This window comes from Methylobacterium persicinum (assembly GCF_022179525.1).
Taxonomy (GTDB): Bacteria; Pseudomonadota; Alphaproteobacteria; order Rhizobiales; family Beijerinckiaceae; genus Methylobacterium; species Methylobacterium persicinum.
Map to the genome: position 1 here is coordinate 1 of NZ_BPQX01000044.1, position 45,449 is coordinate 45,449.

The following is a 45,449-nucleotide window of genomic DNA, read 5'->3' on the forward strand; positions in this document are numbered from 1 at the left end:
TCGAGGCCCGCTGACGCGGGCGCGTCAGGATGAGGGGGAAGGATGGGACCAACTCATTCTGATTGGCCAGCACTGAGAATCGCTTCGCCACGCTCGTGAAGGCGATGTAAGTTCGGGGATTGGATCATCCCCGACTCCCGGGCGACAACGCGCCGTCCTTTGTCCACCTGCGGCCGCGTGAAAATCTTTGCACGGCGTGAATTTTCCGGCAGAACGCGGCCAGATCACAGGCCCTGTCAGGGTCGGACCGAGCCGTAGGCCAGGGGAGGCCACGCCATGACCGCCATTCAGAAACACGGGCCCTGGGCCCTCGTCGGGGCGCTCGGCGCCGCCGCCCTGTCCATCGTCGCCGTCGAGCGGGGCGAGGCCGTGAATGCCCTCTGGATCGTGGTCGCCGCGGTCTGCGTCTATCTCATCGCCTACCGGTACTACTCGAAGTTCATCGCCGACCGGGTGATGCAGCTCGATGCCAAGCGGGCGACCCCGGCCCTCCGGCACAATGACGGGCTCGATTACGTCCCCACCAACAAGAGCGTGCTGTTCGGCCACCACTTCGCGGCCATTGCCGGCGCCGGCCCCCTGGTCGGCCCGGTGCTCGCCGCGCAGATGGGCTACCTGCCCGGCATGCTGTGGATCCTGGCCGGCGTGGTCCTCGCCGGCGCGGTGCAGGACTTCATGGTCCTGTTCGTGTCCATGCGCCGGGATGGCCGGTCGCTCGGCGAATTGATCCGGGCCGAGCTCGGGGCGGTGCCGGGCGTCATCGCCCTGGTCGGCACCTTCCTCATCATGGTCATCCTGCTGGCCGTGCTGGCGCTGATCGTGGTCAAGGCGCTGGCCGAGAGCCCGTGGGGCACCTTCACGGTGATGTCCACGATCCCGATCGCGCTGCTCATGGGGGTGTACACCCGCTACATCCGCCCCGGTAAGATCGGAGAGGTCTCCGTTGTGGGTTTCGTCCTGCTCATGGCGGCGATCTTCGGCGGCGGGCAGGTCGCGGCGAGCCCGGTCTGGGCCCCGGCCTTCACCTTCACCGGCACGCAGCTCTGCTGGATGCTGATCGGCTACGGCTTCGTCGCCTCGGTGCTGCCGGTGTGGCTGCTGCTGGCGCCCCGCGACTACCTCTCGACCTTCCTCAAGATCGGCACCATCGTCGGTCTGGCGCTGGGCATCGCCTTCGTGGCGCCCCACGTGCAGATGCCGGCGATCACGAAGTTCGTGGACGGCACCGGTCCGGTCTGGGCGGGCAGCCTGTTCCCGTTCCTGTTCATCACCATCGCCTGCGGCTCGGTCTCGGGCTTCCACGCCCTGATCTCGTCGGGCACCACGCCCAAGCTCATCGCCAACGAGCTCGACGCCCGCTTCGTGGGCTACGGTGCCATGCTGATGGAATCCTTCGTGGCGATCATGGCCCTGGTCTCGGCCTGCGTGATCGACCCGGGCGTGTACTTCACCATGAACTCCCCGGCGGCCCTGGTGGGCACCACGCCGGAGACCGCCGCCGCCGCCGTGACCAAGCTCGGCTTCGCCACGACGCCCGACGTCATCACCCAGACCGCCGCCGATGTCGGCGAGCGCACCATCATCTCCCGCGCCGGCGGCGCCCCGACGCTGGCGGTGGGCATGGCCCACATCATCTCCTCCGCCATCGGCGGCAAGGCGATGATGGCATTCTGGTACCACTTCGCCATCCTGTTCGAGGCGCTGTTCATCCTCACCGCGGTCGATGCCGGCACCCGCGCCTGCCGTTTCATGGTGCAGGATCTCGTGGGGCTCGCTGCGCCGGGGTTCAAGCGGACGGATGCCTGGGTGCCGAGCATCCTGGCGACGGCGATCTCGGTGGGCGCCTGGGGCTACTTCCTCTACCAGGGCGTCACGGATCCGCTGGGCGGGATCAACACCCTGTGGCCGCTCTTCGGCATCTCGAACCAGATGCTGGCGGCGGTGGCGCTGACCCTCTGCACGGTGGTGATCTTCAAGATGAAGCGCGAGAAATACGCCTTCGTCACCATCATCCCGACGGCGTGGCTGTGCATCTGCACCCTGACGGCCGGCTGGCAGAAGATCTTCTCCGCCGACGCGAAGATCGGCTTCCTGGCCCATGCCGACCGCTACGCCACGGCCGCCGCCGAGGGCAAGCTGCTGGCCCCGGCCAAGAACGCCGACCAGATGAGCCAGATCATCCTCAACGACCGGATCGACGCGGTGCTCGCGGGCCTGTTCATTGCCCTCGTCGTGGCGATTGCGGTGTTCGGTGTGATGGCCTGCCTGAAGGCTCTCCGGGCTGACCGCTGGACCGCGCTGGAGACCGATCCCAAGATCGTCGCGGCGGAGTGAGGCGATGGCGTCGACCCTGGGCTTTCGCGACCAGTTGCGGACGCTGACGAAATGCGTCTGCGACGGTGCCCGGCTGATGGTGGGGCAGGGGGATTACGGCGCCTATGCCGAGCATATCCGCCGGACCCATCCCGACCGGGAGCCGATGACCGAGACGGAGTTCTTCCGCAACCGGGAGAATGCCCGCTTCGGCGTGGGCAACACGTCGGGTTTCCGCTGCTGCTGACGACACGCTTGACTCGGGCGCCCCTTCTCCCGCCATCATCAATCAACGGGAGAGGGGCATGAGTATTTTCCAGGACGCCATCCTTCGCTTCGGCCGGACCATCATGTCCTATGCCGGCGACGCGATGTTCCTTCAGGCGGCGGTGTCGGCGGCCGCCAACGTCATCGTGGCGGACGGGGATGTGGCCGAGGAGGAGGTCGAGGCAGCCATCGTCGGCATCCGGGCCAACCCGATCCTCGAGAAGTCCTACGACACCCTGCGCGTCGAGCAGGAATTGTACGAGGCAATCACCCGGGCCAAGAGCCGCGCCGGGCGCATCGAGAACCTCCGCGCCGCCTCGGCCATCGCCGAACGGCCGATCGAGCAGCGCCAGGATGTCTTCCTGATCGCCGCCGACGTCGCCGATTTCGGCGGCATCAGCGAGGTCGAGCACACAGCGCTCGACGAGATCGCGAATGCGCTGGAAGTGGAGAAGTCGGCGCTGCTGCGCTGATGCTGCCTTACTCCGATCCATCCTTCACCTCATCCTGAGGTGCCAACGCGCAGCGTTGGCCTCGAAGGAGGTCTCCAGGGATCGCGCGACTTCTGGAGCGCTCCTTCCAAGCCGCTTCGCGGCACCTCAGGATGAGGGAAGTCATGGGACAGAGGCGATACGCCCTCCCGCCCCGTCATCGCGAGCGCGGCGAAGCAATCCAGGGCAGCGGGCGGTGTCCAGGCGTGGCGCATCCCGCAATTCCTTGATCCCGCCCGCCACGACGAAGTGTTTCCGCGGGAAACAACTTAGCGGAGCCTGCGGCAATGCGGATCCGCTTCTTGCGGATGCGAACGCGCTAGTACACTCCTCGTGATCGTCGCGTCGGATCGGGCGGCGGGCCGGGAGATCGCATGGGCCTCGTCCTCTACGCCCTGAAGTTCCGCATCACGACCTACGTGCTGGCGGTGCTGATGATGCTCGGCGGCCTCGGCGCCATCATCGTCACGCCGAAGGACGTGCTGCCCGTCGTCAACATCCCCGTGGTCGTGGTGGTCTGGACCTATACCGGCCTGTCTACGCCGGAGATGGAGCAGCGCGTCACCACCTATGCCGAATTCGGCATCTCCAACAACGTCAACAACATCCGCCGGATGGAATCGACCACGCTCCAGGGCACGGCGGTCCAGCGGATCTACTTCGACCCGAGCGTAAGCATCGATCTTGCCATCGCACAGGTCGTGTCCTCTACCAACTCGATCCGCGCGGCGATGCCGCCGGGCATCCAGCCGCCGGTGATCGTGCGCTACTCGGCCTCGTCCGTGCCGGTGATCCAGCTCGCCCTGTCCTCGGCCCGGCAGAGCCTCAACGAGATCTACGATTACGCCCAGTACCGCATCCGCCAGACCCTGGCGCAGGTGCCGGGCTCGACCCTGCCCGCGCCGTTTGGCGGCGCACCCCGGCAGATCATGGTCGATCTCGACCTGAACGCCCTGCAGGCGCTTGGCCTGACGCCGCTGGACGTCACCAACGCCATGACGGCGCAGAACCTGACGGTGCCCTCCGGCCTCGCCAAGATCGGCGAGCAGCAATACCCGATCCAGCTCAACGCCACGCCGCCCTCTATCGAGACCCTGAACCTCGCCCCGATCAAGGTGGTCGCCGGTCAGCCGGTGCTGGTGCGCGACGTCGCCTTCGTCCGCGACGGCGGCCCGCCGCAGATCAACGTGGTCCGCGCCGACGGCAGCCAGGCCGTGCTGATGCAGGTGATCAAGAACGGCAACGCTTCGACCCTCAGCGTCGTGAACAACGTCAAGGCGGCGATGCCAACGATCCACGCCGCCGCCCCCGAAGGCATGAACATCAAGCTGCTGTTCGATCAGTCGATCTTCGTGTCGAACGCCATCGAAGGCGTGCTGCACGAGGCGGCGACCGCCGCCGCGCTCACCGGTCTCGCGATCCTGCTGTTCCTGGGCTCCTGGCGCTCGACGGTCGTCGTGCTGATCTCGATCCCGCTCTGCGTGATGACCTCGCTGGCGGTGCTGGCGGCGCTGGGCGAAACCATCAACGTCATGACGCTCGGCGGCCTCGCCCTGGCGGTGGGCATCCTCGTCGACGACGCGACGGTGGCCATCGAGAACACCTACCGCCTGTTCGAGGAGGGCGAGGAGTTCCGGGAGAGCGTGGTCCACGGGGCGGCGGGCATCGCCAAGCCGGCCCTGATCTCGACCCTGTCGATCTGCGCCGCCTTCACCGCTGTCTTCGCCCTCACCGACACACCGAAATATCTGTTCACCCCGCAGGCGCTCGCGGTCGTGTTCGCAATGCTGACCTCCTACCTGCTGTCGCGGACCCTGGTGCCCCTGCTGATCGACGTGATCGTCGCGCCGGAATACGCCGCCAAGCACGCCAAGGACCGCCCGAAAGACGGCGAGACCCGCCGCCGGACCCGGATCGGCCGGGTGGTCGGTACCGTCGCCGCACCGTTCCTCCGCGTCGCCGGCGCCTTCCACCAGGGCTTCGAGCGGCGCTTCGAGCGCTTCCACCGGGGCTATGTCGGGCTGTTGCACGCCGCCCTGCGGCACCGGTTCGTGACCGTCTTCGTCACCGTCTGCGTCCTGGCGATGGGCGGGACGCTTTTCCTGTTCACGGGACAGGACTACTTCCCGGAGATCGAATCGAGCCAGATGACGATGCATCTGCGCGCCCGCGCCGGGCTTCGCATCGAGACCACGCAGCAGGTCTTCGCGCAGGTGGAGGACGTGGTGCGGGAGGTGATCCCGGAGCCCGAGCTGGAGCAGATCCTCGACAACATCGGCGTGCCGTCGATCAACTATAACTTCGCCTTCTCGGACGGCTCGTTCGTCTCCTACAACGACGGCCAGATGCTGATCAGCCTGAAGGAGGGCCACGGCTCGGTGGCGGGCTACAAGAAGCGCCTCCGCGAGGTGCTGATGCAGCGCTTCCCCGACCTGACCGTCTACTTCCAGCCCGCCGACATCATCACGCAGATTTTGAACTTCGGCGTCATCACGCCCATCGACGTCCAGGTCTCGGGGCGCAACAAGGACCAGGATCTGGAGGTCGCCCAGACCATCGTCCGCCGCCTGCGCGAGACGAAGGGCCTCGTGGACGTGCATCTCCAGCAGATCGTCAACGTCCCGCAATTCTACGTGGACGTGGACCGGCGCCTCGCCTCGGAACTGGGCCTCACCGAGCAATCGGTGGCGCAGAATATGAACATCTCCCTGTCGGGCAGCTATCAGGTCACGCCGAACTTCTGGCCGGATCCGAAGACCGGCATCCCCTATCAGCTCTGGGTGCAGACGCCGGAATACCGCAACGCCTCCCTCACCGACCTGCGCAACACGCCCCTCTTCGTCCGCGCCGCCGCGACGTCGGGCACCGGGCCGGGGGTGCTGACCCTGCTGTCGAGCGTCGCCGACATGCGCCGGGTGCCGACGCAGACGGTGATCAACCACGTCAACATTCAGCCAACCTTCGACATCTTCGCGTCGGTGCAGGACCGCGATCTCGGCTCGGTCGCCCGGGAGATCGATCAGATCGTGCAGGAGGAGCAGAAGACCCTGCACGCCCCCGACAAGATCACCGTGCGCGGTCAGATCGAGAACATGCGCTCGGCCTTCCTCCGCCTCGGCATCGGCCTCGGCATCGCGCTGATCGCCGTCTACCTGCTCATGGCGGTGAACTACCAGAGCTGGGGCGATCCCTTCGTGGTGATCGCTGCCCTGCCCATCGCCTTCTGCGGCATCACCACCGGCCTGTTCGTGACGGGCACGACCTTCTCGATTCCCTCGATCTTCGGGGCGATCATGTCGGTGGGCATCGCCTCGGCGAACTCGATCCTGCTCGTCACCTTCGCCAAGGAGCACCGGGAGGCGACGGGGTGCAGCGCCGCCGAGGCCGCCATCGCGGCGGGCGAGACGCGCCTGCGGCCGGTGCTGATGACCGCCTCGGCCATGTTCCTCGGTCTCATCCCGATGGCGCTGGGCACGGGCGAGGGCGGAGAGCAGAACGCGGCGCTCGCCCGGGCGGTGATGGGCGGTATCGCCTTCGCGACGCCGGCCACCCTGCTGCTGGTGCCGTTCCTCTACACGCTCCTGCGCGGCGGGGCGGCGCAGAAGGTCGAGGATTACCTTCCGCCGGAGACGACGCAGACCGCGTGACGGGACTGCCGGTCTCTCCTTAGCCTCCGGGGAGGGGGAGAGGTGCGGCTCAGGCCGCCGCTTGGGCTTCGGCGATGGCGGCCTCGAAGGCCTGGAAGGCAGCCGTGGCCTCGTCCCAGCGGGAGGCCTGGATGTGGCTCATCATCGCCCGGCACTCCTTGCGCGCCTTGCCGAGGGCCGTTTCCACGGTGCCCTGGAAGGCCGGATGGGGTGCGATCTCGCCCTGGTCGATATCGGGGGCCCGCATGCCCACGAGCACGCTCGCGAGCCGGCGACGCCAGGCGGCACAATCCGCCGGTAGGCGGGCGAGGCGCAACTGCCGGGTGTCGCCCTCCTGCTTGTCGAGGAGCGTCTGGCTCAGGGTCTCGATCCGGTCGATCCGGTCGATGGCATCGCCGATCTCCGTGCGGGCCTTGTCGGCCCCGGCGGCGACCCGGCCGACGCTGTCGGCGATCTCGCTCGTCGCCTGAATCTGCTGATCGAGCAGGCCCGAGGCGGCGCGCATCTCTTCGGCCACCGTCGCGACGTTGGCGCTCTCCATCTCGACCCGGGTGCTGGCCTGGGCCATGGCCTGGGAACCGGCTTTCACCGCCTCGCGGCTCTGGCTCACGGCCTCGCGCATGGCCGTCATCTCGTCGCGGAGATGCTTGATGCGCTGATGGATCTCGTCGGTCGCCCGGGCGGTCTGGGCCGAGAGGGCCTTCACCTCGGCGGCCACGACGGCGAAGCCCCGACCCGCCGCGCCGGCGCGGGCGGCCTCGATCGTCGCGTTCAGGGCGAGTAGGTTGGTCTGGCCGGAAATCGCCGCGATGGCACCGGCCATCTCTTCGATCCGGGCCGCGGCCTGGGAGAACCCGTCGAGGCGGCGGCCGATCTCGTCCGCACCCCCCTCGATCCGCCGCATGCCGTCGGTCGCCCGATGGATGTCTTCCGCGCAGGCGCCGATGCCGCCGCTCGCCGCCTCGGCGTTGCTGGCGACGTCGGACGAACGTGCTGCGATCTCGCGGGTCGTGGCCGCCAGTTCCTCGGTGGCCGCGGCCATCAGGCGGGCCTGCTCCGCCATGCCCTTCGAATCGTAGGCCATCCAACCGAGGGACGTGCCAGCTTCGGAAGCGGCGGCCGAGAGGCGGCCCGGCAGGCTCAGAAGCTCGCGGTCGATCACGGGGGTGGGGGGGACGAGCTTGACGACCGGCTCAGGGGCGGCCGGTTTCAGAACGACCGAGGCCGTTTCTTGTACCGGCGGCTTCTTCTTGGAGAGACTGAACATCCGGCGCTCGACGGAAAAGATGGCGTATGCCGCCAAGCATTGCGCGATGTTTGTGAAAGAAATGTTCACAAAGCCGAACTGTGTGGGGCTGTCCCACGCAAGCCTTGCGCAGGAACCTGCCATCTACAGTTGCAGATCTTCGCAACGTTGCTCGCGAGCTGGGCAGGATGCCTTCCGTTAGCCCAGAGGCGCCACGGCGCAATCGGGGAAAGCGCACCTGAAGTTGCGTCCGCAGGCGGGGTCTGAGGGTGCTATCCGCCATCCCCTTATGGGATCGAGGCCCCAACCGCGCGAAGCCTGACACCCTCACCGTCATTGCGAGCGAAGCGAAGCAATGACGGGTTTGGATGAAGTCGGGGGCGGGTCTTCGCCCGCCCCCGGTTGGACCCTTACTCGCCGGTGAGGGCGGCCTTCGTCCGCGACCACCATCCCGCCCGCTTCGGGCGGGTCGGGTCGGAGGGCGGCGTCAGGACGACCGCAACCGGTTCGGCCGGCGGCTCGCTGGGTGCCGGGGCGGCCTCGACCGTCTCGGCCACTTCTTCGGCGGTCACGGGTTGCTCAGGAACGGGCTCGGCAACCTGGACTCGCTCCGGCGCTTCGATGGTGTCGAGGACCTGCGCGGTGACGGGCTCCTCCGCGGGGAGGGCGGCGGCCGCCTCTTCGCTCGCCGGAGCGGGGGCCATACCCGTCTCGTCGGCGGAGGCATCCTCGCCCTGGAACTCGTCGTCACGCTGGCCGGTCCGCTCCGTGCGACCCCGGCCACCGCGGCGACCGCGGCGGCGGCGACGGCCCCTGTCGCCGTTGCCGTTGGCACCATCGTCGCCTTCGCCGGCGGGGGCGGCCTCGACGGCCTCGCCCCCATCGTCCTCTGCCTCGGCAGCCGTGGACTCGGCGGCGTCGTCCTCGGCTTCCTCCTCGCCCTCGTCGGAGGCGGCGTCACGGGCCTCCCCGCCCTCGGAGCGACCACCCCGGCGGCGGCGGCGGCGACGGCGGCGCTTGTTCTCGCCGTCCTCCCGGCTCTCCTCGCCTCCGTTGGCGTCCACGGCCTCTGTGGCCTCCGCGGTCTCGGCCTCCTCGTCCTCGCCCTCGTCGTCGAATTCCATGGCGGGGGAGACGGCGGTGGCGCGCACCCCGGTGACCGGACCTTCGGCCCGCTGGGCGGGCTCACCCCGGTCGAGCTGGAAGGCCGAGGTCGCCGGCAGACGCTCGTCGGCGGCGATGGTCACCGTCACGCCGAAGCGCATCTCGATCTCGTGCAGATGCGCCCGCTTCTGGTTGAGGATGTAGAGGGCGACCTCGGTGCGGGTGCGCAGGACGAGGTTGTGGCTCGCCGACTTGAGCAGCGCCTCCTCGATGGAGCGCAGGATGTGCAGGGCCACGGACGCGGTCGCCCGCACGAAGCCAGAGCCGCCGCAATGCGGGCAGGGGATCGAGGAGGATTCGAGCAAGCCGGTGCGGATGCGCTGGCGGCTCATTTCCATGAGGCCGAACGGCGAGATCCGGCCCACCTGGATGCGGGCGCGGTCGTTCTTCAGGCAGTCGTTGAGCTTCTTCTCGACGGCGCGGTTATTCCGCTTCTCCTCCATGTCGATGAAGTCGATGACGATCAGGCCGGCGAGATCCCGCAGGCGCAGCTGCCGGGCGACTTCCTCGGCGGCCTCCAGGTTCGTTTTGAGGGCGGTGTCCTCGATGTCGTGCTCGCGGGTGGCGCGGCCGGAGTTCACGTCGATGGAGACCAGGGCCTCGGTCGGGTTGATGACGAGGTAGCCCCCCGACTTCAGGGAGACATGGGTCGAGAACATCGCGTCGAGCTGCGCTTCGACACCGTAACGGGCGAAGACCGGGGTGGTGTCGCGGTAGGGCTTCACGACCTTCACTTGGTCGGGCATCAGCATGCGCATGAAGTCCTTGGCCTCGCGGTAGGCGTCCTCGCCCGCCACGAGCACCTCGTCCAAGTCCTTGTTGTAGAGGTCGCGGATCGCCCGCTTGATGAGCGAGCCCTCCTCGTAGACCAGGGACGGGGCGATGGAGGTGAGGGTCAGCTCCCGCACCGATTCCCACAGCCGCATGAGGTACTCGAAGTCCCGGGCGATCTCCGGCTTGGAGCGCGAGGCGCCGGCCGTGCGCAGGATGACGCCCATCCCCTCCGGCACGTCCAAGTCGGCCACGACCTCCTTCAGCCGCTTCCGGTCCGCCGCCGAGGTGATCTTGCGGGAAATGCCGCCGCCGCGCCCGGTATTGGGCATCAGCACGGAATAGCGTCCGGCGAGGGACAGGTAGGTCGTCAGGGCCGCGCCCTTGGTCCCGCGCTCCTCCTTGACCACCTGAACGAGGATGATCTGGCGGCGCTTGATGACTTCCTGAATCTTGTAGTGGCGGCGGGGAGCGCGGGGACGCTCCGGGATCTCGGCCAGGGCGTCGCCGTTGCCGCCGACCTGGGCGATCTTCGGCTCGGCGTCGGGATCGTCGGAATCCTCTTCGCCGTCGTCCTCCTCGTCGTCGTCCTCGTCCTCGTCGCCTTCCTCGTCGTCCTCGTCCTCGTCTTCGTCGTCCTCATCCTCGGCGGCATCGGCCTCGTCGGACTCGGCCTCGTCGGCATCCAGCGGGGCGGCCTCATCCGACCGGGCCAGCGGCTCGGCGACCGCCGTAAGTTCCTCCGTCCCGGCGATCACCGCCTCGGGGGGCACCTCGGAATCGAGTTCGGTGGAGGCGGAGACGGCACCGCCGGGCGCAGGCTCCCCGTCCGACCGGGGCTCAACCTCAACCTCGCCGGCCTCGACCTCATGCCCCTCGGTGGCGAGTTCCTCGCGCACGGCCTCGGCGTTGTCCGCCAGGGTGTCCGGGAGATCCGTGGTGAGGAACTCCTCGCCCTCGATCGGCGTCGCGGCGCCGTCGGCGCTCACGATGTCGTCGCGGCGGGAGCGGGCCTCGGCCCGGCGGCCGCGGGACCGGCGGGGCGAGCGGCGGCGGCGCTCCTCGCGCTCGCGGTACTCCTCGGCCTCCCGGGCCTCTTCTTCCAGGAGGGCCTGACGATCGGCCAGGGGGATCTGGTAGTAGTCGGGATGAATCTCGTTGAAGGCCAGGAAGCCGTGGCGGTTGCCGCCGTACTCCACGAAGGCGGCCTGGAGCGAGGGCTCCACCCGCGTGACCTTGGCGAGATAGATGTTGCCGCGCAGCTGCCTGCGGCTGGCGGATTCGAAGTCGAACTCTTCGACCTTACTTCCTTGGACCGTGACGACCCGGGTCTCTTCCGGGTGCATCGCGTCGATGAGCATCTTGTTGGCCATGACGAACTCTCGGCATGGCGGCCGACGTCGCGCTCCGTGCCCGGAGCCCCGGCGGCCCCTCGCCCGAGCGGGAAACCGCCGGGCGCAGGGCCGGCCTCGTCGCCGAGGCCGCGGGGAGGTGGGGTGGGATTGTGCCGTCAACCGCCTTATGGCGCCCTGGGCGCCTGGGGTTGAAAATGGCCGGGTGGATGAAGGAAACGGCGCGGCGCGTCATGCGTGCGCGCGGGGCACGAGCAGCGGCAAGCGGTGCTGTGCGTCCCTCCATCTTCTCCCGACCTCGCGAAAGCATCTCGGCACGTCCCGTGAGGGCCGGCCGTGAATTCCTGTGCGGCGGAAACCGCCGCGTCGTCCGACACCTGTCCGGTCGGGTGATAGGGTCCGCCATCGCCGAGCGGGCGAAAAGCCCACCGTGACGACGCGCCCGTCTTCTCGCTTCTCAGCAGAATTCGGCCGCGTCCGCGGGCCGCATTGGCGACCGGCGGGACCGGAAGGGGTCCTTACCATTACAAACCGTGGCGGCGGTTTGGCAAGGGGCGCCTGCGTGAACAGGTCACATGAATGTCATTCGGCCGCCGCGAGGCGGGGCCGGACGGCATCCAGCGCGGCGGGCTTCGGACCGCCGGTCGCCCAATCGAGGAGTTCCACCGTGTGAACGATCGGGATGGCGGTGCCCTTCCCGATCTGCGTGGCGCAACCGATGTTGCCGGTGGCGATCACGTCGGGCCGGATGCGCTCGATGTTGCCGACCTTGCGGGCGCGCAGCTTCTCGGCGATCTCCGGCTGGAGGATGTTGTAGGTCCCTGCCGAGCCGCAGCAGATGTGGCCCTCCGGCACCTCCTTCACCGTGAAGCCGGCCTTCGTCAGCAGGGCCTTCGGCTCGGTGCGGATGCCCTGGCCGTGCTGCATCGAGCAGGCTGAATGGTAGGCGACGACGAGGTCGCTCTCCACCACCGGCGCCGTCAAGGGCAGGGTGGCGACGAACTCCGTCACGTCCTTGGCGAGGCCCGAGACCCGGGCTGCCTTCTCGGCATAGGCCGGGTCGTCCCGGAACATGAAGCCGTAATCCTTGATCGTCGTGCCGCAGCCCGAGGCGGTCACGAGGATCGCGTCGAGCCCCTTGGCGATCTCGGCGTCCCAGGCGTCGATCGCCTGCTTCGCATGGGCGTGGGCGGCATCTTCCTTGCCCATGTGGTGGGTCAGCGCCCCGCAGCATCCCTCCTGGGCATGCACCACCTCGACGCCGTGGCGGTTGAGGAGGCGGATCGCCGCCTCGTTGAAGTCCGGCCGGAGCACGCTCTGCGCGCAGCCGCGCAACAAGGCGACACGCTTGGCCGCCCTCCCGCCCTGGGGCGGGAAGGTGCCGGGCCGGTTCGTCGGGTTGCGCGCCGGCATCGCCGCGGGGGCGAGGTCGAGCATCGCGGCGAGGCGGTTGCCGACCTGCGGCAGGCGGCCGACCAAGCCCTTGAGCGGCTGCCCGAGCCTGGCCGCCCGCAGGGCGAGGCGGAACCGCGCCGGATAGGGTAGGACGAGGGCGAGGATCGCCCGCAGGACCTTGTCCCCGAAGGGGCGCGGATAGGTCTTCTCGATATGCGCCCGGGCGTGATCCACGAGGTGCATGTAGTGGACGCCCGATGGGCAGGTCGTCATGCAGGACAGGCAGGAGAGGCAGCGGTCCACATGGCGCACCACCTCCGGGCTCGCCGGCTTGCCGCCCTCCAGCATATCCTTGATCAGGTAGATCCGCCCCCTCGGGGAATCGAGCTCGTCACCGAGCAGCAGGTAGGTCGGGCAGGTGGCGGTGCAGAAGCCGCAATGCACGCAGGTCCGCAGGATCTTCTCGGACGCCGCCATGGCGGGGTCGGCGAGCTGGGCGAGGGTGAAATTGGTCTGCACGGTCTGATCCTGCATCCTCTCCTCCCCGGGCGGGGAGGGGACAAACTCAAACGCCCGCGTACATCCGGCCGGGGTTGAAGATCGCGGCCGGGTCGTGGGCGGCCTTGATTCCCACGGTGACCCGCATCAGCGGCTCGGCCAGGGGCTCGAAGACCGGCACCGCCGCGCGCACGGCATCGGGCGCCCGGACCAGGGTCGCGTGCCCGCCCGCAGCCCGGACGGCGGCGCGGATCGCCTCCGCACCGGCATCGCCCTCGGCGGAGATGGCGAGCCAGACGAGGCCGCCGCCCCAATCGTAGAACCACCGCGCCTCGCGCCGGGCCGCGATGGCGGCCGTGACAGACGGGCCCCGCGACGGGGCCGTCGAGATCCGCCACAGGGCGTCGGTGCGGGGCTCGGCCAGGGGCGCCGCGTCGCGCACGCTTCGCCAGAGGGCGGTTCCTCCTTCGCCGTCGGTCACCTCAGCGGACCCGAACCGCTTGAGTACACGGCGAAGCTCGCCGAGGCGGTACTCGACGGCATCCGAAAAACCCTCGATCCGTAGAAGGGTGCGCGCCTCGGGGGCGCCCCGCCCGGCGGGAAGGTGCGCCGCGCCGGTGGGCTCGAAGGGCGAGCCCAGGGCGGCGGCGAGGGCCTCGATCGCCCTCGCATCGTCCAGGCCGGAGAAGACCAGCGTCGCCACCCGCTCGTTCACCGGAAGGACCTTGAAGGTCACCTCCGTGAGCAGCCCAAGGGTGCCGTGGGCGCCGGCCATCAGCTTCACGAGGTCGAGGCCGGTGACGTTCTTCATCACCCGCCCGCCCGACTTGATCGCCTCGCCCCGGCCGTTGACGAAGCGTACGCCGATCAGGCTGTCGCGGGCGGCACCGGCATTGATGCGGCGGGGCCCGGAATTGTTGATCGCCGCCACGGCGCCGATCGTCGGCTCACCCGCCGTGCCGAAGAGGCCCCGGTAATCCATTGGCTCGAAGGGCAGCATCTGGTTGCGCGAGGCGAGAAGCGCCTCGACCTCCGCGAGGGGCGTCCCGGCGCGGGCACCGATCACCATCTCGGCGGGCTCGTAGAGTGTGATGCCCGTCAGCTTCCCGGCCGATAGGCTCGCCTCGTCCTGGGCTGGACGGCCGAGGCCTGCCTTGGTGCCCCCGCCGACGATCCGCAGGCGCTCCGCCCGGCCGGACGCCGCGCGCACGCGCTCGCATGCCTCCGCCTCTGTCTCGGGCTCGCTGCCGCCCATCGTCTCCTGCCCCACTCGTTTCTTTGGATCCGGTCCAGACAAGGGGTGTCGCCGGAACCGGTGGCGGTTTCAAGCGGGGCATCCGGCCGCGACTGTCAGCCGGCGGATTTTCTCCCATGCCCTGCTTTCGGCCCGCGGCGACCGGTCCCCGCCCGCACGGATGGACGGCCGGCTGCCTGCAGGCGCATAAGGAAAGCCGGCGACGTCTCAGGTGCCCCCGGACGGATCGAACCGTTGGATAAGATCGCAGCCAGTATCGCTCAGATCGCGGCCGAGGCTCTGCTGAAGGCGGGGGCGGATGCCCGTGCCGGCGCCGACCTGCCGGCCCCGGTCATGGACGGCCTCCGGGCCTGGATCGCCGACCAGCCCGAGCCCCGGCCGTCTGTGTCGGAGGCCGTGCGCCTGGGGATCGGCGAATGGCTGTCCGGGAAGGGCTACCTCCCCGCCGCCGTGCCGTCGCGGGACTGACGCGCCTTCGCTTTGCTCGCCATGACGGAGAGGCCGTGACGGGACGGGCGTCGCCTGGCCCCATCCTATCCGTACCGGGCGAGGAACAGGGCGACCGCCTCATCGACCCGGGTGTCCATCTCCTGCGCGCTGAGCGGGCGTTCGGGCGGGCGCAGGAGGTTGATCAGCGTCTGATTGCCGAGGATGGCGCCGATGTAGAGTGAGGCCGCCAGGGCCGGATCCCTCCCCTGGAATTCGCCGCGGCCTTTCGCCGCCTCGAGGGCATTGGTCAGGAGCCGGGTGGTCCGTTCGGGGCCCGCCGTGAACAGGGCGATGCCGAGCGCCGGATTGCGGACCGTTTCGGTGACGACGATACGAAGGAGGGGGATGACCTCCGGCCCGGCCATCGCTTCAAGGAGATTGCGGCCCAATTCCCTGAGCACCACCGCGATACTCTCCCCCCGCTCGAAGCTCGCATCGAGGGCAACCCTCAGCGTCTCCGTCCGGGCGACGACGATCTCGATCAGCAGGTCGTCCTTGCTGTTGAAATGCCGGTACAGCGTCTCCTTCGACGCGCCGGCCTCCTCGGCCACGCGCTGCATCGTCGTCTCGGCGAAGCCGTGGCTGAGCAGCACCCGCTCGGCGACGGCAAGGATCTCGCGACGGCGGCGTTGCCCCCTCGGCACAGGGCCGCATCTGCGCCTTTGGGTTGTGTCGTCAGAGATTGACATATGAGGAGTTGCCCGCCTTATAAGCGTACCTAACGGTTCGCTTGTGCCGGGGCAATTGCGGCCCGCCCGGTGACCCGTTTCCGCCGCGGGCCTCTTCGGGCCCGGGCCCAGGATCGAGCAGCCAAGAATGCGAGACATCGACGACGACGCGTTCGGGCACCGGCCGAGCCGCGGCCGCTCGGGCCATCGGCGTCGGGACTATCTCGATGTCGGCGGCAGCCGGGACGATGACGACCGGTTCGACGACGCCGACGAGGGTCGTGAATCCAGGGAGCGCGACGACACCGACCGTTCCCGCTCCGACGGGAAGCGGTCCCCGGAAGGGCGAAACGGCGGCTCGCCGCAGGCCAAGGACGGCAGCGACAAGCAGGCCGACGGGGACGCGGATTCGAAGAAGCAGAAAGACCAGGGCGACAAGGACGAGGCCGAAGGGCAGCAGCGTCGCAAGAAGCGGCGCCCGCTGGTGCTCGGCATCGCCGCGGTGGTCATCCTGCTGCTCGTCGGCGGCGGCATCTATTACTGGCTTTCGACCCGCGGGAAGGCCACGACGGACGACGCCTATACGGACGGCAACATCGTCACCATCGCACCGCAGGTCTCTGGGCAGGTCGTGACCCTCGACGTCACGGACAACCAGTTCGTCCATAAGGGCGATCCGCTGTTCCACATCGACGCCCGGCAATACGTGTTCAGCCAGGAACAGGCCCAGGGCCAGCTCGATACCACCAAAGCCCAGGCGTCGAGCCAGCGGCTCGGGGTCGAGATCGCCAGGAAGAACTTCCCCGCCGCCCTCGAGCTGGCGAAGGCGAACCTCGATTCGGCCAAGTCGAACCTGCAGCTCCAGCAGGCGAACTACGACCGGCAGAAGAGCCTGCCGAAGCTCGCCACCACCCAGCAGGAGGTCGACACCACCGCGTCCAACCTCGCCCAGGCGAAGGCGCAGGTGGAGCAGGCTCAGGCCCGGGTGATCCAGGCCGAGCCGGTGAAGCAGAATATCGGCCAGTCCGAGGACCAGTTAAGCCAGATCGAGGGCCAGATCGAGCAGGCGCAAGGGCGCCTCGACCAAGCCAAGCTCAACGTCGAGTGGTCGGTGGTCCGCGCGCCCCAGGACGGCTGGGTGACGCGCCGCAACGTCAACGCCGGTAATTACATTTCCGCCGGCCAGCAGGTGATGTCCCTCGTGACGACCGACGTCTGGGTGACGGCGAACTACAAGGAGACCGAACTGAACGGGATGCACCCCGGGCAGAAGGTGACGATCACCGTCGACGCCTACCCGGACCTCGACCTCCACGGCCACGTGGACTCGATCCAGCGGGGATCCGGCTCGAAATTCTCCGCATTCCCGGCCGAGAACGCCACGGGCAACTTCATCAAGATCGTGCAGCGGGTGCCGGTGAAGATCGTGATCGATTCCGGGCTCAAGCCCGATGAGCCGCTGCCGCTCGGCATCAGCGTGGAGCCGACGGTGATGCTCAAGTGAGCGGCGGGGGGGAGCAGGCCTGGACGCCTCGGCACAACCCGTGGCTGATCGCCATCGTGGTGACGATGGCGGCCTTCATGGAGATCCTCGACACCACCATCGTCAACGTGGCGTTGCCCTACATCGCCGGGTCCCTGGCCGCCTCGAACGACGAGGCGACCTACACGCTCACCGCCTATCTCGTCGCCAACGGCATCGTGCTCACCATCGCCGGGTGGCTCTCCGACACGATCGGGCGCAAGCGCTACTTCATCATCTGCATCGGCATGTTCACGGTCTCGTCCCTGCTCTGCGGCCTCAGCCAGAGCCTCGGGCAGATCATCCTGTTCCGGCTGATGCAGGGCTTCTTCGGCGGCGGGCTCCAGCCGAGCCAGCAGGCGATCATCCTCGACACCTTCCCCCCCGCCAAGCGCGGGGCGGCCTTCGGCGTCACGGCGGTGGCGACCATCGTCGCCCCGGTCCTCGGCCCGACGCTGGGCGGCTACCTCGTGGAGCACCTCGACTGGCGCTGGATCTTCTTCGTCAACGTGCCGGTGGGCATCCTGGCGGTGATCCTGAACTCGATCCTCGTGGAGGATCCGCCCCACGAGCAGGCCAAGAAGAACCGCAAGCGCGGGATCGACTATATCGGCCTGTCGCTGATCGTCATCGGCATCGGCTGCCTGCAGATCGTGTTCGACCGCGGCGAGGACGACGGTTGGCTCGGCTCGCCGTTCATCGTCACCATGTCGATCATCGGCGGCCTCGGGGTGTTCTTCGCCATCTGCTGGCTGCTGACGGCGAAGAAGCCGATCATCGATCTCGACGTGTTCCGGGACAAGAACTTCGCCATCGGCTGCATCCTCATCGGCGCCATGGGCTTCGCCCTCTACGCCAGCGCCGTGATCATCCCGCAATTCGCGCAGAACGTGTTGGGCTACCCGGCTCTCCAATCGGGCCTGATCCTGTCGCCCGGCGGCATGGTGGTGATCGTCCTCATCCCCATCGTCGGGCAGCTGATGAAGATCGTGCAGACCCGCTACATCGTGATGTTCGGCTTCTCGCTGATGGGCGTGGCGCTGATGTATTCGAGCAAGCTCGCTCCCAGCATCGACTTCAAGACCCTCGTCATCATGCGCTCGATGCAGACGGCGGCACTGGGTTTCCTGTTCGTGCCGATCTCGACGATCGCCTACCTGACCCTGCCGCAGAAATATCGGAGCGACGGGGCGGCTTTGTTCTCGATGTTCCGCAACGTGTTCGGATCGCTGGGGATCTCCCTCTCCACCGCCGCCGTCACCGAGCGGCGGCAGGCCGATCAGGCCCACCTGTCCGGCTTCATGACGCCGCTCCGGCAGGGCTACAACACGCTGATCCAGGAGAGCGAGAACACGCTGCGCTCCCTCGGCCGCGCCGCGGATGCCGTCCATCAGGAGGCGGTGGCCCACACGTACCAGATGTACATGAACCAGGCCTCGATCCTCGCCTACGGCAACGTCTTCCAATACACGGCGGTCATCGCCTTCCTCGTGGTGCCGTTCTGCTTCTTCATCTCGGCCAAGACCGCTTCGGGCGGCGGCGGCGGAGGGCACTGATATGAGACCCCGCCTTCTGAGTGTTTGGCCGTTACCGGCCCAAGCCACTCCGTCATTGCGCGCCAAGCGAAGCAACCCAGGGCAGCGGGACGGCTCACGGCGTGGCGGATCCCTCAATGGCTTCGCTGCGCTCGCCATGACGGCGGTCGGTGTCACCGGCGTCCTCGGGGGCTGCGTCGTCGGGCCGGATTTCGTGCGCCCGGTGCCCGCGGTCACGGCGTCGGCCACCTATGTCGAACCCGCGCCCGGACGGCCGGTCCATACCTCGCTGCCCCTCCTGCGCCGGACCACGGAGGCGCCGCCGGACGTGGAATGGTGGCGTGCCTTCCGCGACCCCATCCTCGACGGGCTCGAGGCCCGGATCGCCTCCCAGAACCTCGACGTGCAGACCGCCTCGGCACGGCTCCTCCAGAGCCGCGCCCAGCTCGGGACCAGCGCGGCGGCGGCCCTGCCGACCCTGTCGGGCACCGGCTCGGCCTACCGGCAGCAGTTCAGCAAGAACGGGACGATCGGCCTGCTGTCGAACTCCCTGGGCGGCCTGACCGGGGGCACCGACCCCACCGCGCCGCTGACCAACGGCTTCGAGAGCTACACCCTTGGCTTCGACGCTTCGTGGGAACTCGATCTCTGGGGCCGGGTGCGCCGGTCGGTCGAATCCGCCCAGGCCCAGGCGGAGGCGTCGGCGGAGCAGCGCCGGGGCGCCCTGGTCTCGGCCCAGGGCGAGCTGGCCCGGGACTACGTGCAGCTGCGCGGCACCCAGGACCTGATCCGCATCTATCAATCCTACGTCCGGGTGAACCAGCAGATCCTCGACGTGGTCCGCATCCGCCAGCAGAAGGGCCTCGTCACGGGGCTCGACGTGGCGAGCGCCGCCTCGCAGGTCGAGTCCATTGAGGCGCAGATCCCGCAGTTGCAGCAGCAGGAGATCCAGCAGGTCAACGCCATCTCCCTCCTGCTCGGGGAGCCGCCACTGGCGCTGGCCCAGGATCTGACCGGCGGGCGGGGCATCCCGCCGGTGCCGCCGAAGGTGCCGGTGGGCATCCCCTCCGAGCTGATCCGCCGCCGGCCCGACATCCGTCAGGCGGAGGCGAGCCTGCACGCGGCCATCGCCGATATCGGCGAGGCGGAGGCCGAGTTCTTCCCCCGGGTGACGCTCACCGCCAGCCCCACGGTCAACGCCATCGATCCGGGCAAGATCTTCCGCGGCTCGTCGCTGCAATACATGAATATCGGCCCGTCCTTCTCGATCCCGCTGTTCGAGGGCGGTCGGCTGCGCTCGAACCTCGTCCTCCAGCAGGCCCGGCAGCAGGAGGCGGCCATCGCCTACCAGAAGGCGGTGCTCCAGGGCTGGCACGACGTCGTCAACGCGCTCGCCTCCCTCCAGGGCGATGCCAACCGCCGGGCCCGCCTCGCCCGGCAGGTGGGCGATGCCCGCCGGGGCCTCGACCTCGCCCGGGCGCGCTACACGCAGGGCGTCGAGATCTTCACGACGGTGCTGCAGAACGCACAGGTCGTGCTCCAGGCCGAGACCAACCTGTCCCAGGCCACCGCGGGGATGTCGACGGACTTCGTCGCCCTGTCGAAGGCGCTCGGCGGCGGCTGGGAGGGCAGCTTCCCGCCCCAGCCGACGCCGCCGGGTCCGCCGGATTCGGCACAGGTGCCGGTGGCTGAGATCATCCCAAGGCCGGTGGTCCCCTGAGCGCCTGTCCGGTCGGGGCTTTCAGGAAGCGGCGCGACCCGGGATATGGTACAGGCCTGGAAGCTCGGCCGTCGCGCGGCCGCGGGACGGGGGGACGGTGCTTTGGGGAGCGCGCAGCGCGATGAGGATTGTGCGCGGCTGATCGCGGGCATCGCCCGGGAAGATCGCGCCGCGCTCCGCGCCCTCTATGAGGCGACCGCCCCGAAACTTCTGGGGATCATCCTGCGTATCGTGGGGGACCGGGGTGCGGCGGAAGACACCCTTCAGGAGGTCTTCGTGCGCATCTGGCAGCGGGCGGGCAGCTACGACGCGGCGTCCGGCACCCCGCTCGTCTGGCTCGCCGCGATCGCCCGGCATCGGGCGATCGACCGCCTGCGCCAGGACCGGTCCGCCCGCGTGGCCCCCCTCGAGGACGGATGGATCGAGCGCCTCCCAGACCCCTGGGACGGGGAGGCCGACCTCGCCGACCGGGATGCCCTGGTCCGCTGCCTCGACAGGGTGGAGGGGCCCCAGCGCGAATGCCTCGTCCTCGCCTATTGCGAGGGCTGGTCCCGCGAGGAGTTGGCGGAGCGCCACGGCAAGCCGGTCAACACCATTAAGACGTGGCTGCGCCGGGGCCTCCTCAGCCTGCGCGGTTGTCTGGAGGCCGCATGAGCACGCCGAAGCCCTGGGCCGAGGACCCCGAAGGAACGGCCGGCGAATACGTGCTCGGCACGCTCCCCCCCAAGGAGCGCGCGGCGTTCGTGGAGGCGCTGAAGGCGGATGCATCCCTGCGCGCCCTGGTGATCGCGTGGGAGAATCGGCTCGCGCCCCTGGCCGCCACCGCCCCGCCTGCGGCCCCCGGTCCGGCGACCTGGGCCGGCATCGAGGCGCGGATCGCGGGCGGGCCCGTCGCTGTGGAGGAGACCGGCGACGCCCGCATCCTTAAGTTGCAGCGGAGATTGCGGCGCTGGCGCCTCGCGGCCGGTGTGGCGGGGGCGCTCGCCGCCGGCCTCGCCCTGTGGATCGCCGCCGGAGTGCCGTCTGTGCCTGAGGGGGCGCAGTACGTTGCCGTGGTGGACCGGGGCGGGGCGCTCCCGGCTCTGATCGTCCGCGTCGATCTCGCCGGGAATACGGTGCAGGTGCGCAGCCTCGCCGCGCAGGCACCGCCGGACCGCAGCCTCGAGCTCTGGTACGTGGGGGCCGGCGCGACGCCGCGTTCGATGGGGCTCGTGACCGGTGCGTCGGCCCGCCTGTCCATCCCGGACGCCCTCCGCGAGGGTGCCGAGGGCGGAAGCCTCGCGGTGACGGTGGAACCTAAGGGCGGTTCGCCGACCGGTTCGCCCACCGGGCCGGTGGTCTATTCGGGCAAGTTGCTGAAGGAGTAGGGGGCTGTCGCCATCGCGACGCCCACGGCCACCGTTCCAGCGACGATCTTTGCCGGAGTAAACCCACCCTCGCCCTCATCCTGAGGTGCCCGCCTCGGCGGGCCTCGAAGGAGCGCTCCAGGGATCGCGGAGCCTTCTTCAACCCTTCTTCGAGGCCGTCGCTTCAAGCCGGCACCTCAGGATGAGGGGGAGGGTGGGAACGGCGGTCGGTGACCGGTTTCCGCAAGGATCCCCCCTCCCCGCCAAGCGGGGAGAGGGGGGACCATCGGATCCCGGCGGTGGGTCAGATTAGGGCATCATCACGGTGTTGATGACGTGGATCACGCCGTTCGACTGCATCACGTTGGCGATCGTGACCTTGGCCGTGTTGCCCTTGGTGTCGGTGACCATGACGGCCTTGCCCTTGGTGGTGACCGTGAGGGGCTCGCCCTGCACCGTCTTCAGCTCGGCCTGGCCGCCGCCCTGGCGCACCGCCGCCATCAGCTCCTTGGCCGTGTAGACACCCGGGACCACGTGATAGGTCAGGATGCTGGTGAGCTGAGCCTTGTTCTGCGGCTGCACCAGGGACTCGACGGTGCCCGGCGGCAGCTTGGCGAACGCGGCGTTGGTCGGGGCGAAGACCGTGAAGGGGCCCGGGCCGGACAGGGTGTCCACGAGGCCGGCGGCCTTCACGGCGGCGACCAGCGTGGTGTGGTCCTTCGAGTTCACGGCGTTCTCGACGATGGTCTTGTTCGCATACATCGGCGCTCCGCCGACCATCGGGTTCTTGGCGAGCGCCGGGCCCGCCGTGGCGGCGAGGCCGAGGGCGAAGGCGAGACGCAGAAGCGACTTGGACATGTTGGCTCCCTTACGAAGCACCCCGTCTGGGGCGTCGCGGTCCTCTACGGAGGGGAGGGGCCGGAAAGTTTCAGGCTTGCCGTGCAGACACCCCAAAAAAGCGATGTGCCGGTGGACGGGCCGCCCGGTCCCTTGAGCCGTCCCGCCGGAACGTCCTAAGAACATCTGCCGCCGCCCAGGACCCGGATGTCGACGCCCCGTTTCCAGTTCATCCACGCCGCCGACCTCCATCTCGGCAGTCCGCTCATCGGCCTCGCTGGCCGGGATGCCGACCTCGCCCGGCGCCTGGCCGCCGCGGGACGCACCGCCTTCGAAGACCTCGTGACCTTCGCCATCGAGACAGCGGTGGCCTTCGTGGTGGTGGCGGGGGACATCTACGACGGCGACTGGGCGGACGCGTCCATCGGCCTGTTCTTCGCCCGGCAGGTCGGCCGCCTCGACAGGGCCGGCATTCCCATCGTGATGGTGCGCGGCAACCACGATGCCGAGAGCGTCATCACCCGTACCATCACCCTGCCGACGTCGGTCCACGTCTTCCCGTCGAACCGCGCGACGACCCATACGCTGGACCGGTGGCGGGTCGCCCTGCACGGCCGCAGCTTCCCCAACCGTGCGGTGGAGGAAAACCTATCCCTCACCTACCCGGCCGCCATGCCGGGATGGTTCAACCTCGGCGTGCTGCACACCTCCTGCACGGGCCACGCCGCCCACGCGACCTACGCGCCCTGCTCGGTCCCCGACCTCGCCCGCCTCGGCTACGGCTACTGGGCGCTGGGCCACATCCACGAATACCAGGAGCTGTCCCGCGATCCGTGGATCGTCTTCCCCGGCAACCTGCAGGGTCGCAGCGTGCGCGAATGCGGACCGCGGGGGGCGGTGCTGGTGACGGTCGAGGACGGGCGCGTCCAGGCGGTCGAACGGCAGATCTTCGACCGCGCCCGGTTCGAGCGCCTCGCCATCGACCTGTCGGGCGTGGGGGAGATGGCCGCGGTTCACGAGCGGGTGGAGGCGGCGTTCCGGCCCCTCGCCCCGGTCGCCGCCTCGCGGCTCGTCCTGGCGCGTGTCCACCTCACCGGGGAGTGCGCCGCCCACGACCGGCTCTGCGCGGGCCGGGACGACCTCGCCGCGGAGGTGCAGGCGGCTGCCCACCGGGTTCACGAGGAGATCTGGCTGGAACGCCTGAAGGTGGAGACGCGCCGGCCCCCGGCCACGGCGGACGCCGCCACGGCGGTCCTCGACCCGACGGTCCTCCTGGCCGACCTCGACCGGGACCCGGATTTTCGCGAGCGGGCCCTGGCGGCCCTGGCCGAGATCGTCCGCAAGATGCCCTCCGGCGTCGCGGAGGAGGCCGGCATCGACGCCGAGTTCGAAGCCCTCTGCGCCGAGGCGCAGGCCCTCGTCCTGGGGCGCCTCTCGGGCCGGACCTGCTGAGCCCATGCGCCTCCTGAGCCTGCACCTCGAGCGCTACGGCGCCTTCACCGACCGGACGCTCACCTTCCGGCCGGATGCCCGGCTCCACGTGGTGCTCGGGGCCAACGAGGCCGGCAAGAGCACGGCGCTGGCGGCCGTGACCGACCTGCTCTTCGGCTTCGGCAAGTCGACCGCCTACGCCTTCCGGCACGACATGCCGCTCCTGCGGATCGGCGCCGAGATCGCCGCCTCGGACGGACGGCGCCTCGCCTTCCGCCGCCGCAAGGGCAATGCCCGGACCCTGATCGACGGGCAGGACGCACCCCTGCCGGACGATGCCCTCGCCCCCTTCCTCGGCGGCCTCAGCCGCCCGGTCTTCTGCCGCGCCTTCGGCCTCGATGCCGAGGCCCTGCGCCAGGGGGGCAAGGAGATGGTCGATGTGGAGGGCGAGGTCGGCGCCAGCCTATTCGCCGCCGGATCCGGCCTGCGGGGGCTGACCGAGCTCCAGTCTCGCCTCGACGGCGAGGCGGAGGCGATCTTCACCACCCGCAAGGCTGGGCACCGCACCTTCTATCAGGCCCTCGACCGCTGGCAGGAGTTCCGCAAGGCCGAGCGCGAGACCGGTATCTCCACCGTCGACTGGCGCCAGCTCAACGAGGCCATCGACGCGGCCGGCGCCGAACTCGATCGCCTCCGGGCCGAGCGCGGTCGCCTTGCCACCGCCCGGGCGAAGCTGGAGCGGCTGAAGCGGGCCGGGCCGGTCCTCGCCGAGATCGACGCTCTGGAGGCGCGCCTCGCCGAGGATTTTGCGGCCGAGTCGTCCTTCGCTGCCGAAGCCGACGGCGCCTGGGTCGCCCGCTTCGGGGAGGCCCTTTCCGAATGCCGGGCGGCGGAGGCCGACGGCGTCCGCGCCCAGGCGACCCTCGCCCGCGCCCGGGCCGAGGTCGATGCCCTGCCGCCGGTCGCGCCCCTCGCGGCGCGGGCGGAAGAGATCCTGGAGGCGTTCCGCGGGATCGACCGCTTCGAGAAGGACGGGACCGACCTCGCCCGGCTGCACGGCGAGGCCGACCGGGCCGCGCAGGCCCTGGACCGCCTCTGCGCCCGGGTCGGGGTGCGGGATCGCGGCGCCCTGGCCAAGGCCCTGCCCACCGATGCCGCCCGGGCCCGGATCGAGCGCCTCGTGCGCGAGGGCCGCGCCCTCGACGCTGCCGAGGTCCAGGCCGCCCGCGAGGCCGACACCGCCGGGGCGGAGCGGGATCGCCTGATCCGCGAGGAAGAGGCGGCGGGCGCCCTCCTCGATCCGGCCCCCTTGCGCGAGATGATGCGTCCCTTCGGGCGCCTCCGCGAGACCATCGCCCGGCACCGGGAGTTCGAGGACGGGATCCGCCGGGCGGGCGATCTTCTCCGGGACCGGGCCGGGCGCCTGTCCCCCGCCATCGCCGACCCCGCTTTCCTGGCCCGGGCCCCGCTGCCCTCCGCCGAGGCCGTCGGCCGCTTCCAGGCGCTCCTCGACGAAGCGGCCCGGGAGCGGGCTCGGGCCGCCGACCGCCTCGCCGCCGCCCGCCGGCGGGTTGCGGAGATCCGCTTCCGTCTGGACGAGCGTGAGGCCGAAGGCCCCGTGGCGACGCAGGAGCGCCTCGACGCCCTGCGTCGCGCCCGGGCCGACGCCTTCGCGCCCCTCCGCGACGCCCTGCTGTCCGGTGCAGCCGCCGCGCCCGGCGACGTCGCCACCTACGAGCGGGCGGTGGAGGCCGCCGACCGCCTCGCCGACGCCCGCGCCTCCGACGCGGCCCGGGTGGCGGCCCACGCCAACGATCAGCACCGCCTGACCGCGGCGCTCGCCGACCAGGGGGAGGAGGAGCGGGCCCTGGACGAGGCCGAGGCGCAGGTCGCCGAGGGCGAGGCCGCGTGGCAGGAGGCGTGGCGGGAGACGGGCGTTCGCCCCGGTCCGCCCGTGGAGATGGCCCGCTGGATCGCCGAGGCGCAGGCGGTGATCGGGGCGGAGCAGGACCTCGCCGAGGAGCGGATCGCCCGCGACCGGCTGGCCGAGCAGATCGCCGCGGCGGCCGGGCCCCTGGCGGCCCTCTGTGAGAGGGCCGGGCTGGCGGTGCTGCCGGGCCTCGACCCGGCGGCGATGCTCGACCTCCTTGAAGGGCATCTCGCCGCCCTCGGGACGCGGTGGGAGGCGGCGCGGGAGGCGATCGGCCGCCTCGCCGCGGCCCGGCAGGCGGCGGAGCGCCAGCAGGCGGCCCTTGCCGAGACGGCGGCCCGGCGGGCGGTCTGGCGGGAGGCGTGGAGCGGTGCCATGGCGGACCTCGCCTTGCCCGGCACCGCCGGCCTGGAGGAGGCGGAGGGCGCCCTGGCGGCCTGGCGCGAGGTGCCCCAGGCCCTGGCGCAGCATGGCGACCTCACCCGCCGGGTGAGGGGCCTCGTCCGCGACCGGGACCAGTTCCAGGCCGCCTCGACCACCCTCATCGCCGACCTCGCCCCCGACCTCGCGGACATGTCGCCGGGGGCGGGGATCCGCACCCTGCACAACCGCCTGGAGGCGGCCCAGGCCGAAGCCGTGCGCCGGGTGGAACTGACGCGGCTGCGGGACGCCGCCGGACACGCATCGGACGAGGCGGCCCGCATGGCGCAGGCGGCCCGGGACCGGCTTGCCGCCCTGGTGGCGGAGCGCCTGCCCGAGGCCGGATCTGGCACCCTCGATGACCTGGCATCCCTGCATGCGCGCCTCGACGCCCGGCAGCGCCTCAGGGCGGACCTCGCCCGGCTGCGGGGACGGGACCTCGGCGCGGCCGGGGAGGGCCTGCCCGAGGCGGACCTGCGGGCCGGCCTCGCCGAGACGCCCCCGGAGGCCATCGAGGCCGGGCTCGCGGCCCTGGCCGCCGAGGCCGAGGCGGTGGAGGACACCAGCCGGAAGGTCTATTCCGACCGGGAGCGGGACCTCGCCCGCCGGGCCGAACTCGAAGGTGGAACCGGTGCGGAGGTGGCGCTGGCCGAGCGCAAGGCGGCCGAAGCGCAGATGCAGGAGTCGGCCCGCTCCTGGGCGGTGCTGCGCCTCGCCGGGCTGATGCTCGGCGCGGCTGTCGCCCGGCACCGGGCGGGACAGCAGGATCCGATGCTCGCCCGGGCCGGCGTCCTTTTCGCGCGCCTCACCGGCGGCGCCTTCGAGGGCCTGGCCCAGAGCTATGACGAAGCCGACACCCCCCGCCTCGTGGGCCGGCGGGCCTCGGGCGAGGCCGGGGGCGGCCTCGTGGGAATCGAGGCCATGAGCGAGGGCACCCGGGACCAGCTCTACCTCGCCCTGCGTCTCGCCCATCTCGAGGACTATGCCGGACGGGCCGAACCGGCCCCCTTCGTCGGCGACGACCTGTTCTCGACCTTCGACGATGCCCGCACCGCCCACGGCCTCGAAACCCTCGCCGAGATCGGCGGTTCGGTACAGCCGATCTTGTTCACCCATCACCGCCACGTGGCCGACATCGCGACGGCACGCCTGGGCAACGCCGTGGACGTGCTGACGCTGTAGGGCCGGAGGCGGCGGACTTCCGCTGACCTCCTCCGCAACCTGAGAACCGGTTCCCCCCCACCCTTTCCCTCATCCTGAGGTGCCTGCGCCAGCGGGCCTCGAAGGAGGTTTCGAGAAAACCCGGCGATCCCTGGAGCCCTCTTTCGAGGCGGCTTCGCCGCACCTCAGGATGAGGTTGGGGCGGGATAAGCCCGGCTTATCGGCCAGATCGTCAGGATCAGGCCTGGAGGTGCGATTCGCCTTCGGACAAGTGTTTTGCCGGCTTCTGCCCTGCATTGACCCGTAGAACGCTGCCACGGATCACCGAATCGAAGCCATAAATCTCGCATATCGGCCGTGAGCCGGCTTATCAAAACTTGCAACGCGCGATCCAATAGTGCGACGCTCGTGCACGGTGTCACAGAACATTCAAAAATCAACCATACATCTTCCGTCGGCTTCGCTTTGCGAGACGGGTGGCGGGACGGTGTGGGAGGTGTGGCCTCCGAACCGGTCGCCGTCCGGGCCGATATCCGCGCAGCGGGTGGGCCGGTGGCCCGTCGCCGCCGCCTGAGGGAAGGTTTCGAGACTTGGCTATCGGATTGGACAGCCGGGATTCCTCCCGGGAGGGTGCGCTCGGCGCGGCCCTCGACCGCGATGGGGTTGCGCGGGCCTACGGGCGCTGGGCCCCCATCTACGACCTGGTCTTCGGACCGGTCTTCGCCCGGGGCCGCAGCCTCGCCGCCTCGGCGGCGGAGCGCGTCGGCGGCCGGGTGCTCGAGGTGGGCGTCGGCACCGGCCTCTCGCTGCCGGCCTACGCCAAGTCCCGCAGCGTCATGGGGATCGATATCTCTGCCCCGATGCTGGAGAAGGCCCGGGCCCGGGTGCAGCGCCTCGGCCTGCGCAACGTCGAGCGGCTCGCGGTGATGGATGCCGAGCGCCTCGAGCTGCCCGACCAGTCCTTCGACGTGGTGGTGGCGCAATACGTGGTCACGGCGGTCCCGAACCCGGAGGTCGCCTTGGACGAATTCGCCCGCGTGCTCCGGCCCGGCGGCGAGATCATCATCACCAGCCGCATCGGCGCGGAGCGTGGCCTGCGCCGGACGATCGAGCACGCCCTCGCCCCCATCACCAGCCGGCTCGGCTGGCGCACGGAGTTCCCGTGGGCCCGCTACACGACCTGGGCGGCGTCCGCCCCGGGCATCGAGATCGTGGAGCGGCGCGAACTGCCCCCGCTCGGGCACTTCTCCCTCATCCGCATGCGCAAGACCGCCTGACCGGCGGTCACCTTCCCTTCAGCGACGACGACACGGAGTTTCGACCCATGGCCAGCTTCCGGGAAGCGCTGCGCATCCAGCGCTGGGACGACCATCGCTACTACCATCACAACCTGATCAACCAGAGCCTGCATATGGTGAGCGCCATCTGCTTCCTGGTGGCCTATGTTTTGGCGTTCAAGGATCCGGCCAAGGCGGCCCTGGTTGGCTGGCTGCTGGCCATGACCAGCCGTCAGGCGGGGCACCTGTTCTTCGAGCCGAAGGGCTACGACCACGTCAATCAGGCGACCCACGAGCACAAGGAAGAGATCAAGGTCGGCTACAACCTTCAGCGGAAGATCGTGCTTCTCTCGATCTGGGTCCTGTGCCCGGCGCCGCTGTACTTCGACCCGACCTTCTTCGGGCTGCTCAACCCGGCGCAGGATTTGAGCGGCGTGCTGCACAATGTCGGCTGGATCTGGCTGTGGCTGGCCATCGGTGGCCTGCTCTTCCGCGTCGGCCAGCTCTGGATCCAGCAGAGCGCGATGACCGGCGTGGTCTGGGCGACGAAGATCCTCACCGACCCCTTCCACGACATCAAGCTCTATCACCGGGCGCCGCTCAAGCTCCTGCAGGGCGAACTGATCGACGAGGAAGAGCAGGCCGAACACCACGCCTGATCGGCCCATCGTCCGACCCGCGCCCTCTCTCCCGGTCCGCCGGGGGAGGGGGCGCGCTGCGTTGGGGGCTCGGCGTGCACACCGAGTCCCGTACCTTCATCGCTGCGCACGCAACGACGGGAATGCAACCCGCGCCGTCATCGCGAAAGGAGTGAAGCGACCCAGGGCAGCGGGCCGCCTCCCGATGGGGCGTGTCCCTGGATTGCTTCGCTTCGCTCGCAATGACGAATGCGACACGCAGGGCGTCACCCCCGCGGCGGAAGACCGAAGCGCACCCGCGCCGCTTCCTTCAGCACCGACCGGCGAATCGCCTTGTTGGTGGTCTCCGGCCCGTCCCACCAGCCGTCGGCCTTCATCGCCGCGCAGGCGGCCACGAAGCGGTCGGCCACCGCGGCGAAATCGGAATCGGTGTAGGCGAGGCTGAAGATCAGCCGGCCGGTCCCGACCCACGACAGGTGAAGCCCCGCCGCCCGCATGTAGAATTGCAGCATCCAGTTATAGCGGGACGGCCGCGTATAGAGCACCGTCCAAACGGTCGAGAAGTTGGCGACCCGCACGGGCAGGTTCTCCGCCTCCAGGCGCTGATTCAGGGCGGCGGCCCGGCCGTCCCAGGTGGCGTCGAGCCCCCGGTAGAGGGCTTCCACCTCCGGCGTTTCCAACCGATCGAGGAAGGCGCTCATGGCGCCCATCACCTGCGGGTGGGCGTTGAAGGTGCCGCGGGCGAAGCAGATGTCCACCGGCCGATCCGCCCGGAAGCGGCGCATCAGGTCGGCCCGGCCGCAGAGCACGCCGACAGGCAGGCCGCCACCCAGGGTCTTGCCGTAGGTCACGAGATCAGCGCGCACGTTGAAATACTCCTGCGCGCCCCCCTTCGCGAGGCGGAAGCCCAGGAAGACCTCGTCGAGGATCAGCACGATGCCGCGCTGGGTGCAGACCTCCCGCAGGCGGGCGAGCCATTCCGCGTAGGCGTTCCGGTCGAAATGCGCGCTGCGGCTGCTGTCGATCAGGGCCGAATCGGAGGGGGCGCCGGCATTGGGATGCATCGCCTGCAGCGGGTTCACGAGGACGCAGGCCACGTCCCTTCGGGTGGCAAGGACATGGAGCGTCCGTTCCGACATCTCGGAGAGGGTCAGCGTGTCGTTGGCAGCGACGGGGTTGCCGATCCCCGGCTGCACGTCGCCCCACCAGCCGTGATAGGCACCGCAGAAGCGCACGATCCGCCGCCTGCCCGTGTGATAGCGGGCGAGGCGCACCGCCTGCATCACGGCCTCGGTGCCGGACATGTGGAAAGACACCTCGTCGAGGCCGGACAGGGCCCGCAGCCGGGTGACATTGCCGGCCACGACCGGATGCAGGGAGCCGAGCACCGGGCCGAGGTCGGCGACCCGGGCCGCCCCGTCCTCCATGCAGCTGCGGTAGAAATCGACCCCGAACAGGTTCACGCCGTAGGAGCCTGCGAGGTCGTAGAAGATGTTGCCGTCGAGATCGGTGACGGTCACCCCGTTGGAGGCCGCCATGAACGCCCCCGCGCCGAGATTCGACCGCACGGGCTCTGCGAACTGGAACGGCACCCGGTAGAGGCCGGTGAATTGCAGGTCCGACAGGCCGGGGCGAACGGCGTCCGTCTCGGCCCGGCTCTTCGCAAACCGGGTGCGGAACAGCTCCGACAAGCGGGCGAAGGCGGCTTCCCGCGCCGCGGCCACCGTCTCCGGCGCGTCGTCGGCGCGGAAGAACTGTCGCGAATCGTAGGCATAAGCCGGGATCTGCCGGGCGATTCGCCTCGCCATCCGGGCATGGCCGGTGAGCGAGGGATGTTTGGCCCGGGACAGCTGAAGGCGCCGCACGGCCGGGGGCAGGGCAAGGGCGACCGCCGCGGCGGCCGACAGGGATGTGAGAAGCGCGTCCATAGCGGTCGCGGCTAACGGGAACGGTTCACGGTATGATGACGCTTCGTTCGGCGCTGGGCCGCATCGGCGCCCAGGAGGATCTGAACTTCCTCCTCACCAACCGGCTGCCCCGCCGCCTCGCGACGCGGGCGATGGGGTGGATCAGCCGGATCGAGCAGCCCCTCGTCCGCGACGCCTCCATCGGCCTCTGGCGGCTGTTCTGCGACGTCGATCTCGCCGACGCGAAAGAGGAGCGCTTCGCGAGCCTGCACGCCGCCTTCGTGCGCGAATTGCGCCCCGGTGCCCGGCCGGTCGCTCAGGATCCATCCGTCCTCGTCAGCCCGTCGGATGCGCTGCTCGGCGCCCACGGCACCGTCGCCGCCGGCCAAGTGCTGCAGGTGAAGGGCAGCCCTTACCGCCTCGCCGACCTGCTGCAGGATGAAGCCCTCGGCCGGGCCCACGAGGGCTGCGCCTATGCGACCCTGCGTTTGACGGCCGGGATGTACCACCGCTTCCACGCCCCCGCGGACCTCGCGGTCGAATCCGTGCGCCATCTCTGGGGCGACACCTGGAACGTGAACCCGATCGCCCTGAAGCGGGTCGAAGCCCTGTTCTGCCGCAACGAGCGCGCCGTGATCCGGGTGCGCCTCGGGGATGGCGCGGCCATGACCCTGGTGCCGGTGGCGGCGATCCTCGTGGCGGGGCTGAAGCTCAGCTTCCTGCGGGAGGGCGGCGACCTCCGTGCCACGGGGGGGCGGACGCTGCCCTGCACGGCGAGGCTGTCGAAGGGCGCGGAGATGGGCTGGTTCGAGCACGGCTCGACCATCGTGGTCCTGGCCCCGCCCGGCTACACCCTCGACCCTACCTTGTGCGAGGGCGCGCGGCTGCGCATGGGCGAGCCGCTGCTGCGGGCGCCGGCGACGGCGCGGGGCAAGGATCTTGGTGACGTGAGATGAGTGAACCCCGCTACGCGATCTATGCCCTGCCGGAGTCGGGTTCGGCGCTGGACGCCTTCGGCCGGGCGGTGCTCGGCATCGACAACGTGACGGGCGAAGCCGTCCCTCATCCCGAGGGACTGACGGATCTCGCCGCCGTCACGGTCGCCCCCCGCGTCTACGGCTTCCACGCCACCCTGAAGGCGCCGATGCGCCTTGCGCCCGGCCGCACGGAGGCCGAGCTCCTGGCCGAGGCGCAGCGTCTGGCGGCCGCCCACCCGCCGGTCGCCGTCGGCGCACTCGCCGTCGTGGCGCTCGGCCGCTTCATTGCCCTGGTGCCGGTGGCGCCGCCGCCCGCCCTGGGCCTGCTGGCGGCCGAATGCGTCGCCGCCCTCGACTCGCTGCGGGCACCCCTGAACGAGGCCGAGCGGGCCAAGCGCCGGCCCGAGCGGCTGAGCCCCCGGGGCCGGGCACTCCTCGACCGATGGGGCTACCCTCATGTGTTCGAGGAGTTCCGCTTCCACATGACCCTCACCGATGCCCTGCCCGACGACGAACTGGAGGGCTGGCGGTCGCGCCTCGCGGCCGCCTTCGCCGGAAGTGGCGCCGGGCCCCTGACGATCACCTCGCTGGGCCTCCTGCGGCAGGACGCGGGCGCGCCGTTCCGCCTGCTGGCCCGCATCCCTTTCGGAGACGGACATGGCTAAGTCCTTGAGCGAGAGCCCGACCGTCGATCCGAGTGCGCGGGTGACCGCCTGCCGGCTCGGGCGCTACACGGAGATCGGCGCCCGCACCCGCCTGACCGAGACCGAACTCGGCGACTATTCCTACATCGTCGAGGATGGGGAGGTGATCTACACGACGGTGGGCAAGTTCACGTCCATCGCCGCCAGCGTGCGCATCAACCCCGGCAACCATCCGATGGAGCGGCCAAGCCAAGCGCATTTCACCTATCGCGCCCGGGCCTACTGGCCCGACGAGGCGGACGAGGACGCGTTCTTCGACCGCCGCCGGGCGAGTCCGGTGACCATAGGCCACGATGTCTGGATCGGCCACGGCGCGATCATCCTGCCAGGCCGCACCGTCGGGACCGGGGCGGTGATCGGGGCGGGGTCCATCGTCACCCGGGACGTGGCCCCCTACACCATCGTCGTCGGAAACCCGGCGCGGCCCGTGCGCGGGCGGTTCCCGGTGGACATCGCCGAACGGCTCCAGCGCCTCGCATGGTGGGACTGGGACCACGAGCGCCTCCGCCGGGCCCTGCCGGATTTCCGCAGCCTCGCCATCGAGGAGTTCCTGGAGCGTCACGGCGGATAGGGGCGGCGGCACTCCCCCGCCGTCATTGCGAGCGAATCGATGCCATCCAGAGCAGCGGGGCGTGTCAGGACAAGGCACATCCCTGAATTGCTTTGCTGCATTCGCGATGACGGGTGAGAGTGGTGAACGGCGGAAATACTTCGCCGGCAATTGTCATCCAACCGTCGTCCAAGCTGTGTCTACGGGACCGAGCCACCCGCGGGTCTCCGAATGCTCGTCATCGAAAACCTGACGCGCCAGTATGGTGATCGCCGCGCCTTGGACGGCGTCTCCCTGCGCATCGAGCCGGGGAGCTTCGTCGGGGTGATCGGCCGGTCAGGCGCCGGCAAATCCACCCTTTTGCGCCTGCTCAACCGCTTGGCGGAGCCGACCTCCGGACGGATCCTCCACGGGACCACGGACGTCACCGCCCTCAGGGGCCGCCGTCTGCGCGACTGGCGGGCCCGCTGTGCGATGATCTTCCAGCAGTTCAACCTCGTCGGCCGTCTGGACGTGATGACCAACGTCCTGATGGGCCGGCTGAGCCACGTGCCGAGCCATCGCTCGCTCCTGCGGATGTGGTCCGAGGCCGACCGGGCCATGGCGCTCGCGGCCCTGGATGGGTTCGACATGGGGCAGTTCGCGGCCATCCGGGCCGACCAGCTCTCCGGCGGCCAGCAGCAGCGGGTCGCCATCGCCCGCGCCCTGGTCCAGGAGCCGGAGATCATCCTGGCCGACGAGCCGGTCGCGTCCCTCGACCCTCGCAACACCCGTCTCGTGATGGATGCCCTGGCGGACGTGAACAAGCGCTACGGCATCACCGTGGTCTGCAACCTCCATTCGCTGGATCTCGCCCGGGCCTATTGCGACCGCCTCGTGGGCCTCGTCGCCGGGCGCGTCGTGTTCGACGGGCGCGGCTTCGATCTCACCGAGGACGTGGCCCGTCGCCTCTATGGCCTCGAAGCGGGGGAGGTGCTGGACGACGAGCCCGCCGCCCCGGCGCTGCGCCCCCTTCCCGCCTGCCCGATCCGCGAGGCCGCGATCGGCGCCTGAGACGGCAACCCGGCCGCCGGATGCCGGCGCCGGTCCCGAGGAAACGCCCCGTCACGACCCCGGACGAGACCGGGGCGCCGACCTGCGAACGGACGACCTGCGAACGGAGATGAGCATGATCACGAGACGGACCCTGGCCGGCGCCGCCCTGGCGCTCGGGCTTCTCGGCGGCGCGGCCCATGCGGGCGACGACTGGAAGGCGCAGTATCCCGAACTGACCCTGGGCGTGATCCCGGCCGAGAACGCCTCCGGCACGAGCGACCGCTACGGCCCCCTCGCCGATTACCTCACCAAGGCCATCGGCGTGCCGGTGAAGCTGCGGATCGCCAACGATTACGCTGCGGTGATCGAGGGTCAGCGGGCCGGGAACATCCAGATCGCCTTCTACGGCCCGGCCTCCTTCGCTCGGGCGGTGATGACCGGCGTGAAGATCGAGCCCATCGTCAACCAGAAGCACCAGACCGGCGCCTCGGGCTATTACTCGGTGATCTACGTGAAGGCCGACAGCCCCTACAAGACCATCGAGGATCTGAAGGGCAAGAACCTCGCCCTCGTCGATCCGAACTCCACCTCCGGCAATCAGGCGCCGCGCTTCTTTCTGAAACGGGCCGGCTACGAGGTCGACAAGTTCTTCGGCAAGACTTTCTTCGCCGGCAGCCACGAGAACGCCGTCCTCGCCCTGACCCAGGGTACGGCCGACGCTGCGGCGAACCTCTGGAACACCGAAGACGACACCATGGTCACCCGGATGGCCGCCAAGGGCCTCTTGAAGAACGCCGACGGCAGCCCGATGAAGCAATCGGACTTCCGGGTGGTGTTCAAGTCCGACTTCCTGCCCGAAGGCCCGTTCGCGATGCTGGAGAGCCTCCCGGCCGATCTGAAGACGAAGATCCGCACCGCCTTCGAGGACTTCGCCAAGAACGACAAGGCTGCCTTCGACAAGCTTTCCGACGGCAAGGACAAGGGTCTGACCCCGGTCACCCTGAAGGATTACCAGCCGATCATCGACATGCTGCGCTTCAACGACGAGCAGCGGCGGAAGTCGTAAGTCTCTGCCAGCCTTCGTTCCATCCTGAGGTGCCCGCTCAAACACGCACCTCAGGATGGGGCCTTCGAGGCCTACGCGCCACGCCGGTCCAGCGCGCGTTTCCCTGGATTGCTTTGCTCCGCTTGCAATGACGGAAAAGGATTCGAGAATGTGGTGCCGGAGCCGAGACCGATGAGCGAGCCTTGCGCCGCCTGACGCCCCTTCCGCCGCAGCGGGCCGCGGATCTGGTCGGCCGCTATGCCGCCGAACGGGCCGTTGCCCGGCGCCGGATGCTCGCCAGCCTCGCCGTCCTGGCCGTGCTGCTGGTGCTGGCCTCCTACGCCGCCGAAGTGCGTCCCCTCGTCCTGGCCGGCAATATCGGGAAGTTCACGGCCTATCTCGGCCAGATCATGCCGGTGCTCCGGCCCGATCACCTGGGGACGGATCTGGCCGAATGGTACTGGGGCCTGCCGAAATGGCTGTCCCTCCTCGGCGAGACCCTCCTGATGGCCTATCTCGGCACGCTGCTCGGGGCGGTGGGCGGATTCGTCCTGTGCTTCGTCGCGGCGGGCAACCTTGTGAAGAGCCCCGCCATCCGGTTCGCGGCCAAGCGGTATCTTGAGATCTGCCGCACGGTGCCGGAGATCGTCTTCGCCCTGATCTTCGTCATCGCCTTCGGCCTCGGCCCGATGGTCGGCGTGCTGGCCCTGGCGATCCACACGACGGGGGCGCTCGGCAAGCTGTTCTCGGAGGTCGTCGAGAACATCGACATGAAGCCCGTCGAGGGCTTGACCGGGACGGGGGCGAGCTGGGTCGAGATAGTGCGCTTCGCCGTGCTGCCGCAGGTCCTGTCGAACTTCGCGAGCTATGCGCTCCTGCGCTTCGAGATCAACGTCCGTGGGGCCGGGGTAATGGGCTTCGTCGGCGCGGGCGGGATCGGGCAGGAACTCCTCGTGGCGATCCGCAACTTCTATTATTCGGACGTGAGCGCGATCCTCCTGATGATCGTGCTCACCGTCTTCGCCATCGATCTCGGCACCGAGAAGTTGCGCCATCGTCTCATCGACGGGGAGGGCGAGCGATGACGGAGCGTCCCGCCGCGAGCTTGCGTGAGGCGGCCCTGGCCGATCTCGACGCCCTGCGCGCCCGGCATCCCGACCAGTTCCGCACAGACTGGTCGGAGCGGCTTCGGGGGGCGGCCGTCCTCGCCGGGATCGCCGGCCTCACCGCCTACGGATTGTGGACCCTCGATTTCTCTCTGGCGCGGATCTTCCACGGGCTCGGGCGCCTCGGCGGGTTCGCCCTGGAGATGTTTCCGCCGAGTGCCGCCGGACGCTTCGGTGTCTTCCTCCACGCCCTGGCCGAAACCCTCGGCATCGCCTTCCTCGGCACGCTGACGGCGGCGCTGTTCGCCTTTCCGGTGGCTTTCCTGGCGGCGCGGAACGTGGTGCCGAACCCCTTCGCCCGTTTCGCCGTCCGTCGCGGCCTCGACGTGATGCGCTCCGTCGATGTGCTGATCTGGGCGCTGATCTGGATCAACGTCGTCGGCCTCGGCCCCTTTGCCGGGGCGCTCGCCATCGCGTGCTCGGATTTCGGCGCCTTCGGCAAGCTGTTCTCCGAGGCGATCGAGACCTGCGACCGCAGGCCCGCCGAGGGCGTGCTGGCGTCGGGGGGCTCGTCGCTCCACCGGATCCGCTTCGGGCTCATTCCCGGCGTGCTGCCGGTTCTGGCGAGCCAGGTCCTGTACTTCTTTGAGTCCAATACCCGCTCGGCGACGATCATCGGCATCGTCGGCGCGGGGGGCATCGGCCAGTATCTCACCGAGCTGATCCGCGTGCTGGAACTGCAGCAGGTCGCCTTCCTCGTCCTGATGATCCTCGTGACCGTTGCGGCGATCGACTGGATCTCGGGGCGCCTGCGCCGGGCCATCATCGGCGGCAGCCGTTGATGGCGATGGCCGCGGCCCCGGGAGGAATGGCCGGCGATGGGCGACGGGGCTCCTATTGCATCGATCCAGACGAAGGCTTCAGCCGTGTCTGGAAAAATTGATGCAAAAACAGGGATCTAGGGCAGGGGCGCATGAACGGAGTGAGTGCGTCACTGCACTAGAGCGCTTCCTGTGATCCTTGGATCACTCCCCCCACGGTCATTGCGAGCGAAGCGACCCTGGAATCCGCACCATCCTGAGAGGTCCCGCAGCCCTGGATTGTTTCGCTTCGCTCACAAAGACGGAGAGGCGGCACCGGAACGGAGGCGATCCAACGCTTCCCGAAAATGGGCTAGCTGCCCACCACGAGTTCCACCCGGTCGGCGGCGAAGACGGCGCGGTTGGCCTGCACGGGGAGGCCTTCGCCATCGACGTTGACGCTGGAGACCACGATGACCGCTCGCCCGGGCGTGAGGTCGAGCCGTACGGCCTCGGCGGGTTCCGCCATACGGGCGCGGATGCGCGTCGAGAGCCTTGTGTAGTCGGGCACGCCGCAGGCGGCCAGGGCCCGGGTGATCGAGCCAGAGGTCTCGTAGGCCCCCGCGAAGCCGGCGAAGCGGGGCAGGGGGAGCCATGTCCGGGCCGTCGAAAGCGGGACGCCGTCCGCCCGGTGCACGGTGACCAATTCGAGGAGTGGCGCGCCCTCGGGCACCGCCAGCATCGCCGCCACCTCGGGGCTCGCGGCGCCCTCGCTCTGGGAGATGAGGTCACCCCAGGGCTCCCGGCCGGCGCCGGTCACGATCTCGGAGAAGCGGGTCCGCCGGCCGATCGGATAGGCGAGGGGCGGCACCTCCACGAAGGTGCCCCGCCCCTGGCTGGCCCGCACGAGCCCACGCTCCGCCAGGGCGGCCAGGGCCCGGCGCACGGTGTGGCGGTTTACGGCGAAGCGCACTGCCAGCGCGGCTTCGGTGGGGAGTTGCGCGCCCTGGGCCAGTTGGCCCGCGGCGATTTCCCCTTCCAGCGCGTCCGCGATCTGCCGCCACGCCGCCAAGCCCTCGCCCCGGCGCAACGCTTCGATCAGCTCGCTCACCCGTCCTCCCACGCAACCTGCCGCGACGGCGTCATACAAACTTCATTTGCTCTGCCGGCGCTAGTTGTCTACATATCTAGACAACATCGGAGGCGACGATGGCGGTGACAGATCAGGGATCACAGACGCAGGCCCGCAGGGCCGTGATGGCCCTGTGCGCCGCGGCGACGGGCCAGGAACTCGCCACCGCCCTGGCCGGACTCGCCGCGCCGGGGGCCGAGGACATCCGCGCGCCGGAGATCGGCCTCGTGATGGCCACGGGCCGGATCGGCGGGGATGGGCGGCCCTTCAACCTGGGCGAAGTTAGCGTCACCCGCGCCGCGGTACGGCTGGCGGATGGGCGCACCGGGTTCGCCTATCATCTCGGCCGCGACCGCGCCCGCGCCCGCCGTGCGGCGATCCTCGATGCCCTCTGGCAGGGGGAGGCGGACCGGCCGGGCGTCGAGGAGGCGCTTGCCCCGGTGGCCCGGCGGGCGGCGGCGGACGCCGCCGCTCAAGCCCGTCGCACGGCCGCAACGCGGGTCGATTTCCTGACCCTCGCCCGCGGGGAGGACTGACATGCTCCGTGCCGGCTTCCGCGACCCTGTTCACGAGTCCCAGGGCGTCTTCCGCGCCGTGCTCGACGCCCTTGCGCGGCCGGGTACGATCCATGCCATCCCCGCCCGGCTCGACCCGCCCGCGCCGCTGACGCCGGAACTCGCCGCAATTGCCCTGGCGCTGACGGACGGCGACACGCCGGTCTGGCTCGATCCGGCCCTGGCCGCCGGGCACGATGTCGCCGCCTACCTTCGCTTCCACACGGGTGCACCCACCACCGCGGATCCCGCCCGGGCGGCCTTCGCCCTCGTGCGGGAGGCGGAGCGGTGTCCGCCCCTCGCCGACTTCGCGGCGGGCACGCCGGCCTATCCCGATACTTCCACCACCCTGGTCCTCGCCCTCGACCGGATCGAGGCCGGGCCGGGGCTGCGCCTGACGGGCCCGGGTATCCGCGGCGCGGCGGAGCTTGCCCTGGCGCCCCTGCCCCCGGGCTGGCCGGCGGCTTTGCGCGAGAACCATGCCGGGTTTCCCCTCGGCGTCGATATCCTCCTCGCCGCGCCCGGGCGTCTCGCCGGGCTGCCGCGCTCGACCGCCGTGGAGGGCTGAGCCATGTACGTGGCCGTGAAGGGCGGCGAGGCCGCCATCGACAACGCCCACCGGCTCCTCGCCGAGGTTCGCCGGGGCGATCCGGCGGTGCCGGACCTCACCGTTGCGCAGATCCGCGAGCAGATGGCCCTCCTCGTGGACCGGGTGATGGCCGAGGGTTCCCTGAACGATCCCGATCTTGCGGCCCTCGCCCTCAAGCAGGCGCGGGGCGACGTGGTCGAGGCGGTGTTCTTGGTGCGGGCGTTCCGCACCACCTTGCCGCGCTTTGGCGCCTCGGTCCCCCTCGAGACCGGCCGGATGACCCTGTCCCGGCGAATCTCCGCGACGTTCAAGGACCTGCCGGGCGGGCAGGTGCTGGGGCCCACCTTCGATTACACGCACCGCCTCGTGGATTTCGGCCTCGCCGAGGGGGAGCAGCTCGAGCCGGCGGCGGAGGCCGAGCCCCGGGAGGATGCCGCTGCGACCCCGCGGGTGACCGACCTCCTCGGCAGGGACGGGCTGATCGAGCCGTCTCCGCAGGACGACGGCACGCCGCTCGGGGACATCACCCGCGAACCCGTGGATTTTCCCTGTGACCGCTCGACGAGGCTCCAGGCCCTGGCGCGGGGGGACGAGGGCTTCATCCTGGCGCTGGGCTACTCAACCCAGCGCGGCTACGGGCGCACCCACCCCTTCGTCGGCGAGGTCCGCGTCGGGACCGTCGCGGTCGAGTTCGTGCCGGAGGAGCTGGGCTTCCCCGTGCTCCTCGGGACTATGCAGGTCACCGAGTGCCAGATGGTCAACCAGTTCAAGGGCTCCCGCGAGGTGCCGCCACAATTCACCCGGGGCTACGGGTTGGTCTTCGGCCAGAGCGAACGCAAGGCGATGGCCATGGCCCTCGTCGATCGGGCGCTCCGGGCGAGCGAGCTCGGCGAGCCCCTGGCGAGTCCGGCCCAGGATCAGGAATTCGTGCTCGCCCATTGCGACAGCCTCCAGGCGACCGGCTTCGTCGAGCACCTGAAGCTGCCCCATTACGTCGACTTCCAGGCCGAGCTGGAACTGGTCCGGCGGATGCGCGCCGAGGCCGAAGATAAGCGGGAGGCCGCGGAATGAGCGACGCACGCACCTTTGGGACGGACGCCCACCCTTCTCCCCGCCTGCGGGGAGAGGGCCGCGATGACCTCGTCGTCGGCGCGGCAAGCCCGAAGGGCGATGGTGAGGGAGGCGCGGTGGGCGGCGCTTTCTCCGGAGAGCTCCCTCACCCCCGGCTGCCGCCTCTTTTCGCCGACGACGATGTCGGCAAAACCCTCTCCCCGCAGGCGGGGAGAGGGGACGCCGCCTACAACTTCGCCTACCTGGACGAAGGCACCAAGCGGATGATCCGCCGGGCCTTGCTCAAGGCGGTCGCGGTGCCGGGCTATCAGGTGCCCTTCGCCTCCCGCGAGATGCCGATGCCCTATGGGTGGGGCACGGGCGGCGTGCAGGTGACCGCGGCGATCCTCGGCCGGTCGGACGTGCTCAAGGTCATCGACCAGGGGGCCGACGACACGACGAACGCCGTCTCGATCCGCCGCTTCTTCGCCAAGACCGCCGGGATCGCCACCACGACCCGCACGGGGGAGGCCACGGTGATCCAGACCCGCCACCGCATCCCCGAGACGCCCCTGACCGAGGGCCAGACCCTCGTCTACCAAGTGCCGATCCCCGAGCCGCTCCGCTTCCTCGAACCCCGCGAGACCGAGACCCGGCAGATGCACGCCCTGGCCGAATACGGCCTGATGCATGTGAAGCTCTACGAGGACATCAGCCGCCACGGGCACATCGCCACGACCTACGCCTACCCGGTCGAAGTGGCCGGGCGCTACGTCATGGATCCGTCGCCGACGCCGAAGTTCGACAACCCCAAGATGGACGATTGCCCGGCGCTCCAGCTCTTCGGGGCGGGCCGCGAGCGGCGGATCTATGCCGTGCCGCCCTATACCCGGGTCCGCAGCCTCGATTTCGAGGACCACCCGTTCACAGTGCAGAGCTTCGACCGGCCCTGCGCCCTGTGCGGGGCGGAGGGCCACTACCTCGACGAGGTGGTCACCGACGATGCCGGCGGCCGGATGTTCATCTGCTCGGACACCGATGCCTGCGAGACCCGCCGGGAGGGTGCGCAATGACCCCGCTGCTCTCGGCCCACGGGCTCACCAAGACCTACGGTCCCCGCATCGCCTGCGCGGGCGTCGATCTCGACATCACGGAGGGGGAAGTCCTGGCGATCGTCGGGGAATCGGGCTCCGGCAAGTCGACCCTGCTGTCGATGCTTGCCGGGGAACTCGCGCCGGATGCCGGCGAGATCCGTTACCGCGACCGGGAGGGCCGGGTGCGGGCCCTCGGGGCGATCGGCCCCGCCGAACTCCGGTCCCTGGCGCGGACCGATTGGGGATTCGTCCGGCAGGACGCGGCGCAGGGTTTGCGCATGGCCGTGTCGGCCGGCGGCAATGTCGGCGAGCGGCTGATGGGGCTCGGGGAACGCCATTACGGCAACATCCGCGCCTGCGCCCTCGACTGGCTCGACCGGGTGGAGATCGCCGCCGACCGGATCGACGACCCGCCGACCCGCTTCTCGGGCGGCATGCGTCAGCGGCTCCAGATCGCCCGCAACCTCGTCACCGCGCCCCGCCTCGTGCTCATGGACGAGCCGACCTCCGGCCTCGACGTGTCGGTGCAGGCGCGGCTGCTCGACTTGATCCGCCGGCTGTCGGGGGAACTCGGGCTGGCGGTGGTCATCGTGACCCACGACCTCGCCGTGGCGCGGCTCCTGTCGCACCGCATCGCCGTGATGCGGGCGGGACGGGTGGTCGAGACCGGGCTGACCGATCAGGTGCTCGACGATCCGGCCGACGCCTACACCCAACTCCTCGTCTCCTCGGTGCTCGCCGCATGACCGCCGCCCTCGAATTCCGCGACGTCGCCAAGAGCTTCACCCTGCACCTGCGCGGCGGCGCCGTGCTGCCGGTGATCGCCGGTGCGAACTTCTCCGTCGCCCCGGGGGAATGCGCTGTGCTCTGGGGGCCTTCGGGCACCGGCAAGTCCTCGCTCCTGCGCATGGCCTACGGGAACTACCGCTGCGACACGGGGGCGATCCTCGTCCGCGACGGCGCACGGGTGGTGGACGTGGCCACGGCCGCGCCCCGGGAGGTGCTGGCACTCAGGGCGCGCACCATGTCCTACGTCTCGCAATTCCTGCGGGTGATCCCCCGGGTCTCGGCCCAGGACGTGGTGGAGGCGGCGGGCCGCGAAGGGGGCCTGTCGGAGGGGGAAGCGCGCGACCGAGCGGGCGATCTCCTCTTCCGGCTCAACCTGCCCGAGCGGCTGTGGGACCTACCGCCGGCGACCTTCTCCGGGGGCGAGCAGCAGCGGGTCAACATCGCCCGCGGCCTCATCGCGCCCCGCCCGGTGCTGCTCCTCGACGAGCCGACCGCCTCCCTCGACGGGCAGAACCGCGCCGTCGTGGCGGAGCTGATCGAGGAACGCCGGGCGGCCGGCGCGGCGATCCTCGGCATCGTCCATGACGCCGCCATGCGTGAGGCGATCGGCGGACGGATCATCGACGTCACGCGGTTCGGCACCGCCCGGGCGGCATGACAGGACGAGGAAGAGGGGACGGGAGTCCGATGCAGAATTTCGTGATCGAGAACGCCACCCTCGTCCTGCCCGACCGGGTGCAGCACGGCTGGCTGGCGGTGGCGGACGGGCTCATCGCGGAGATCGGCGAGGGCCGTGCGCCGGAGCGCGGCCTCGATATCGGCGGCGATCACCTGATCCCCGGCCTCGTCGAGTTGCACACCGACCATCTGGAGAGCCATTACGCCCCCCGGCCGAAGGTGCGCTGGCATCCCCTGGGCGCGGTGCTGGCCTATGACGCGCAAATCGCGGCCTCGGGCATCACCACGGTGTTCGATTCCCTCCGGGCGGGCAGCGACCCGGACGGCAGCGGCCTGGGCTCCGAACTCGACGCCCTGGCCTCCGCCATCGACACCGCCCGGCGGGGTGACCTGCTCCGGGCCGAGCACCGCACGCATCTGCGCTGCGAGTTGCCCTCGGCGGACGTGCTGCCGACCGTCGAGTCGTTCAGCGCCCGCCACGCCATCGACCTGATCTCGCTGATGGACCACACGCCGGGGCAGCGGCAGTTCCGGGACATCGGCAAGTACGAGACCTACGCCACCCGTGGCGGGCGCTCCCTCGACGAGATCCGGACGGCCACGGCCCGCAAAATCGCCGAGGGTACCGCCCTCAACGCCGCCAACCGGCCGGCCCTGGTGGCCCTCGCCCGGTCCAGGGGCATCCCCCTGGCGAGCCATGACGACACGACGCTCGCCGATGTCGACCTCGCCGCGGGTGAGGGCGTGGCGCTCGCCGAATTCCCCACCACCCGCGAGGCGGCGGAGGCCGCCCATGGGCGCGGCATTACCGTCATGATGGGGGCGCCGAACCTGCTCCGGGGCGGCTCGCATTCGGGCAACGTCGCCGCGCACGACCTCGCCGAGGCGGGCTTCCTCGACATCCTGTCCTCCGACTACGTCCCGGCGAGCCTCGCCATGGCGGCCTTCCTCATCCCCGAACGGGTGCCGGGCATTGGCCTGTCGGCGGCGATCGCCACGGTCACGGCCAACCCTGCCCGCGCCACCGGCCTCACCGACCGGGGCGAGCTGCGGGAGGGCCTACGCGCCGACCTCGCCCGCGTGCGACTCGCCGACGGACTGCCGGTGATGCGCGAAGTCTGGCGGGCCGGGATCCGGATCGTCTGATGGCCTTCGTCCTCGTCGTCGGCCCGAGCGGCGCGGGCAAGGACACCCTGATCCGCCGGGCCAGGTCGGATCTGGCGGGCGATCCCCGCTTCGCCTTTCCAAGGCGCCTCGTGACGAGGCCGCCCTCCGCCGACGAGGACAACGTGCCGCTCACGGCGGAGGCGTTTTCCGCGATGGCGGCGGAGGGGCGCTTCGCCCTCTCCTGGCAGGCCCACGGGCTGGGCTATGCCCTGCCCGAGGAGGCGGGGCGGCTCGCCCGCGACGGTTGTGGTGTCGTCTGCAACGTGTCCCGGCGGGTCGTCGAGGAGGCGCGGGTGCGCTTTCCGGGCACGGTGGTGGTGGAGATCACCGCGCCGCCGGATGTCCTGGCCCGGCGGCTCGCGGCACGGGGGCGGCCCGAGGACGGCAACCTCGCCGCACGCCTCGCCCGGACCGGGCCCGTCGTGCCGGATCTGACCATCGACAATTCCGGGCCGCCGGAGGAGGGCGCCAGACTACTGATTCAATTCTTGCGTGATCTTCAGGGCGGCAAATAAGCGGAACCGTATTCTGACGTTCACCGTTGCTGGGCACCTGTGATTGCAAGGAGCCCACCATGCGTCTGTTCGTCCCCGCCGCCGCCCTTCTCCTCGCCGGCCTGACGCCGCACTTCGCCGCCGCCCAGACCACCGTCATCGAGCGCGACCGCCCCGACGCCGTCGTGGTCGACCGCCCGTCCACCGAGCGCAAGACCGTCGAGACCCGCGAGAGCAGCGACGGCTGCTCGTCCAAGACCGTCCGCAAGACCAACGACATGGGCGACAGCAAGACGGTCACCAAGGAAAGCTGCGACTGATCCAGTCTTCCTCTCGCGAGGTAGATTGTCGTCAGATCGCGCCCACCGACACCCTCATCCTGAAGTGCCCGCGTCAGCGGGCCTC

38 protein-coding genes are annotated in these 45,449 nt (G+C 70.0%); 30 read left to right on the forward strand and 8 right to left on the reverse strand.

The window, feature by feature from the left end; genetic code table 11:
* The first annotated feature begins 276 nt into the window (after positions 1-276).
* The 4 genes from MFF22_RS18550 to MFF22_RS18565 all read left to right on the forward strand — a co-directional run bounded on the left by MFF22_RS18550 (position 277) and on the right by MFF22_RS18565 (position 6,718).
* Complete coding sequence (locus tag MFF22_RS18550; RefSeq protein ID WP_238250712.1) at positions 277-2,334, forward strand: carbon starvation CstA family protein; 2,058 nt, start codon at positions 277-279, stop codon at positions 2,332-2,334.
* A 4-nt stretch (positions 2,335-2,338) separates the two neighbouring features.
* Positions 2,339-2,560 (forward strand): YbdD/YjiX family protein, encoded by a 222-nt coding sequence (locus MFF22_RS18555; protein ID WP_106489904.1) that lies wholly within the window; start codon positions 2,339-2,341, stop codon positions 2,558-2,560.
* A 58-nt stretch (positions 2,561-2,618) separates the two neighbouring features.
* Entirely contained in the window at positions 2,619-3,053 is a 435-nt protein-coding gene (locus MFF22_RS18560) for a tellurite resistance TerB family protein (RefSeq protein ID WP_238250714.1), read from the forward strand.
* Positions 3,054-3,445: 392 nt separating this feature from the next.
* Positions 3,446-6,718: an efflux RND transporter permease subunit gene (locus tag MFF22_RS18565; protein ID WP_238250716.1), complete on the forward strand. Its 3,273-nt coding sequence runs from the start codon at positions 3,446-3,448 to the stop codon at positions 6,716-6,718.
* Positions 6,719-6,767: 49 nt separating this feature from the next.
* On the opposite strand, the gene MFF22_RS18570 is transcribed toward MFF22_RS18565, so the two are convergent.
* The 4 genes from MFF22_RS18570 to glcE form a co-directional block, all read right to left on the reverse strand.
* Positions 6,768-7,985 (reverse strand): methyl-accepting chemotaxis protein, encoded by a 1,218-nt coding sequence (locus MFF22_RS18570; protein ID WP_238250718.1) that lies wholly within the window; start codon positions 7,983-7,985, stop codon positions 6,768-6,770.
* Positions 7,986-8,374: 389 nt separating this feature from the next.
* Positions 8,375-11,272 carry an Rne/Rng family ribonuclease gene (locus MFF22_RS18575; RefSeq protein ID WP_238250720.1) on the reverse strand — a complete coding sequence of 966 codons (2,898 nt, stop codon included), beginning with the start codon at positions 11,270-11,272 and terminating at the stop codon, positions 8,375-8,377.
* Between the two features lie 561 nt (positions 11,273-11,833).
* A complete protein-coding gene (gene glcF / locus MFF22_RS18580; RefSeq protein ID WP_238250802.1) occupies positions 11,834-13,165 on the reverse strand; it encodes a glycolate oxidase subunit GlcF in 1,332 nt (443 codons plus the stop codon).
* A gap of 46 nt (positions 13,166-13,211) precedes the next feature.
* On the reverse strand, positions 13,212-14,399 hold the full coding sequence (gene glcE / locus MFF22_RS18585) for a glycolate oxidase subunit GlcE (protein WP_238250728.1): 1,188 nt from the start codon (positions 14,397-14,399) through the stop codon (positions 13,212-13,214).
* A gap of 234 nt (positions 14,400-14,633) precedes the next feature.
* On the opposite strand from glcE, the gene MFF22_RS18590 reads away from it, so the two are divergent.
* A complete protein-coding gene (locus MFF22_RS18590) occupies positions 14,634-14,867 on the forward strand; it encodes a hypothetical protein (protein WP_238250730.1) in 234 nt (77 codons plus the stop codon).
* 65 nt (positions 14,868-14,932) lie between these two features.
* Here MFF22_RS18590 and MFF22_RS18595 read toward each other — a convergent pair whose 3' ends face one another.
* Positions 14,933-15,532, reverse strand: a complete 600-nt coding sequence (locus MFF22_RS18595; protein WP_238250732.1) for a TetR/AcrR family transcriptional regulator — start codon at positions 15,530-15,532, stop codon at positions 14,933-14,935.
* A 172-nt stretch (positions 15,533-15,704) separates the two neighbouring features.
* Between MFF22_RS18595 and MFF22_RS18600 the strand changes: the two genes are divergently transcribed.
* The 5 genes from MFF22_RS18600 to MFF22_RS18620 all read left to right on the forward strand — a co-directional run bounded on the left by MFF22_RS18600 (position 15,705) and on the right by MFF22_RS18620 (position 21,700).
* Complete coding sequence (locus MFF22_RS18600) at positions 15,705-17,060, forward strand: HlyD family secretion protein (RefSeq protein ID WP_238250734.1); 1,356 nt, start codon at positions 15,705-15,707, stop codon at positions 17,058-17,060.
* Positions 17,057-18,634 carry a DHA2 family efflux MFS transporter permease subunit gene (locus tag MFF22_RS18605; RefSeq protein ID WP_238250736.1) on the forward strand — a complete coding sequence of 526 codons (1,578 nt, stop codon included), beginning with the start codon at positions 17,057-17,059 and terminating at the stop codon, positions 18,632-18,634. The genes MFF22_RS18600 and MFF22_RS18605 overlap by 4 nt, the downstream gene beginning before the upstream one ends.
* Before the next feature lie 136 nt (positions 18,635-18,770).
* Entirely contained in the window at positions 18,771-20,333 is a 1,563-nt protein-coding gene (locus MFF22_RS18610) for an efflux transporter outer membrane subunit (RefSeq protein WP_238250738.1), read from the forward strand.
* A 45-nt stretch (positions 20,334-20,378) separates the two neighbouring features.
* The gene (locus MFF22_RS18615; protein ID WP_238250740.1) at positions 20,379-20,987 is read left to right on the forward strand and encodes a sigma-70 family RNA polymerase sigma factor; all 609 of its coding nucleotides are present in this window, start codon (positions 20,379-20,381) and stop codon (positions 20,985-20,987) included.
* Complete coding sequence (locus MFF22_RS18620) at positions 20,984-21,700, forward strand: anti-sigma factor (protein ID WP_238250742.1); 717 nt, start codon at positions 20,984-20,986, stop codon at positions 21,698-21,700. Before MFF22_RS18615 ends, MFF22_RS18620 begins: the two co-directional genes overlap by 4 nt.
* Positions 21,701-21,988: 288 nt before the next feature.
* Here the strand turns inward: MFF22_RS18620 and MFF22_RS18625 are convergent, their stop codons facing one another.
* Complete coding sequence (locus tag MFF22_RS18625; RefSeq protein WP_238250745.1) at positions 21,989-22,537, reverse strand: fasciclin domain-containing protein; 549 nt, start codon at positions 22,535-22,537, stop codon at positions 21,989-21,991.
* Between the two features lie 186 nt (positions 22,538-22,723).
* On the opposite strand from MFF22_RS18625, the gene MFF22_RS18630 reads away from it, so the two are divergent.
* From MFF22_RS18630 to MFF22_RS18645, 4 genes are all read left to right on the forward strand, one after another.
* Complete coding sequence (locus tag MFF22_RS18630) at positions 22,724-23,968, forward strand: metallophosphoesterase family protein (protein WP_238250747.1); 1,245 nt, start codon at positions 22,724-22,726, stop codon at positions 23,966-23,968.
* A gap of 4 nt (positions 23,969-23,972) precedes the next feature.
* Positions 23,973-27,479 (forward strand): YhaN family protein, encoded by a 3,507-nt coding sequence (locus MFF22_RS24710; RefSeq protein WP_283206192.1) that lies wholly within the window; start codon positions 23,973-23,975, stop codon positions 27,477-27,479.
* Positions 27,480-28,048: 569 nt separating this feature from the next.
* A complete protein-coding gene (locus MFF22_RS18640; protein ID WP_238250749.1) occupies positions 28,049-28,735 on the forward strand; it encodes a class I SAM-dependent methyltransferase in 687 nt (228 codons plus the stop codon).
* A 47-nt stretch (positions 28,736-28,782) separates the two neighbouring features.
* A complete protein-coding gene (locus MFF22_RS18645) occupies positions 28,783-29,394 on the forward strand; it encodes a hypothetical protein (RefSeq protein ID WP_238250751.1) in 612 nt (203 codons plus the stop codon).
* A 245-nt stretch (positions 29,395-29,639) separates the two neighbouring features.
* Here MFF22_RS18645 and MFF22_RS18650 read toward each other — a convergent pair whose 3' ends face one another.
* Entirely contained in the window at positions 29,640-31,301 is a 1,662-nt protein-coding gene (locus tag MFF22_RS18650; RefSeq protein ID WP_238250754.1) for an aminotransferase class III-fold pyridoxal phosphate-dependent enzyme, read from the reverse strand.
* Positions 31,302-31,336: 35 nt separating this feature from the next.
* Here MFF22_RS18650 and asd point away from each other — a divergent pair, with 35 nt between their 5' ends.
* The 7 genes from asd to phnE (MFF22_RS18685) all read left to right on the forward strand — a co-directional run bounded on the left by asd (position 31,337) and on the right by phnE (MFF22_RS18685) (position 37,539).
* Positions 31,337-32,236 carry an archaetidylserine decarboxylase gene (asd, locus tag MFF22_RS18655; protein WP_370877502.1) on the forward strand — a complete coding sequence of 300 codons (900 nt, stop codon included), beginning with the start codon at positions 31,337-31,339 and terminating at the stop codon, positions 32,234-32,236.
* Positions 32,233-32,922, forward strand: a complete 690-nt coding sequence (locus tag MFF22_RS18660; RefSeq protein WP_238250772.1) for a DUF1045 domain-containing protein — start codon at positions 32,233-32,235, stop codon at positions 32,920-32,922. Before asd ends, MFF22_RS18660 begins: the two co-directional genes overlap by 4 nt.
* Positions 32,915-33,532 (forward strand): DapH/DapD/GlmU-related protein, encoded by a 618-nt coding sequence (locus tag MFF22_RS18665; RefSeq protein WP_238250774.1) that lies wholly within the window; start codon positions 32,915-32,917, stop codon positions 33,530-33,532. Before MFF22_RS18660 ends, MFF22_RS18665 begins: the two co-directional genes overlap by 8 nt.
* Positions 33,533-33,742: 210 nt before the next feature.
* On the forward strand, positions 33,743-34,564 hold the full coding sequence (phnC, locus tag MFF22_RS18670) for a phosphonate ABC transporter ATP-binding protein (protein WP_238250776.1): 822 nt from the start codon (positions 33,743-33,745) through the stop codon (positions 34,562-34,564).
* A 115-nt stretch (positions 34,565-34,679) separates the two neighbouring features.
* The gene (phnD, locus tag MFF22_RS18675; protein ID WP_238250778.1) at positions 34,680-35,612 is read left to right on the forward strand and encodes a phosphonate ABC transporter substrate-binding protein; all 933 of its coding nucleotides are present in this window, start codon (positions 34,680-34,682) and stop codon (positions 35,610-35,612) included.
* Between the two features lie 182 nt (positions 35,613-35,794).
* Positions 35,795-36,676, forward strand: coding sequence for a phosphonate ABC transporter, permease protein PhnE (phnE, locus tag MFF22_RS18680; protein WP_238250781.1), 882 nt, complete (start codon positions 35,795-35,797; stop codon positions 36,674-36,676).
* Positions 36,673-37,539, forward strand: a complete 867-nt coding sequence (gene phnE / locus MFF22_RS18685; RefSeq protein WP_238250782.1) for a phosphonate ABC transporter, permease protein PhnE — start codon at positions 36,673-36,675, stop codon at positions 37,537-37,539. Before phnE (MFF22_RS18680) ends, phnE (MFF22_RS18685) begins: the two co-directional genes overlap by 4 nt.
* Before the next feature lie 331 nt (positions 37,540-37,870).
* On the opposite strand, the gene phnF is transcribed toward phnE (MFF22_RS18685), so the two are convergent.
* On the reverse strand, positions 37,871-38,608 hold the full coding sequence (gene phnF / locus MFF22_RS18690; RefSeq protein ID WP_238250784.1) for a phosphonate metabolism transcriptional regulator PhnF: 738 nt from the start codon (positions 38,606-38,608) through the stop codon (positions 37,871-37,873).
* A gap of 98 nt (positions 38,609-38,706) precedes the next feature.
* Between phnF and phnG the strand changes: the two genes are divergently transcribed.
* Genes phnG through MFF22_RS18735 form a run of 9 tightly spaced genes read left to right on the forward strand, consistent with a single transcriptional unit; the run spans position 38,707 to position 45,364 of the window.
* A complete protein-coding gene (gene phnG, locus MFF22_RS18695; RefSeq protein ID WP_238250786.1) occupies positions 38,707-39,165 on the forward strand; it encodes a phosphonate C-P lyase system protein PhnG in 459 nt (152 codons plus the stop codon).
* Between the two features lies 1 nt (position 39,166).
* Positions 39,167-39,751: a phosphonate C-P lyase system protein PhnH gene (gene phnH / locus MFF22_RS18700; protein ID WP_238250787.1), complete on the forward strand. Its 585-nt coding sequence runs from the start codon at positions 39,167-39,169 to the stop codon at positions 39,749-39,751.
* 3 nt (positions 39,752-39,754) lie between these two features.
* A complete protein-coding gene (locus MFF22_RS18705) occupies positions 39,755-40,843 on the forward strand; it encodes a carbon-phosphorus lyase complex subunit (RefSeq protein WP_238250790.1) in 1,089 nt (362 codons plus the stop codon).
* The gene (locus MFF22_RS18710) at positions 40,840-41,895 is read left to right on the forward strand and encodes an alpha-D-ribose 1-methylphosphonate 5-phosphate C-P-lyase PhnJ (RefSeq protein ID WP_283206193.1); all 1,056 of its coding nucleotides are present in this window, start codon (positions 40,840-40,842) and stop codon (positions 41,893-41,895) included. Before MFF22_RS18705 ends, MFF22_RS18710 begins: the two co-directional genes overlap by 4 nt.
* On the forward strand, positions 41,892-42,662 hold the full coding sequence (phnK, locus tag MFF22_RS18715) for a phosphonate C-P lyase system protein PhnK (RefSeq protein WP_238250792.1): 771 nt from the start codon (positions 41,892-41,894) through the stop codon (positions 42,660-42,662). The genes MFF22_RS18710 and phnK overlap by 4 nt, the downstream gene beginning before the upstream one ends.
* Positions 42,659-43,363 carry a phosphonate C-P lyase system protein PhnL gene (gene phnL / locus MFF22_RS18720; RefSeq protein ID WP_238250794.1) on the forward strand — a complete coding sequence of 235 codons (705 nt, stop codon included), beginning with the start codon at positions 42,659-42,661 and terminating at the stop codon, positions 43,361-43,363. The genes phnK and phnL overlap by 4 nt, the downstream gene beginning before the upstream one ends.
* Before the next feature lie 29 nt (positions 43,364-43,392).
* Positions 43,393-44,529 carry an alpha-D-ribose 1-methylphosphonate 5-triphosphate diphosphatase gene (locus tag MFF22_RS18725; protein ID WP_238250796.1) on the forward strand — a complete coding sequence of 379 codons (1,137 nt, stop codon included), beginning with the start codon at positions 43,393-43,395 and terminating at the stop codon, positions 44,527-44,529.
* Positions 44,529-45,065, forward strand: coding sequence for a phosphonate metabolism protein/1,5-bisphosphokinase (PRPP-forming) PhnN (gene phnN / locus MFF22_RS18730; protein WP_238250798.1), 537 nt, complete (start codon positions 44,529-44,531; stop codon positions 45,063-45,065). Before MFF22_RS18725 ends, phnN begins: the two co-directional genes overlap by 1 nt.
* Before the next feature lie 59 nt (positions 45,066-45,124).
* Positions 45,125-45,364 carry a hypothetical protein gene (locus tag MFF22_RS18735; RefSeq protein ID WP_238250800.1) on the forward strand — a complete coding sequence of 80 codons (240 nt, stop codon included), beginning with the start codon at positions 45,125-45,127 and terminating at the stop codon, positions 45,362-45,364.
* The last annotated feature ends 85 nt before the right edge of the window (positions 45,365-45,449 follow it).

Bases quoted from the DNA above. Each gene is read 5' to 3' on its own strand.
- MFF22_RS18560 (WP_238250714.1), top strand. From the start codon at position 2,619: ATGAGTATTTTCCAGGACGCCATCCTTCGCTTCGGCCGGACCATCATG.
- MFF22_RS18555 (WP_106489904.1), top strand. From the start codon at position 2,339: ATGGCGTCGACCCTGGGCTTTCGCGACCAGTTGCGGACGCTGACGAAA.
- MFF22_RS18660 (WP_238250772.1), top strand. From the start codon at position 32,233: ATGAGTGAACCCCGCTACGCGATCTATGCCCTGCCGGAGTCGGGTTCG.
- phnN (WP_238250798.1), top strand. From the start codon at position 44,529: ATGGCCTTCGTCCTCGTCGTCGGCCCGAGCGGCGCGGGCAAGGACACC.
- MFF22_RS18645 (WP_238250751.1), top strand. From the start codon at position 28,783: ATGGCCAGCTTCCGGGAAGCGCTGCGCATCCAGCGCTGGGACGACCAT.
- phnC (WP_238250776.1), top strand. From the start codon at position 33,743: ATGCTCGTCATCGAAAACCTGACGCGCCAGTATGGTGATCGCCGCGCC.
- MFF22_RS18610 (WP_238250738.1), top strand. From the start codon at position 18,771: ATGACGGCGGTCGGTGTCACCGGCGTCCTCGGGGGCTGCGTCGTCGGG.
- MFF22_RS24710 (WP_283206192.1), top strand. From the start codon at position 23,973: ATGCGCCTCCTGAGCCTGCACCTCGAGCGCTACGGCGCCTTCACCGAC.
- MFF22_RS18705 (WP_238250790.1), top strand. From the start codon at position 39,755: ATGTACGTGGCCGTGAAGGGCGGCGAGGCCGCCATCGACAACGCCCAC.
- MFF22_RS18565 (WP_238250716.1), top strand. From the start codon at position 3,446: ATGGGCCTCGTCCTCTACGCCCTGAAGTTCCGCATCACGACCTACGTG.
- phnG (WP_238250786.1), top strand. From the start codon at position 38,707: ATGGCGGTGACAGATCAGGGATCACAGACGCAGGCCCGCAGGGCCGTG.
- phnE (WP_238250782.1), top strand. From the start codon at position 36,673: ATGACGGAGCGTCCCGCCGCGAGCTTGCGTGAGGCGGCCCTGGCCGAT.
- phnL (WP_238250794.1), top strand. From the start codon at position 42,659: ATGACCGCCGCCCTCGAATTCCGCGACGTCGCCAAGAGCTTCACCCTG.
- MFF22_RS18570 (WP_238250718.1), bottom strand. From the start codon at position 7,985: ATGTTCAGTCTCTCCAAGAAGAAGCCGCCGGTACAAGAAACGGCCTCG.
- MFF22_RS18665 (WP_238250774.1), top strand. From the start codon at position 32,915: ATGGCTAAGTCCTTGAGCGAGAGCCCGACCGTCGATCCGAGTGCGCGG.
- MFF22_RS18620 (WP_238250742.1), top strand. From the start codon at position 20,984: ATGAGCACGCCGAAGCCCTGGGCCGAGGACCCCGAAGGAACGGCCGGC.
- MFF22_RS18625 (WP_238250745.1), bottom strand. From the start codon at position 22,537: ATGTCCAAGTCGCTTCTGCGTCTCGCCTTCGCCCTCGGCCTCGCCGCC.
- MFF22_RS18600 (WP_238250734.1), top strand. From the start codon at position 15,705: ATGCGAGACATCGACGACGACGCGTTCGGGCACCGGCCGAGCCGCGGC.
- MFF22_RS18575 (WP_238250720.1), bottom strand. From the start codon at position 11,272: ATGGCCAACAAGATGCTCATCGACGCGATGCACCCGGAAGAGACCCGG.
- glcE (WP_238250728.1), bottom strand. From the start codon at position 14,399: ATGGGCGGCAGCGAGCCCGAGACAGAGGCGGAGGCATGCGAGCGCGTG.
- phnD (WP_238250778.1), top strand. From the start codon at position 34,680: ATGATCACGAGACGGACCCTGGCCGGCGCCGCCCTGGCGCTCGGGCTT.
- phnK (WP_238250792.1), top strand. From the start codon at position 41,892: ATGACCCCGCTGCTCTCGGCCCACGGGCTCACCAAGACCTACGGTCCC.
- MFF22_RS18725 (WP_238250796.1), top strand. From the start codon at position 43,393: ATGCAGAATTTCGTGATCGAGAACGCCACCCTCGTCCTGCCCGACCGG.
- asd (WP_370877502.1), top strand. From the start codon at position 31,337: ATGACGCTTCGTTCGGCGCTGGGCCGCATCGGCGCCCAGGAGGATCTG.
- phnH (WP_238250787.1), top strand. From the start codon at position 39,167: ATGCTCCGTGCCGGCTTCCGCGACCCTGTTCACGAGTCCCAGGGCGTC.
- MFF22_RS18550 (WP_238250712.1), top strand. From the start codon at position 277: ATGACCGCCATTCAGAAACACGGGCCCTGGGCCCTCGTCGGGGCGCTC.
- MFF22_RS18630 (WP_238250747.1), top strand. From the start codon at position 22,724: ATGTCGACGCCCCGTTTCCAGTTCATCCACGCCGCCGACCTCCATCTC.
- MFF22_RS18615 (WP_238250740.1), top strand. From the start codon at position 20,379: ATGGTACAGGCCTGGAAGCTCGGCCGTCGCGCGGCCGCGGGACGGGGG.
- MFF22_RS18735 (WP_238250800.1), top strand. From the start codon at position 45,125: ATGCGTCTGTTCGTCCCCGCCGCCGCCCTTCTCCTCGCCGGCCTGACG.
- MFF22_RS18710 (WP_283206193.1), top strand. From the start codon at position 40,840: ATGAGCGACGCACGCACCTTTGGGACGGACGCCCACCCTTCTCCCCGC.
- MFF22_RS18650 (WP_238250754.1), bottom strand. From the start codon at position 31,301: ATGGACGCGCTTCTCACATCCCTGTCGGCCGCCGCGGCGGTCGCCCTT.